General features: G+C 48.0%; 36 protein-coding genes. 16 read left to right on the forward strand and 20 right to left on the reverse strand.

The genetic code is table 11. The annotated features are described in order from the left end of the window. Positions 1-1,650, forward strand: a 1,650-nt coding sequence (locus VM802_RS02960) for a beta-N-acetylhexosaminidase (protein WP_325527806.1), incomplete at its 5' end; no start/stop codon positions are given. A gap of 59 nt (positions 1,651-1,709) precedes the next feature. On the opposite strand, the gene VM802_RS02965 is transcribed toward VM802_RS02960, so the two are convergent. The 3 genes from VM802_RS02965 to serA form a co-directional block, all read right to left on the reverse strand. After that, positions 1,710-3,245 carry a S41 family peptidase gene (locus VM802_RS02965; RefSeq protein WP_325527808.1) on the reverse strand — a complete coding sequence of 512 codons (1,536 nt, stop codon included), beginning with the start codon at positions 3,243-3,245 and terminating at the stop codon, positions 1,710-1,712. Positions 3,246-3,276: 31 nt separating this feature from the next. Then, positions 3,277-4,050, reverse strand: coding sequence for a hypothetical protein (locus tag VM802_RS02970; RefSeq protein WP_325527810.1), 774 nt, complete (start codon positions 4,048-4,050; stop codon positions 3,277-3,279). A gap of 249 nt (positions 4,051-4,299) precedes the next feature. Continuing rightward, a complete protein-coding gene (gene serA, locus VM802_RS02975; RefSeq protein WP_325527812.1) occupies positions 4,300-5,532 on the reverse strand; it encodes a phosphoglycerate dehydrogenase in 1,233 nt (410 codons plus the stop codon). A gap of 323 nt (positions 5,533-5,855) precedes the next feature. Between serA and VM802_RS02980 the strand changes: the two genes are divergently transcribed. Continuing rightward, positions 5,856-7,070: a serine hydrolase domain-containing protein gene (locus tag VM802_RS02980; protein WP_325527815.1), complete on the forward strand. Its 1,215-nt coding sequence runs from the start codon at positions 5,856-5,858 to the stop codon at positions 7,068-7,070. On the opposite strand, the gene VM802_RS02985 is transcribed toward VM802_RS02980, so the two are convergent. Further along, complete coding sequence (locus tag VM802_RS02985; RefSeq protein WP_325527817.1) at positions 7,071-8,048, reverse strand: cation diffusion facilitator family transporter; 978 nt, start codon at positions 8,046-8,048, stop codon at positions 7,071-7,073. Between the two features lie 285 nt (positions 8,049-8,333). On the opposite strand from VM802_RS02985, the gene VM802_RS02990 reads away from it, so the two are divergent. Together VM802_RS02990 and VM802_RS02995 are read left to right on the forward strand one after the other, a co-directional pair. Continuing rightward, entirely contained in the window at positions 8,334-8,933 is a 600-nt protein-coding gene (locus tag VM802_RS02990; protein ID WP_325527819.1) for an HD domain-containing protein, read from the forward strand. A gap of 45 nt (positions 8,934-8,978) precedes the next feature. Next, entirely contained in the window at positions 8,979-9,491 is a 513-nt protein-coding gene (locus VM802_RS02995; RefSeq protein ID WP_325527821.1) for a HEAT-like fold family protein, read from the forward strand. Positions 9,492-9,580: 89 nt separating this feature from the next. Here the strand turns inward: VM802_RS02995 and infC are convergent, their stop codons facing one another. Both infC and thrS read right to left on the reverse strand, forming a co-directional pair. After that, on the reverse strand, positions 9,581-10,237 hold the full coding sequence (gene infC, locus VM802_RS03000) for a translation initiation factor IF-3 (RefSeq protein ID WP_325527823.1): 657 nt from the start codon (positions 10,235-10,237) through the stop codon (positions 9,581-9,583). A 169-nt stretch (positions 10,238-10,406) separates the two neighbouring features. Continuing rightward, a complete protein-coding gene (gene thrS, locus VM802_RS03005; RefSeq protein WP_325527825.1) occupies positions 10,407-12,347 on the reverse strand; it encodes a threonine--tRNA ligase in 1,941 nt (646 codons plus the stop codon). Positions 12,348-12,846: 499 nt separating this feature from the next. Between thrS and VM802_RS03010 the strand changes: the two genes are divergently transcribed. Beyond that, positions 12,847-13,194, forward strand: a complete 348-nt coding sequence (locus VM802_RS03010) for a hypothetical protein (protein WP_325527827.1) — start codon at positions 12,847-12,849, stop codon at positions 13,192-13,194. Positions 13,195-13,281: 87 nt separating this feature from the next. On the opposite strand, the gene VM802_RS03015 is transcribed toward VM802_RS03010, so the two are convergent. Together VM802_RS03015 and VM802_RS03020 are read right to left on the reverse strand one after the other, a co-directional pair. Further along, positions 13,282-15,645, reverse strand: a complete 2,364-nt coding sequence (locus VM802_RS03015) for a TonB-dependent receptor (protein ID WP_325527828.1) — start codon at positions 15,643-15,645, stop codon at positions 13,282-13,284. Between the two features lie 75 nt (positions 15,646-15,720). After that, on the reverse strand, positions 15,721-16,305 hold the full coding sequence (locus VM802_RS03020) for a DUF3347 domain-containing protein (RefSeq protein WP_325527830.1): 585 nt from the start codon (positions 16,303-16,305) through the stop codon (positions 15,721-15,723). A gap of 243 nt (positions 16,306-16,548) precedes the next feature. Between VM802_RS03020 and VM802_RS03025 the strand changes: the two genes are divergently transcribed. From VM802_RS03025 to VM802_RS03055, 7 genes are all read left to right on the forward strand, one after another. Continuing rightward, positions 16,549-18,516, forward strand: a complete 1,968-nt coding sequence (locus VM802_RS03025) for an ABC-F family ATP-binding cassette domain-containing protein (protein ID WP_325527832.1) — start codon at positions 16,549-16,551, stop codon at positions 18,514-18,516. 54 nt (positions 18,517-18,570) lie between these two features. Next, positions 18,571-19,260: a response regulator transcription factor gene (locus tag VM802_RS03030; RefSeq protein ID WP_325527834.1), complete on the forward strand. Its 690-nt coding sequence runs from the start codon at positions 18,571-18,573 to the stop codon at positions 19,258-19,260. An 8-nt stretch (positions 19,261-19,268) separates the two neighbouring features. Continuing rightward, positions 19,269-20,639, forward strand: coding sequence for a sensor histidine kinase (locus tag VM802_RS03035; RefSeq protein WP_325527836.1), 1,371 nt, complete (start codon positions 19,269-19,271; stop codon positions 20,637-20,639). Between the two features lie 93 nt (positions 20,640-20,732). Continuing rightward, positions 20,733-22,013 carry a TolC family protein gene (locus VM802_RS03040; RefSeq protein ID WP_325527839.1) on the forward strand — a complete coding sequence of 427 codons (1,281 nt, stop codon included), beginning with the start codon at positions 20,733-20,735 and terminating at the stop codon, positions 22,011-22,013. A 4-nt stretch (positions 22,014-22,017) separates the two neighbouring features. After that, complete coding sequence (locus VM802_RS03045) at positions 22,018-23,109, forward strand: efflux RND transporter periplasmic adaptor subunit (protein WP_325527841.1); 1,092 nt, start codon at positions 22,018-22,020, stop codon at positions 23,107-23,109. 9 nt (positions 23,110-23,118) lie between these two features. Then, the gene (locus tag VM802_RS03050) at positions 23,119-24,432 is read left to right on the forward strand and encodes a carbohydrate porin (protein ID WP_325527843.1); all 1,314 of its coding nucleotides are present in this window, start codon (positions 23,119-23,121) and stop codon (positions 24,430-24,432) included. Positions 24,433-24,444: 12 nt separating this feature from the next. Continuing rightward, positions 24,445-27,546, forward strand: a complete 3,102-nt coding sequence (locus VM802_RS03055; RefSeq protein WP_325527845.1) for an efflux RND transporter permease subunit — start codon at positions 24,445-24,447, stop codon at positions 27,544-27,546. 181 nt (positions 27,547-27,727) lie between these two features. Here VM802_RS03055 and trhO read toward each other — a convergent pair whose 3' ends face one another. From trhO to VM802_RS03085, 6 genes are all read right to left on the reverse strand, one after another. Next, positions 27,728-28,744: an oxygen-dependent tRNA uridine(34) hydroxylase TrhO gene (gene trhO / locus VM802_RS03060; RefSeq protein WP_325527847.1), complete on the reverse strand. Its 1,017-nt coding sequence runs from the start codon at positions 28,742-28,744 to the stop codon at positions 27,728-27,730. Between the two features lie 770 nt (positions 28,745-29,514). After that, the gene (locus VM802_RS03065) at positions 29,515-29,667 is read right to left on the reverse strand and encodes a class I lanthipeptide (RefSeq protein ID WP_325527849.1); all 153 of its coding nucleotides are present in this window, start codon (positions 29,665-29,667) and stop codon (positions 29,515-29,517) included. A gap of 495 nt (positions 29,668-30,162) precedes the next feature. Continuing rightward, on the reverse strand, positions 30,163-32,685 hold the full coding sequence (locus VM802_RS03070; RefSeq protein WP_325527851.1) for a DUF5686 family protein: 2,523 nt from the start codon (positions 32,683-32,685) through the stop codon (positions 30,163-30,165). 80 nt (positions 32,686-32,765) lie between these two features. Beyond that, on the reverse strand, positions 32,766-33,119 hold the full coding sequence (locus tag VM802_RS03075; RefSeq protein ID WP_325527853.1) for a hypothetical protein: 354 nt from the start codon (positions 33,117-33,119) through the stop codon (positions 32,766-32,768). 165 nt (positions 33,120-33,284) lie between these two features. Continuing rightward, the gene (locus tag VM802_RS03080) at positions 33,285-34,466 is read right to left on the reverse strand and encodes an O-succinylhomoserine sulfhydrylase (protein WP_325527856.1); all 1,182 of its coding nucleotides are present in this window, start codon (positions 34,464-34,466) and stop codon (positions 33,285-33,287) included. A 27-nt stretch (positions 34,467-34,493) separates the two neighbouring features. Beyond that, complete coding sequence (locus tag VM802_RS03085) at positions 34,494-34,913, reverse strand: OsmC family protein (protein WP_325527858.1); 420 nt, start codon at positions 34,911-34,913, stop codon at positions 34,494-34,496. A gap of 94 nt (positions 34,914-35,007) precedes the next feature. Here VM802_RS03085 and metX point away from each other — a divergent pair, with 94 nt between their 5' ends. Then, positions 35,008-36,024: a homoserine O-acetyltransferase MetX gene (gene metX, locus VM802_RS03090; RefSeq protein ID WP_325527860.1), complete on the forward strand. Its 1,017-nt coding sequence runs from the start codon at positions 35,008-35,010 to the stop codon at positions 36,022-36,024. Between the two features lie 152 nt (positions 36,025-36,176). After that, positions 36,177-39,062 (forward strand): TonB-dependent receptor, encoded by a 2,886-nt coding sequence (locus tag VM802_RS03095; protein ID WP_325527862.1) that lies wholly within the window; start codon positions 36,177-36,179, stop codon positions 39,060-39,062. Between the two features lie 89 nt (positions 39,063-39,151). Here VM802_RS03095 and VM802_RS03100 read toward each other — a convergent pair whose 3' ends face one another. The 4 genes from VM802_RS03100 to ychF form a co-directional block, all read right to left on the reverse strand. Beyond that, positions 39,152-40,699 (reverse strand): reverse transcriptase family protein, encoded by a 1,548-nt coding sequence (locus tag VM802_RS03100; protein WP_325527864.1) that lies wholly within the window; start codon positions 40,697-40,699, stop codon positions 39,152-39,154. Positions 40,700-41,118: 419 nt separating this feature from the next. Beyond that, positions 41,119-42,786, reverse strand: a complete 1,668-nt coding sequence (locus VM802_RS03105; RefSeq protein WP_325527866.1) for an SWIM zinc finger family protein — start codon at positions 42,784-42,786, stop codon at positions 41,119-41,121. A gap of 70 nt (positions 42,787-42,856) precedes the next feature. Continuing rightward, on the reverse strand, positions 42,857-46,177 hold the full coding sequence (locus VM802_RS03110; protein WP_325527868.1) for a HEAT repeat domain-containing protein: 3,321 nt from the start codon (positions 46,175-46,177) through the stop codon (positions 42,857-42,859). Between the two features lie 211 nt (positions 46,178-46,388). Then, positions 46,389-47,492: a redox-regulated ATPase YchF gene (ychF, locus tag VM802_RS03115; protein WP_325527870.1), complete on the reverse strand. Its 1,104-nt coding sequence runs from the start codon at positions 47,490-47,492 to the stop codon at positions 46,389-46,391. A gap of 68 nt (positions 47,493-47,560) precedes the next feature. Between ychF and VM802_RS03120 the strand changes: the two genes are divergently transcribed. After that, positions 47,561-48,793, forward strand: a complete 1,233-nt coding sequence (locus VM802_RS03120) for a spore maturation protein (RefSeq protein WP_325527872.1) — start codon at positions 47,561-47,563, stop codon at positions 48,791-48,793. A 34-nt stretch (positions 48,794-48,827) separates the two neighbouring features. After that, a complete protein-coding gene (locus VM802_RS03125) occupies positions 48,828-50,069 on the forward strand; it encodes a YeiH family protein (RefSeq protein ID WP_325527874.1) in 1,242 nt (413 codons plus the stop codon). A 122-nt stretch (positions 50,070-50,191) separates the two neighbouring features. Here VM802_RS03125 and VM802_RS03130 read toward each other — a convergent pair whose 3' ends face one another. After that, entirely contained in the window at positions 50,192-51,601 is a 1,410-nt protein-coding gene (locus tag VM802_RS03130; RefSeq protein ID WP_325527877.1) for a SusD/RagB family nutrient-binding outer membrane lipoprotein, read from the reverse strand. 11 nt (positions 51,602-51,612) lie between these two features. Continuing rightward, positions 51,613-51,845: hypothetical protein (locus VM802_RS03135; RefSeq protein WP_325527879.1), on the reverse strand; the 233-nt coding region annotated here is incomplete at its 5' end.

Here is a 51,845-nt window from a genome sequence, read left to right on the forward strand (position 1 = left end):
AAACACTATCCTGAACTGACAACCAGGACTGCGTGGCGCACACACAACACCTGGGAAGAATGGTGGAACAATGGCCGCCACTACAGCACCGAAGGTGATGCCAATGCATACGGCGGCTACTATACACAGGAAGAAGCGCGCGATGTAGTGAAATACGCCGCTGCACGCGGGATCACCGTAATACCGGAAATTGAAATGCCCGCCCACGCAGAGGAAGTGCTGGCCGTATATCCGCAACTCTCCTGCTACGGCATACCCTACAAAAATTCAGAGTTTTGTCTGGGCAATGACAGCACCTTCACCTTCCTTGAAAATGTTTTGACAGAAGTGATGGACATATTTCCATCTTCGTATATCCATATCGGTGGTGATGAAGCCAGCAAGAAAGCATGGCAGCAGTGCCCGAAATGTCAGCAGCGTATCCGTACCGAAAAGCTGAAGGATGAACATGAGCTGCAAAGCTATGCTGTACGCAGGATGGAAAAGTTCCTCACAGCGCACCACCGCAAGCTGCTTGGCTGGGATGAAATACTGGAAGGCGGTCTGGCGCCGCAGGCCACCGTTATGTCGTGGCGCGGCGAAAGCGGTGGTATCACCGCTGCCAAAGCCGGGCATGACGTGATCATGACACCTGGCGGGTATTGCTATTTCGACAGCTACCAGTCTGACCCCGCAACACAGCCGGAAGCCATCGGCGGTTATCTTCCGCTGGAAAAAGTTTACAGCTACAATCCTGTTCCGAAAGAACTGGATGCACTTGCCGCCAGACACATTCTGGGCGCACAGGCAAATATCTGGACAGAATATATTCCCACCTCCTATCACCTGGAATATATGGCCTTCCCACGTTTGCTGGCTTTATCGGAAGTAGTCTGGAGCGACACTTCTGCAAAGAACTATGAAGATTTTCAGCGCCGCCTGCAATCGCATTACCTGCTACTCCAACGCTTGCACGTAAATTATTACCGGCCTTCTCCCATGGTTACCATCCGTACTAATATCAAGCCTGCGCAGCATGAAACAGATATTACTTTTATAACAGAGCAGTATCACCCGGAGGTCCGCTATACGCTGGATGGCACAGCGCCTGCACGCAATGCAGCATTGTACAAAGGCGTCTTCCCGGTGAAAGGCTCCGCTACCGTGACCGCAGCAGTTTTCAAAGACGGGCAGTTACAGGGTAGGCCAACCATCCTGCAGGTAGACGATCACCTCGCCATCGGTAAAAAAGTAACCTACAACCTGCCTTACAGCAAAAGCTATATGGCACAACAGGAAGCTACGCTGGTTAATGGCTACAGAGGTTCATTAACTTATGGCGACGGCCAGTGGCAGGGCTTCACCAACGATCTCGATGTAACGCTGGACATGAACGGGGTAACTGCATTGCATCATTTGTCCATCGGATTCATGCAACTCACCGGCCCTGGCGTGTATATGCCAGCCTGGGTGGAAGTGGCGCTATCCGATGACGGCAAGTCTTTCGAGACATTACCGCTGGTAAAGAACGATGTGCCGCTTACTACCTCCACCCTGACATTTAAAGACTTCAAAATGGATTTGCAGAGCCGGAAAGCCCGCTATATAAGGGTCCGTGCCAAGAACGACCAACACGGATTTCTCTTCACAGATGAAATTATCGTATACTAAAAAAGCGAAGGGAGATTGACAAATCAATCTCCCTTCGCTTTTAATATTATGCTTAAGAATTATAAATTCTTTATCCGCTCTTTCCTGAATTCTACCATACCGTTGAATTCCTTCATAGGCTTGGCTCCGGGTATAAGTTCGCGGAGATTGCTTTCTGTAGAAACGGCTGTTCTCCCTTCAGGGGCAGCACGACTGTAACTGCCTGTGGTCAGGTAACTGAATATTTTCTTCAGGTTATCATCTGACGGATCTCCCCAGGGAACATTCACATAATCCGTAGCTGTAACATTTACATCAATACCAGTATAATATCCCCCTCCGCCATTAGCATTCTGCGTTTCGAAATTGATAGCATAAAGATCTGCGAGATGCTTCTTCACGCTATTCACATACATCGCAATCTCGAAATCAATGAAGCCAACCGGCTTACCGTAGGTTTTCTGCCCAACAAGTTGCAGGTTATTTAAGAAGTAGGGCTTCAGGTTGTTCAGCGTCAGTTCACTTGCAGATGCAGTGCTACCGCTTGTGATAAAGAATATCTTGTCAAGCGCCATGGACCCTGTACTGGAAGAAAAGTTCACCGTTGATTGCAATTTTGTGGCTTCGAGGTTTTGCATCAGTTTATCATTATAGATATACTTATACATTACTTTGCCGGAGGCAGAAGCAGGTGCAATAGCATTATCCAGATACTCTGCGGTGGAAACGGCACCGCCGCCGTTATATCTGAAGTCCACAATCAGGCTGCTGATGCCCTTTGAAGCGAATTTATTGAACACCTGATCCAGTGCGGTCTTGGTTGCAGTAGTCTGACCAGATGAATTCACAACGCTGGAGAAGGTATACATCACGAAGTATCCGACATTTTTCCCATTCACATTGTAAACGGTATCGTATAACACCGGGTTAATGGCGTAAGTACCGCTACTGCTAAAGGTTTGTGGCGGTGTAGTGGAGTTATCAGGCTTGCGAAATACCAGGTTTACGCTCTTGCTATTGAAGATGTCGTTGAAGATCTGGAGCTTCGAGGCTCTTGTATCATCAAAGCTGGTATTGCCGTTAACGGATGTGATCTCCCAACCTCTTTGTACGCCCGCTTGTCCGGAAGGGCTGTTCTTGTCTGCATACAGTACAAACAAACGCACCTTACCGGGAGCACCGGCCACAATACCATAGTCAAATCCGTAATCAGCACTGGCCGCTTCGAAGGCCTGTTCAGATACGCCGTTCATCAGTTTATTGGTGAGTGCTCCATCGCGGTCAATAAAGCTGTAGCGGTCGAGCGGCGCATCGGCTTTCATGCGCGAAAGCAGTGTATCTGCGTTGGGATATTGCGCATCCAGCGGATTCCTTTGTTTGACGAGAGAATACCAGTAGTAGGTAGGCAAACCGGCAGCATTGTTCCTGCCGCCATCTGCGTAAGTGACCTGCATAATCTGGTACATCAGGTACTTGAGCGAATCTTCCGCAACAGGTTCCGGGGTAACGGGGTTCTGGCCTTTATTGTCCTTGCGGCAGCTACCCAGCAGCATACCGGCACCTAAGATACCGCCAATAAAGATTTTGGCGCCCAGGGATAATATTTTTTTATGCATAACAACGGTTAAGGCTATATGAAAAAATCCTCTACTGATGTATTGCCAGTGTTTGTCTGGTCCAGAAATCACTGGGGTAGTAAAGGGTGATCATGTCCTGCATTTGCCCTGGCATGGGCGGCTGTCCTTGCCCCTGTCCCTGCTGCGCTTTGGCAGCCGCTTTCTGGCGTTCTTTCAGCTCTTCTTTGTTTAATGCGTTCACCCTGAAATGGTAAGCTACTGGTTTGTCGGTTCCTGGAGTAATGCCGGCGGCGCTAAGCGGCAGGGCAAATTCACATACCAGGTTGCCGGCGGCATCCAGTGATGCTGCGGCACGAATGCCGAATTTATTGTCGGTAGGGATATTGCCGTCTGTAACGCCGGTAAACCCGTCTACCTTGATTTCTTTTACGTTGGCCAGTGATTGTTTTTTCCATTCTGCCGCTACCCGCTGCCTGGATTCTTCCGGTACATCGGGTGTCACAGCCGCTTCTGTGATAAGCGGGAAAGTCAGCGAGGCCCCTCCTTTCTTCTTCCCGGAAGCATTCACGGAAAACGTCAGTCCTGACCGCATGATTTTCACCTGGCTTTGTGCATCAGGCACACTCACAATTACGTAAAGGTTTTCCTTATCGTTGGCTATGGTGTAAAATAATTTCGTGTCGTTGTTGTAGAACTGCAAAGGCTTTGGCCATTCTGTAGGCTGACCGTCAATCCTGACGTTGGCAGGCGCCCACTGGTTGCTGTCCTGCGCATTGACGTTACCTTGCGTTAAAAGACCCGCTATCAGCCCTGCTCCCGCTAATAAAACATTTTGAAAGTTCATGCTCTTTTATGTTGCTGTTTATCTGCAAGGATAACAAAGAAATCTGAAACAATTTACGTAAAAAGCACGTAATTGATTTAAGAATTTAGGGATTACCTGATTTAGGAATTTTATAAATGCAGCGGATGTCAATAATAGTTGTTTAAAAAGAACTATTGACCTTCGCTGCATTTATAAAATTCCTAAATCAGGTAATCCTTAAATCCCTAAATTCCTAAATCAGGTAATCCCTAAATTCTTAAATCATCATCAATAAAGCAACCTTGTCTTAATAGTATGCTTAACACCTTTAAGCAGAGCCAGGGCTTCCTGCGACAACTGCCTGTCTACGTCAAGTACCACATAACCGATCTGGTCGTTCGTTTTGAGATACTGTCCAAGGATATTGATTTTATTTTCGGATAAAGCAGTATTGATGGCAGACAACACACCAGGTACGTTTTCGTGAATGTGTAAGAGGCGGTGTGTATTTTCAATCGGTGGTACACTGATGGCAGGCACGGTGTGAGAACCAAAGCTGGCGCCCTTCTCCAGGTAGTTGAGCATTTTGCTGCTCACATCCAGTCCGATGTTATGCTGCGCTTCTTCGGTACTTCCGCCGATGTGCGGGGTGAGTATCACATTGGAAAGCTTCTGCAATGGCGTGCTGAATGCTGCGCCATTCTTCTCCGGCTCTACAGGGAATACATCGATGGCGGCTCCGGAGAGTGCACCGCTTTCCAGGAATTCTTTCAATGCTTCCAGGTCCACCACTTCACCACGGGCATAGTTGATGAAAATGGCGCCCTTCTTCACATCAGCCAGCGTTTCCCGGTTGATCATATTCACGGTAGTCTTCACAGACGGCACATGCAGCGAGATGATATCTGCCTGAGACATCAACTCCTTCAGCGTTCTCTGTTGTACCGCATTACCCAGTGGTAGTTTGGTTTCCGCATCATAATAGATCACGTTCATACCCATACCTTCCGCCAGTACACTCACCTGGCTTCCGATATTACCGTACCCCACAATACCCAGTGTTTTACCACGCAACTCATAGCTGCCTTTGGCTTCTTTCATCCATGTGCCGTTATGCGCTGCATTATTCTTGTCTACAATACGACGGATCAGGATAATGGATAATCCGATCACCAGCTCCGCTACGGAGCGGGTATTGGAATAGGGTGCGTTAAATACCGCCACACCATGACTGGTGGCCGCTTTCAGGTCAACCTGGTTCGTCCCTATACAGAAACACCCGATAGCCTGCAACTTCTTAGCTGCTTCCAACACATTGCGGGTAACCTGTGTTTTAGATCGGATACCCAACAGATGTACATCCTTTATTTCCTTTATCAGGTCTTCTTCATTCAGCGCCCCCGACAACTTACGGACGCTATAGCCTGCGGTAGTGAATTCGGCTACTGCTGCATCGCTGATGTTCTCCAACAATAAAATGCTGATCTTTTCCTTCGGATAACTTGTTGACTTCTGGTCCATAATATTATAAAGAATTATATGTATATCTCATGTAATGCAATTGGCTTAATAATTGCGGTTACGCGGGGAAAAACAAGGCACAAACCTACTCGATGTTTGGGAATAATCAAATACGTTGTGATCAAATTCGATTTTCATCAATAAAATAGGGTCATTCAGTTTGTTTTTGAATAATTTTTAATCTTCCATGCTTAAAAATACATTAAAAGCAGCTGGCCTCCCACACTTTATTTGGTTGCCATTGATGGAGAATATAATTTTAGCGCTTTGAATTTTTGGACCGAAACTGAATTTAAGAAAGATTAAGAAGTGAACTACCTCTAATGAAGAGATTAAACGCATTATTTATTATTGTAACCATATCAGGAGCAACAATCGTTTCCAGCTGTCAGAGCAATGCAGCACGCAGAGAAGCAAACAGGAAGAAAGCATTGGCGGAAGACAGTTCCGAATATACCATTGGTCTTTCAGAAACAGCCAGGGAAGCAATTCTCAAATCGCCACGCAATGTACAGCTTCAACGTGAACTCAGTGCATTCTATGATGGTAAGCTGTTGCGTACCGGCTTCAATGGCGCTATACTGGTAGCCAAAAAAGGTGTCGTACTGTTTGAAGAATATCATGGATACGAAAACTCCAGAACGAAAGTTCCGGTAACAGATAGCTCCGCCTTCCAGCTGGCTTCCGTTACCAAAACCTTCACAGGCGCGGCTGTGCTGTTACTTGTGCAGAAACAGAAGCTGAGCCTGGAAGACTCCCTGCAGAAATTTTTCCCCGACTTTCCATATAAAGGCATCAATGTGCGCATGCTGCTGAGTCACCGCAGCGGCCTGCCCAACTATCTGTACTTCTGCGACAGCCTCTGGAAAGACGATAAGAACTTTATCACCAATGATGAAGTCATCAGGCTGATGACAGCACATAAGCCGCCTGTACAACATTTGCCGGGTACCCACTTCCAATACTGCAATACTAACTATCTCCTCCTGGCTTCCATTGTGGAAAAAGTAAGCGGCCAGAAATTCTCCGCATTCATGCAGGAGAATATTTTCCAACCGCTGCATATGACCAATACATTTGTATATGATCCTGCATCCGCCCCACGTCCACATCAGACACAGAGCCATAAATATAACGGACAGTTTGAACCGGATACTTTCCTGGACGGCGTAATGGGTGATAAGGGCATTTACAGTACGGCCCGTGATATGCTCAAATGGGATCAGGCGCTCTATTCAGGTAAACTGCTGAATGCTGAGATGCTCAAAGCAGCCTACACCCCCTATAGCAATGAGAAGCCTGGTGTCCGCAACTATGGCCTCGGCTGGCGCATGATGGTGTATCCGGACAGCACAAAAAACATTATCTATCACAACGGCTGGTGGCATGGTAACAACACTGTATTCTACCGCTTTGTGCAGGATTCCACTACACTGATCATTCTCGGAAATAAATACAACCGCGGCATTTACCAGGCAGTAAAGCCGATACGCGAAATGCTCGGCCATGGCGATGGCGAGGAAGCCGGCGAAGAGTAATCAGCCGTGCTTCCTGTTAGGCAACACATTGTCCCGTGTCCAGGTTATCTCTCCCGTAAAAGGATGACTGCGCACGGGACACGCTGCTTTCAGACAGTAATGGCAGCAGGATGGAATACAGGGATCCATATGTATGAAAAACTCTACCTCTCCCCCTTCAAACTCTTTATTGACAAGCACTTCCACCTTCTTCATCACATCATGTGCCTCGCTTAACTCCAGGTAATAAGGCACGGTAAGATGGCAGTCTATATGATAGTTATTACCGTATTGCTGTACCCGCATATTATGTACATCAATCCAGTCCGGTATACGATGGCCTGATAATATGGCAATCACCTTATCTACTACCTGCATGTCAGTTTCATCCATCAACCCGGAAATAGAGCGGCGCATCAGCTGGTAACCCTTGGTGAGGATCAGCCCTCCCATCAGCACGGATACAGCCGGATCCAGCCAGTTCCAGCCGGTAATACGGATAATGCCTAACGCAATCATCAACCCTACACTGCTGTAAACATCTGTCATGATATGCTGTCCGTTGCCACTGATGGTGATGGAATTGAGCTGTCTGCCAGAACGCAGCAGGAAAACGCCCAGCAGCAGATTGGCTACAGTAGTCGCCCCCAGCAGCCAGAAGCCATTGTCCATCTCATGCAACTCACGCGGCTCAATGAAATATTGCGCCGCCTTTACCAGGATAAGTATGCCGGCAAAGAAGATCATCGCGCCTTCAAACCCGATAGAGAAAAACTCCACTTTACCATGGCCATATGGATGATTAGCATCCTTCGGTTTGCCGGAAAGATATATACTGTAACTGGCGAAGCCCCCCGCCACCACATTGATGATCGACTCCATAGCATCCGACAGAATAGCCACAGAGTGTGTCAGATAGTAAGCCGCAAATTTTAATACCGTAAGAACAAAACTGACTGCCAGCGACAGCAGGATAACACGTAATTCTCTCTTAAGCAAAGTGGATCAGATTAACCGGTAAGTAAAGCGTAAAGGTACTATGATTTATGTGATTTAAATGAGTATGATGATGTTGTTGTTATACAGATATTGAATGAGTGCTGCAGCCATTATACTATTGGAAATGTTGAGAATCGACCCCATAGTAATCATGTAGGAGGAGACGGATTTTCTGTGGCTTCACAAAAAATTAATGTTCCCGTAATATAACTATGCCGCGTATATGCGATATTAATAGTGTCGCCGGAATATTTCCGGCTGACTCACCTCAACACATATACGAAAATGTCTGATAATACTTCTTCCGCCGTAGCGGTTATTGACAGGATCTTTGCATTGTATGACCAGCACGGCCATCATGAATACGGAGAAAGTGTAACGATGATGATGCACATGATGCAGGCCGCACTGATTGCGGAAAGAAGCGGTTTTGATGATGAAATGATACTCGCCGCCTTTCTCCACGACATCGGCCATTTCTTCGAAAATGAAGCACAGATGGGCGATTTCGGCGCACTCGCCCACGATAAGCTCGGAAGTGCTTTTCTGCTGGAATGTGGATTCCCTGAGCGGATGGCGCATCTCGTAGCCAGCCATGTGGCCACCAAACGTTATCTCACATGGTCAGACAGCGCCTACTATGATACGCTCTCTGATGCCAGCAAGGAAACCCTCGTATACCAGGGCGGCCCAATGAATGATGAAGAGGCAGAGGCATTCCGCAAAGATCCGTTGTTTGAAAAATACATCTACCTCCGTGTATGGGACGATATGGGTAAGGAAACCGGCGTTCCTGTCGATCCCGCAGATATTGCACGTATGAAGGAAAAGGCGCTCAGCTATCTCACAGCGCATGGAACCATGTCTGACCAACAGCCGGCATAATCTCCCGCTTGCCGTTTACAGGGCATTACGTTAACTTGCTGCAGTATGGATATCCGAAAAGAATTACTCGCAGAACATAGCCGTGCACAGGCCTTGCGGATAAGCGCGTGGATAGGCGCCGACGCCACCCGTTTTGCGAAGCTGATGAAACTATTCCTGGAAGATGAATACCGCGTAGTGCAACGCAGTGCGCTGGTAGTAAGCTATGTGGCCGACAGCCATCCGGAACTGATGACACCTCACCTCACGGCAATGGTAGACCGGATGAATACGCCGGGACTACCGGTAGCGGTTAAACGAAATGTATTGCGCGTGCTGGAACAGCTTTCTATTCCCGAAGAGCTGCATGGTCCTGTTATGAATGCCAGCTTTGCATTCCTGGAAGATCCGCAGCAGACCATTGCAGTAAAAGCCTTTGCAATGACGGTACTGGCCAACCTGTCGAAAACCTACCCGGAAATAAAAAATGAGATAAAGCTGATCCTGGACGATCTCCTGGAACACGAACCGGCGCCTGCTATACGTTCAAGGGCAAAGAAAGTGCTGGCAGCGCTGTAAATGTAAGCGTTGAATATGCTCAAATAGCAAAATGCAGCGCAGCAGGTGATGGCCTGCCGGGCTGCATTTTGGTGTAATGAGATATAGCCTTATGCTTTGTCTTCCGGTTTGCTTTCAGCAACACGCGGTTCTTTAGCCTCCTTTGGTTCTTTCTCCTTCTTCTTCGCAGTCTTCGGTGCAAAGATGGCAATCATACGCTTACCTTCCATCGTAGGCATACTTTCGAGACCACCTACTTCCGCCAGTCTTTCAGCGAACTTCAGGAGGATCAGCTCACCACGTTCCTTGAACATGATGGCCCGACCCTTGAACTGCACATAGGTTTTCACCTTGTTGCCTTCTTTCAGAAAGTTCTCAGCGTGCTTTGCTTTGAAGTCAAAGTCATGATCATCGGTGTTAGGCGTAAAGCGGATTTCTTTCACTTCGCTTTTGTGCGCCTTCGCCTTCATCTCTTTCTCCTTCTTCTTCTTTTCGTAGAGGAATTTATTGTAGTCGATGATGCGACAAACAGGCGGAACTGCATTTGGGGAGATTTCTACCAGGTCTAATCCCTGCTCTTCAGCCATACGTAAAGCTTCTTCCGTTCTGTAGACGCCTACTTCAACGTTCTCGCCTACAAGCCTTACTTCAGGCACCCTTATCATCCTGTTGGTGCGATGTTCTTGTTGTTGTTCCCTGCGGAAATTAGGATTTCTGTTACCCCTGTTATTATTTCCGCCCGGATTTGGTCTGGGTCTTTGTTGCATTAAAAAAAATAAAGATTATTAAATTAATTGTCCATAGTCCGTGGTCCATTACCACTCATGAACCTAAAACAACTCATTACAAATGTAAGTGGAAAATACTCAGCAATTAACATACCCGATTTAAGTAATGTTCATTCTTTTATATACTTTTTTTCCACATTTATACTGGCTACTCAATCGGCCCGCGATTCATGACTTCATCGTTTACCATCGCAATGAACTGCTCCAGCGGCATAGCGCCCAGGTCACCCTTGGCCTGGCGGCGTACAGCAACCAGATTGTCAGTCGCTTCTTTTTCGCCCAGTACCAGCATGTAAGGTACTTTAGCCAGTTCTGTATCGCGTATTTTCTTACCAATCTTCTCACTCCTGTCATCAATCTCAGCGCGAATTTCTGCTTTTTTTAGCAATTCTGCCACTTTTTCCGCATAAGCCTGGCTCTTGTCACTGATTGGCAGGATCTTCACCTGTGTAGGTGTAAGCCACAGCGGGAATTTACCGGCGCAATGCTCGATCAATACTGCAATGAAACGCTCCAGCGAACCAAAAGGTGCACGGTGGATCATCACCGGGCGATGACGCATATTGTCTGCCCCGATGTATTCCAGCTCAAAACGTTCCGGCAGGTTGTAGTCCACCTGGATAGTGCCCAGCTGCCATTTACGGCCCAACGCATCCCTCACCATGAAGTCAAGCTTCGGTCCGTAGAATGCCGCTTCGCCATATTCTGTCACAGTATTCAATCCCTTCTCAGCAGCAGATTCAATGATCGCGCGTTCAGCAAGCTCCCAGTTTTCTTCCGTACCAATGTATTTGCTGCGGTCTTCCCGGTCACGCAGGGAGATCTGAGCTACATACTCTGTGAAACCAAGACTGTCAAACACATACTTCACGAGGTCAATCACTTTCTGGAACTCTTCCTTCACCTGGTCAGGGCGGCAGAAAAGATGCGCATCATCCTGCGTAAATCCTCTTACGCGGGTAAGACCATGCAGCTCCCCGTGCTGCTCATAACGGTACACCGTACCGAATTCCGCGAAGCGTACCGGCAGGTCTTTGTATGATTTGGGAGATGCTTTATACAGTTCGCAATGGTGCGGACAGTTCATCGGCTTGAGCATGAACTCCTCGCCTTCTTCCGGCGTATGAATCGGCTGGAAGCTGTCTTTACCATATTTCTCATAGTGACCGGAAGTTACATACAGTTCCTTACCTCCGATATGCGGTGTTACAACCGGCAGGTAACCGCTGGCAATCTGTGCTTCCTGAAGGAAGCGCTGCAGGCGCTCGCGCAGCATAGCTCCCTTAGGCAACCACATCGGAAGCCCCAACCCTACTTTCTCAGAGAAGGCAAACAACTCCAGTTCTTTGCCCAGCTTGCGGTGGTCGCGTTTCTTGGCCTCTTCGATAGTAGCCAGGTACTCGTCCAGTTCTTTCTGGGTAGGGAATGTAATACCGTAGATGCGGGTCAGCATCTTGTTCTTTTCATTACCACGCCAGTAAGCACCGGCGATGTTGGTCAGCTTGATAGCCTTGATGAAGCTGGTGCTCGGTATGTGCGGGCCACGGCACAGATCTGTGAAGCCGCCCTGCGTGTAAAAAGTGATACTGCCATCCTGGAGATCGTTAATCAGTTCCAGTTTGTACTCGTCCCCCTTTTCAGTGAAATATTGGAGCGCATCGGCCTTGCTCACATCTTTGCGCACGTATACGCTGTTATTTTTGGAAAGCTCCACCATTTTGGCTTCTACCTTTCTCAGGTCATCGTCTGTAATGGTGCGGCCGCCGAGGTCTATATCGTAATAAAATCCGTTTTCAATGGAAGGACCAATGCCCAGCTTTACTCCCGGATAAAGGGCCTCCAGGGCTTCGGCCATCAGGTGGGCTGATGAATGCCACATCGTTGCCTTACCGTCCGTATCCACCCACGTAAGCAGTTGCAGCGTGCCATCCGTTGTTATAGGACGTGTGGCATCTATTACCTGCCCGTTCACTTTTGCTGCCAATACTTTACGTGCCAATCCTTCACTGATGGACTTGGCGATGTCTAATGCAGTTACTCCTGGTTCATACTGTCGTACTGCGCCATCCGGAAATGTGATATTAATCATACGCTTTACCTGTTAGCTCTTTGCTTTTTTAAGAGCTATAATTCCTAATTAAAATGTTTGCGAAGTTAAGAAATAGTTTGTTAGCATTTTGACTTGTACATCAACGAACTAAAGGATTTTAAAAATAAATATTTATCCGGCGGTATTGTTTCAGTTGAAAAAATATCTAACTTCATTTTTATAATAAAAAACGATTATTAATGAGAAAAAAGTAATATCAGCTTTTATTATCCAGGATCAATTAGTAAGAACACATCACTATGGGCTATTTCAGATCATACGGAAATAAGATTAGCATTCAGACTATTTACTCATTTATAAGTTTAAATATTGATTACCTGATTATCACAAAAACAATTTTCTTATGACAGAACAATCATCTATCGAAATTATTTACAAAGACATTTCCAAACTCAGGAGGGCTTGTTACCCTCTTTTTACTCACCGAATGTCTCATGTTAAAATCAAACAATAATTTATCACTTAAACAATTTCACTTATGGTAACATTAAATTTAAAAATTTATGACGTCTGTAAAAAAGTTCTTCATCTAACTGACGAAGAAGTCAGAGAGGTTGCTATCGTTCTCAATGAAACTATCGAAGCTAGTCAGGATAAGGCTTTCGAGACGCTCGCAACCAAAGCAGAATTGCTTTCTGTAAAGAAGGAGTTAACAGACGAAATTGGTAAGATAAAAACCGAGCTTAGTAAAGAAATAATGGCTGTGCAGCTACTCATTAAAAGTGAAATTAATTCAATCAAAAGTAACCAGAACAACTTCACTCTTCTGCAATATATTGCCATTACTGGCAGTCTGGTCGCCATTGTGCATTATTTCCTGAAATGATCCCCTCTCTCGCTTTACCCCATAAATGCCAATACCCGTTGATTGCTCCCCTTTTTTCTTCCCCAATATCTGCTCGTGATTTTTTTCCTAAAATTTGAAGTTATAGGTGACCGATGGTATAATCGGAAACAACGATACCTGTTTGGCTGTAACGGTAAGTGAGCCATCAGCCGCATTTCCCTCCTGGTCAAGATAAATGAAATAAGGGTTCCTTCTGCTGTAAACATTGTAAATAGAAAACGCCCAGCTGCCATGAAAACGCCTGTTAGGTCTACGCGGCGTTGGCGTATAAATAGCAGAGAGATCCAAACGATGATATGCCGCCATACGGTATGAATTGATCTCTCCGTACCCCTGCACCAGCGTACCTTCTACGAAATAGAACTTCTCCGGCACGGTAGTCGTATTACCCGTTCCATAAATGAACACGGCAGAAAGGCTCCACTTTTTATTGAGCTCATAGGTCCCCACCAATGAAAGATCATGCCGCCGGTCATACTTGGCAGGAAAACGTTTCCCGCCGTTCAGATCCGGGAACTGGCGCCAGGTCCAGGCCAACGTATATCCCAGCCAGCCGGTAAACCGCCCCCGCTTCTTATTCACAAACAACTCCAGGCCGTATGCCTCTCCGTTGCCGAATACAAAATCACGCTCAGGATCTTTTAAGGATGGTGTGTAACCTTCCCGGTATTCAATCTGGTGGCGCATATCCTTATAATAGGCCTCCACGGAGGCCTCGTACATATTATCCTCGAAATTGCGGAAATAACCGGCCGCATATTGCCAGGAGATTTGTGGCTTCACATTATAGGTACTAGGTACCCACACGTCTGTAGGCAACGTAGTGCCGGCATTTGTCACCAGGTGGACGAACTGGTAATTGCGCGTCACAGACGCCTTCAGTGAGTTTTTGTCATTCCAGGCATAACGCAGCGTCACACGCGGTTCAAAGCCTCCGTACGTTCTCACAGGCCGCCCGCGCCCGTATACGACGCTGTCCGTTTTGCTGTCATTAGCGTCGCGAAGGTAACGGGTATATGGCCCTATCTGCATAAAGCCACTGTAGCGGATCCCTACATTCAGCCGCCATGCAGGTGAGATCTCCCAGTCATCCATCAGGTATACCGCCGCCTCATGTGCATACTTCTTAAATGCATTCTCCGGTCGGAAAACCGTGGAATCCTGCTCACCGCTTACTGTTGACGGCGTGAAGACATGATAGATATAGTTACCTCCGAATTTGATGTGGTGCTTGGGGCCAGGATAGTAATCAAAATCCATCTTCAGGTTCCCATCACTGATGCCTGAATTCAACTTGATATTAAAACTGTTCTGCAACGCGCTGAACTGGAAACGGTAATCATTATATATCAGTGAAGTATTCAGAAAGAGCTGTTTGCTGAATACATGGTTCCAACGCAAAGTGGCGGTGGTATTGCCCCAGGGAATCTTTACGCTGAACTTGCGGTTATTGCTGTTGAAAGAGAAAACGTCTTTCCCGAAATATCCGCTCAGGAAGAGTTTATCTTTATCCGAAAACGTATAGTTCACTTTCATGTTGAGGTCATAGAAATAATAACCTGTACCACTATACGAAGTGTTATTGACGAATGGTTTTGTAAGCAGATCAATATAGGTACGCCTCGCCGATACAATGAACGAGGCTTTGTCTTTCTTCAGCGGCCCCTGAAATGACAGCCTGGATGCAATGAGGCCCAATCCCCCTTCCCCCTGGAAAGTTTTGTTATTACCATCTTTCATCGCTACGTCCACCACAGACGATAAGCGGCCGCCGTAGTTGGCCGGCATCCCTCCTTTGATAAGCGTCGTGCTTTTAATAGCGTCTGCATTAAATACAGAAAAGAAACCGAAAAGATGACCGGTGTTATAAACCGGCGCCTCATCCAGCAGAATCAGGTTCTGGTCAGGCCCCCCGCCTCGCACGTAAAAGCCCGCATTCCCTTCGCCGGCAGCCTGAACGCCAGGCATCAGCTGCAACGCTTTGAGTACATCTACTTCCCCCATCAGTGCCGGCAGTTTCTTCACCTGCGCAGATGTCATTTCCACGCGCCCCATTTCCGTACTCTTTACATTGGCATCTTTTCGCTTTCCGGACACGACCACCTCCCTCGCCTGGTAGAGACGCGGCGTCAGATCTGTGTTATAGGTCATGCTGCTTTTAAGCGAAAACTGCCACTGCTTTGTTTCGTAGCCCAGGAAGGAATAGGTAATAGTATAATCTCCGGCGGGTAATGTGAGGGAATAAAAACCATAGCTGTTGGTCTGAACGCCTGCGGAACCACCCAGCACCTGTATCGTGGCGCCCGGCAGCGATTCGCCGTTGGTGCTGTCTCTTACATAGCCACTAAGCGTGTATCGCTGGGCGTTTGCCAGTGAACACACCAAAATCAGCAGCCATAAAATGGGCAAGGAGTAACGACAAATATGCATACATCTGAACCGTAATCGTATACATTAACGTAATCGTATACATTAAATTATAATCTACCTCTCACGAATAATTGCTTACTTATAAAGTAATGTATCTTTTGTTTCTCCGCAATGCAACATTTTGTCTCCAAAGTAAGGGTTCACGATCTCCGGTTTATCACTTAGCCAGTATGCACCTTTGTCATCAAAAGCCATTGGGCAGTACTGACGATACACCGTTTGCCCTTTCAGCCCGGTACTCTTCACCAGGTCGAATAGCATATCAGATACCATCTGGAAAGAAGCGCGTTTTCCCTCCATCTCTTTTTCTCCGGTAAAACCGGCCAGCTCAGCGCTGATGCTACCGGTAATACCAGTAATACCACTGAGATGCGTACTGTCCATCTGCAGCCGGTTCACCGGCAGGCTGTCCACATGTAACTTCAGTGAGGTAGCCGCGGCATCAGCAGTAACGCTGTCTGCCTTTACCAGTGCAGCTGACAACTGATAATAAGTTTGCATAGTTGTCTGCAGGGAATCGTAAAATACCTGGCTGTAGGGAGCCTGCAAAGCGGCGGTAGCTGCACCAGCGCCCTCTCCTTCTTTCTGTGCAGGCTGGTTGCAACTTATTACTGTAACCAATAGAGCTGCACTAACGGCAACGCATAAACTATGATTCATACTATTTTGATTATCCTGATGATATTATATTTCTGATAACGAATATAGTCATGAATTTCTGTTTGTTATTATTTGTCGTTTTTTTTTGATATAAAGACGTGCTTTTACCGGTTGAAACCCAGGCTGCCAGCCTGGTTCAAGCAAAGTGGCCACCACTCTTCTTCTACTATCATCTCAGGAGAATCAAAAAAATCCAATAAATCATAGTACTTTTGCACGTTTTTTATTCAATTTCAGATTTTTATGTTGATCGCATTACAGGATATTACGTTTGAGTTCGGGTCCAGGGTGATACTGGAAGATTCTTCCTGGCATATTGAGCCGGGTGACCGTGTTGGCCTTATTGGTCTGAACGGAACCGGAAAGTCAACCCTGCTGCGCATTATCAATGGCGAATATTCCGTTTCCAAAGGAAGTGTTAATAAAAGTAAATCGCTGACCATAGGTTTCTTCAACCAGGACCTGCTCAGCTTTGAAACCGACGAATCTATCCTCACCGTAGGCATGATGGCTTTCGGCAAAGCGCTGGAGCTGGAAAAAGAAATAGAGCGGCTCACCAAAGAGCTGGAAGAGCACCAGAGTGAAGAGCTGCTTCATCAGTTCAGTGATGCCTTGCACGAGTTTGACGCGCTGGATGGTTATAACATGAAACATAAAACCGCTCAGGTACTGGAAGGCCTTGGTTTCAGCACACCCGACCTCGACCGCCCCTACAACCAGTTCTCCGGGGGATGGCGTATGCGCGTGCTCCTGGCCCGTCTTATCCTGCAGCAGCCCGATGTGCTCATGCTCGATGAGCCGACCAACCACCTTGACCTTCCGTCTATCGAATGGCTGGAAAGATACCTGGTAGGTTACAACGGCGCCGTAATCATCGTATCGCACGACCGCTTCTTCCTGGACCGTATGGTCAATAAAATCGTGGAGGTATACCAGCAACAGCTGCATCATTACGCCGGCACCTACGCCGACTACGAGGTGGAGAAAGAGCTCCGCCGCGAAATGCAGCAGCGCGCTTACGAAAACCAGCAGGATTACATCCGCCAGCAGGAACGCTTTATTGAGCGTTTTAAGGCCAAAGCCTCCAAAGCTGCACAGGCGCAGAGTATCATGAAAAGACTGGATAAGCTGGAACGCGTGGAACAGGTAGATAACGGCCCTTCCAGGATCAAAATCAATTTTACCATAGATAAAACACCCGGGAAGATCTTATGTACGCTGAATAATGTCAGCAAGAGCTTCGGGGATATTTCGATATTAAAAAATACCAGCGCGGAAATCAATCGCGGCGACAAGATCGCCCTGATAGGCGCCAACGGTAAAGGTAAATCCACGCTGCTGCGTATAATATTCGGCATGGAACAGTTCGAAGGCGAACGCGTTCCCGGCCATAACGTGGTTACCAGCTTCTATGCACAGCACCAGCTGGAATCGCTTGACCTCAGCAGTGAGATCCTCGATGAACTGAAAAACTTCGGCAGCGGCCGTACCGAATTGGAACTGCGCCAGCTCCTGGGTTGCTTCCTGTTTACCGGCGACGATGTGTTTAAAAAGATCCGCATCCTTTCCGGAGGCGAAAAAGCCCGCGTGGCACTAGCCAAAACAATCATCAGCCAGGCGAACTTCCTCATGCTCGATGAACCGACCAACCACCTGGACATGAACTCCGTACAGATGTTGATCGATGCGCTCAATAAATATGAAGGGAGTCTCGTACTCGTATCACACGACCGTTACTTCGTAAGCCAGACGGCCAATAAGATATGGGAGATCGTTGATGGCGAGATCAAAGAGTTTAAAGGAACTTACGCCGAATACGAAGAGTGGAAAAAGAGAATGGCGGCCAACAACGCGCAGCAGACTGTAAAAGCCGCACCTGTTAAGGACGACAGCAAAAAAGAAAGCCGTAAGCAGGAACCTGTCAAAGTAGAGGAAGCCCCTAAAGGCGCCATCAATAAAGAAATACAGCGCGAATTACAGAAACAACAGAAACAGTTCTCACAGGTGGAAGGCCAGGTGGCCAGCCTGAAAGAGCGCAAAGCCAACCTGGAAGCCAGCCTTGGCAGCCCGGACACTTACGGCGATAAAACCAGGTTCGCACAGGTAGAAAGCGAATACCAGGACGTGCTTAAATTCCTTGAAAAAGCGAACCAGCAGTACGAACAATTGTTTGAGAAAATAATGGAACTGGAAGCAAACCTGATGAGCTAACAGTTAGCTACTAGCTGCTGACAGCTGGTAGCTGGTAGCTTAATACATTCTTTTATGCAAAAAATACTGGTAGTTGAAGACGAAGTGAAAGTTGCCAATGCCGTTAAGAAGGGCCTGGAAGAAAATGGCTTCGACGTGGAAGTTGCTTACGACGGCCGCATGGGTAAAAGCCTGGCAACGGCCAACAACTACGACCTCGTTATACTCGATCTCAACCTCCCCCACAATAACGGTTATGAACTGTGTGAGGTAATACGCCGTAAAAATAACCGCGTACCCGTGATCATGCTGACTGCCCTCGGTGGCGTAGAAGATAAAATGCAGGCTTTTGAACTGGGGGCAGACGATTATCTGGTAAAGCCTTTCGACTTCCGCGAACTGCTGGCCCGCATCCGCGTATTCCTGAAACGTGCCGGCTCCGAAGCCCCCCACAGCACCCAGTACAAGATCAGCATCGCCGACCTGGAAATAGACCGTGAGAAAAAAGAAGTGACGAGGGGCGGAAAAAAAATTGCCCTCACCGCCAAGGAATACCAGCTGCTCGAATTCCTGGCCCTCCACAAAGGCAAAGTAATCTCCAAACTCACCATCGCTGAAAAAGTGTGGGATATCGATTTCGATACCGGCACCAATGTGATAGAGGTATACATGAATTTCCTCAGAAAGAAGATAGACAAAGACTTTGAACAGAAACTGCTGCATACCAAAACCGGTATGGGCTACTATCTCTCCGAAGACCAATAGCTTTCTCTTTGAAGATAAAATATAAAATAGCACTATACTATACGCTGTCAGCCGCGCTTATGCTGATAGCGTTTGCTGTGCTGGCCTATTATTTCTCCGCCAAATCGAGGAAGGCAGAATACCTGGAACGCCTGGAATACCGCGCCCGTTCCATTGCGAATGTGATCATCGAAGACGGCAACGTGAAAGTAGATCTGCTCAGGAAGCTCGACAGAACTACCTTCCAGGACCTCTACAAAGAAACCATCCTCGTTTACAACCCCTCCTATGACCTGCTCTACAGCAACCTGAAAGACACCACCATCCGCACCCATCGCAGCCTGCTGGACTATATCCGTCAAAACAAAATCTACAGCGACAACAAAGGCAACAATGAAATGGTTGGCGTGTACTACACAGAAGGCAGCATGTCTGTGATCGTTATTGTTTCTTCGTTCGATAAATATGGTTTCCAGAATCTACAGAACCTGCGCCAGATCCTGCTTTTGGAGCTGATCACAGCTGTAGCGATACTGGTAGGTGTTGGTTATTTCTTTGCCCGGAAGATGGTCCAGCCTATAGACCGGCTGGTGCAACAGGTAGACAGCATCAACGCCAATAATATGCAGGACGCACAAGTGGCGGTTAAAGGGAAGGACGAAATAGCCAAGCTGGGCGCCAACTTCAACACAATGCTGCAAAGGCTCAGCGACTCCTTCAACCTGCAAAAAAGCTTTGTGAGCAATGCTTCGCATGAACTACGCACTCCCCTTGCGGCCATGATCAGCCAGCTACAGGTGGCATTGTCCAAAGAACGCAGCCGGGAAGAATATCTGGCTCTCCTCACATCTGTACTGGAAGACGCCGAAAGCCTGTCAGACCTCTCCAATGGCCTGCTGCAACTCGCCCAATCTGAATTACGCCAGCAACAGTTTGTATTCAGCAACGTGCGCATCGACGAACTGCTGATGGAAATGGCCAACCTCATTCACCTCAAGCGTAAAGCGCATAACAAAGTAGACATCCAGTTCAATAAGTTCCCGGACAATGACCTCTACGTTACCTGTTTCGGGAATGAAAGCCTGCTGAAAGTGCTTTTCCTTAACCTGATCGAGAATGCCTGTAAGTTTTCGGAAGACAACGTTGCCTATGTGGCCATAGACTTCTTTACACAATACATCACCGTTCAGATTAAAAACTACGGCATCAGCATCCCTGCTGAAGAAATCAATAAAGTATTCGAACCTTTTTACCGGGGCGAAAATGCACAACAGGTGCGGGGTCACGGCCTTGGCCTGTCTATATGTAAGAAGATTGTACAGATCCATAACGGCCATATTACGGTGACCTCTGATCACGCAGAGGGCACTACCTTTACAGTCATACTCCCTCACATATAATCCCGTTCCAATCCTTTTTTAATCTGTTTTTAATATTCCTTAAAGGCGCCTTTAATCTGTCTTAGAGAGCTTTGTGTCATGAAAAATGGCATAATGCGAACTATCAGGACATGGCTGACATTGTCGGTATGCGCTGTAAGCCTGGGCTATACTCAACCTATACAGGCACAAACCTTCGGCAAAGTAGTCACTTTGCAGGCAGTGGAAGATTCCTTTCTCGTTAAAAACTACCAGTTACTCGCACAACGCTACCAGGTCGATGCTTCCAAAGCACTGATCAGGCAGGCGAAAATGTGGAACAACCCCTCCTTCAGTACTGTCCTCGGCTTCAGAAGTACAGACAAACCCAAACCTTTTGACGTGGGCAAAGGCGGTGAAACACAATACACCATTGATCAGCTGATACAGCTGGCAGGTAAAAGGAACCGGAACGTCCAGCTGGCTGCTGCCGCTGCTTCCCTGAACGAGGCAACCTTCGATGAGCTCCTCCGCACCCTGCGCCTCCAGCTGAGAGAGAGCTGCTATAATATCTACTACATACAGCAGACAGAAAAAGTACTGAAGCAACAGCTGGGCAACCTGCAACAGATTGTGGACGCTTACGTCACTGCCGATAAAAAAGGTAGCGTTGCCCACGCCGACCTTGTGAGGCTCCAGGCCCTGCAGGTAGGCATCGAGAATGATTATGCCGACCTGAAACAACAGGAACTCGAAGCCCAGAAGAACCTGCAGCAGCTCATGCATAGCCGCGACTTCTACGAAGTAAACATACAGCCTTCCAACCTTGCTGCTTATAAGGTGGATCAGATCAACCTGCAGCAATTGCTAGACTCCGTAGCCATCTCCCGCCCGGATGTAAGGGTACAGGACCTGCAATACAAGACGGCACAACTCAACTACAAATTACAGAAAGCGATGGCCGTGCCCGACCTGCACGTAGGCGCCACCTATGATAAACAGGGCAGCTATACACCCAATTTCATTGGTCTGACACTGGGCATCGACCTGCCGGTATGGAACCGCAACCAGGGCAATATAAAAGCTGCGCAATACCAGATCAAAGCTGAACAGCAGGACCTGTTGCAACAGCAGTCGATCGCACAGACAGAAGTGCTGAATGCCTACCAGCGCATCGTGCAGCTGGAAAAGCGCTACAAGACTTTCGATCTTCATCAGTTCAGAAATGAATTTGATGCCCTGATCGCGGAAGTAGCCAAAAACTTCAGCAAGGGCAATATCTCCCTCCTGCAGTTTATTGACTACTTCAACAGCTACAGCGACAACGCAAAAAATATCAACAAGTTTTTATCCAACAGGGTAAACGCTTACGAAGAACTTAATTACGCCACAGGACAAGAACTCTTTAAACTTTAAGGACATGAAACAGCCTATCATACTCATTGGCTTTTCGCTGCTCGCAGCAGTTATATGGACAGGATGCAAACACACTCAGGCAGAAGATACCGAGAAAAGCACCTTTGTGCTCAGCGATACCATGCTTAAAAATATCCGCATCGATACTGCACAAATGGTACCGGTGATGAATGAAGTGCGCCTCTCCGGTAAGGTAACGCCCAATGGTGGCAAGGTATTGAAAGTATATCCGCTGGTGAGTGGTTATGTGGAAGATATTAAGGTACAGCTGGGGGATTATGTACAGAAAGGCCAGGTGCTGGCCGTGATACATAGTGCCGAGATTGCCGACTACGAGAAACAGCTGGCCCAGGCCCGCTCCAGTCGCGGTGTGGCAGAGAAGAACCTGAAAGTGGCACAGGACCTGTACGACAGCCGCCTCAGTACGGAGAAGGATGTAGTGAATGCCGACGGCGAACTGCAGAAAGCCAACGCAGAAATCAACCGGCTCAACGACCTCTTTAAAATATACCGCAAAGGTAAAGGCGCTACCTATCTCGTTACAGCGCCGATCTCCGGTTATGTTATCGAGAAGAACATCAACAATAACATGGAGATCCGTTCAGATAACAGCACCAATATCTTTACCATTTCCGAACTGGATGATGTATGGGTAATGGCCAACGTTTTTGAAACAGATATTGCCAAAATCAAAGAAGGATATGAAGCAGATGTGGTAACCGTAAGCTATCCCGATCAGCCTTTCAATGGTAAGATCGATAAGATCTACAACTTCCTCGATCCTGCTACCAAAACGATGCAGGTACGTATCCGGATCGATAATAAAAATATGTTACTGAAACCGGAGATGTTCGCCACCGTATATGTGAAGTACTCCGACCAGAATGAAAAAATCGCCGTGCCCTCCGCTTCTGTGATCTTCGACAACAGCAAAAATTTCGTACTGGTATTCAAAGATAAATTCAACATCACAGTAAGACAGGTGGAAGTAGCCAAAACAGCAGGCGACATCACTTACCTCACTTCTGGTCTCCAGACCGGTGAAAAGGTAATTTCCAGAAACCAGTTGCTGATCTACGACGCACTTAAAGACTAATCAGCGAACATGAAGCAACTGTTATCAATAGGACTTATCACACTTATTTCAGGCGACTTGCTGGCACAACGAAAGACGCAGGACAGTATCGTTCCCTACACCTTTCACTTCCAGCAAACCCTGGTAACGCAGTGGCACCCTGACTTTTCAGCGAAATACTCAGGCGCCAACAGCTTCCGTACTCATGACGATGCCAGAACATCTATTACCAGCACCATCTACGCCGGCATCCGTCCGCTGAAAAATCTGGAACTGTATGTAAACCCAGAACTCGCTGGGGGCGAAGGTTTGAGCCATGCTACCGGTATCGCAGGCTTTCCGAATGGAGAAACTTTCCGCGTGGGTGATCCCAAACCAAAGATCTACCTGGCAAGGGCCTACGCCGTATATACACTGCCGTTAACCACCAGGTCGGAGCAGGACGAGGATGATTTCAATAATGTAGGGGGCGCCACTCCCATGCACTATCTCCGTTTCATCGGTGGTAAGTATTGCCTGGCGGACTTCTTCGACCAGAACAACTATAGCCACGATCCCCGTACACAGTTCCTGAACTGGAGCCTCATGAGCAACGCCGCCTGGGACTATCCCGCAGATGTGCGCGGCTATACCATGGCGTTCACCATACAATACCGTAAAGATAACTGGCAGATACAGGCTGCCACTTCCCTTGAGCCGCTGGAAGCTAACGGCCCTAAACTGAACTATCACTATGGTCAGTCCAACGGGGAAGTGCTGGAGGTAACGCATACGCATACACTGAATCACCGCGAAGGTAACATCCGCGTAATGGCTTTCATCAACCAGGCGCCGATGGGCAGTTACCAGCAGGCGCTGAAAGCAGCTGTGGATACGCCGGACATTACCGCTGTACGCAGTAACGGCCGTACCAAATACGGGTTCGGTATCAATCTCGATCAGCAGTTCACCAGGGATGGCGGCGCTTTCTTCAAAGCCTCCTGGAATGATGGCCATAACGAAACATGGGCATACACTGAAATAGACCGCTCCATCAGTGCAGGCTGGCTGCAAAACGGTCTGAGCTGGCATCGCCCGCAGGATAATGCAGGTATCGCATTCGTGGTGAATGGCCTGTCGGCAGACCATCGCCAATACCTGGAGGCCGGCGGTACCGGCTTCATGATCGGCGACGGCCGCCTCAACTACGCACCTGAAATGGCCGCCGAAGTATTCTATCAATGTAACATCACCAGGCTGCATATTGCTTTGAGTCCTGATTACCAGTTTGTGCTGCATCCCGGTTACAATAAGGACCGCGGCCCGGTAAATATCATAGGATTAAGAACCAGAGTGGCTTTCTAAAGAAACGGAGTTATGAATAAATTCATCAGAAATATTGTAGCATTCTCGCTCAAAAACAAACTCTTTGTTTTTATCAGTGTAGTCACACTGATCATAGCAGGTGTATTCTCTTTTGTACATACGCCCATTGAGGCATTCCCGGACGTTACCAATACGCAGATCGTAATTGTAACCAAATGGAATGGCCGCAGTGCGCAGGAAGTAGAGCGCTTTGTAACCCTGCCCATCGAAGTGTCGATGAACGCCGTTCAACGTAAAACCAGCGTGCGTTCTGTGACGATGTTTGGGCTATCTGTCGTGAAGATTATGTTTGAAGATGATGTGGAAGATTTCTTCGCCCGGCAACAGGTCAATAATATGCTGTCAAGCATTAACCTGCCCGAAGGCGCCGAACCGGAGGTACAGCCTCCCTACGGCCCTACCGGAGAGATCTTCCGCTATTATCTCAAAAGCGACAAGCGCGACTCCCGCGATCTGCTCACCTGGCAGAACTGGGTGATAGACCGCCAGATCCGTAGCGTGCCCGGCATAGCCGACGTAGTAGCGTTCGGTGGCCAGGAAAAGATCTACGAAATATCCGCAGATCCCGTACGCCTCGCCAAATACGACATTACGCCACTGGAACTCTATCAGGCCGTAACCAAGAGTAACGTGAACGTTGGTGGTGATGTTATCGAGAAAAACGGACAGGCTTATGTGGTGCGTGGTATCGGTCTGCTCAACAGCATCTCCGATATTCAGAATATCATCATCCAGAATATCAACGGCGTACCGCTGCTGGTGAAAGATCTGGCCAATGTACACGAGTCTTCCGCTCCCCGCGTAGGACAAGTGGGCCTCGACAAAAATGATGATCTCGTAGAAGGAATTGTCGTAATGCGTAAGGGTGAAAATCCTTCCGAAGTACTGACACGCCTCAAAGATAAACTCAAGGAACTGAACGAAACGGTGCTCCCCGATGATATAAAAATGGAGACCTTCTACGATCGCGATAACCTGATGAACTTCTGTACGCACACCGTAATGCACAACCTCGCAGAAGGTATCATCTTCGTAACTGTAATCGTGTTCATCTTCATGGCCGACTGGCGCACCACCGTAATCGTGTCTATCATCATCCCGCTGGCGCTGCTTTTCGCGTTCATGTGCCTGCGGATTAAAGGCATGAGCGCCAACCTGCTCTCCATGGGCGCCATCGACTTCGGTATCATCATAGATGGAGCCGTGGTAATGGTGGAAGGCGTATTTGTGATGCTTGATCATAAGGCGCATAAGTATGGAATGGAGCGCTTCAATAAAATGGCTAAGCTGGGCTGGATCAAACAAACCGGCGGAGAGCTGGCCAAAGCGATCTTCTTCTCCAAACTCATTATCATCATCTCCCTCGTTCCTATCTTCTCCTTCCAGAAAGTAGAAGGTAAAATGTTCTCTCCCCTTGCATGGACACTGGGCTTCGCACTGCTGGGCGCATTACTGTTCACACTCACACTGGTGCCGGTATTGTGTTCTATCCTGCTGAACAAAAATGTAAAGGAGAAAGACAATTTCGTTGTAAAATTCTTCGACAGGATTGTTACGAGTGGATTCAGCTGGACATACCGTAACAAACGCCTGAGCCTTACTTTATCAATCGCCTTTATGGTGGTGACTTTCCTCTCTGCCAAATTCCTCGGAACAGAATTCCTTCCGCAGCTGAATGAAGGCTCCCTGTGGGTTACTACAGAACTGCCGATGAGTATGTCGCTCACAGAAAGTACCCGCATGGCGCACAGCATCCGCGGTGACCTCGGTGGCTTCCCCGAAGTGAAAAGAGTATTATCGCAGGTAGGCCGTTCCAACGACGGTACTGACCCCAACGGTTTTTACTTCATCCAGTACCAGGTGGATCTTGCTCCGAAAGAAGAATGGAAACGCCATATCACACAAGATGAGCTGATCGCGCAAATGGAACAACGCCTGAGAAAATATCCCGGTATTATCCTCAACTTCTCCCAGCCTATCAGTGATAACGTATCTGAAGCAGTGGCCGGCTTTAAAGCAGCCAACGGTGTGAAGATATATGGTAGTGATCTCACACAACTCGAATCTTTATCGCAACAGGTAATCGCACAGCTGAAAACGGTGAAGGGTATCAAAGACCTTGGTGTAATCCGGAATATCGGTCAGCCTGAAATGAGCATCAACCTGGACGATAACAAGATGGCGCAGTATGGCGTATCCACCGGTGATGCACAGGCAGTGATTGAAATGGCAATTGGTGGTAAAACGGCTACTCAGCTGTATGAAGGTGAGAAAAAGTTTGATATACGTATTCGTTACGATGAGAACTACCGTAAAACGGAAGAAGACCTCGCCAACCTGATGGTGCCTACCATCAACAATAACAAGGTGCCGCTGAAAGAGATCGCTGAAATCAAAACCATTACCGGTCCCGCATTCATTTATCGTGATCTGAACAAACGTTTTATTGGTGTGAAGTTCTCCGTGCGTGACCGTGACCTTGGCTCCACCATCGCAGAGGCACAGCAGAAAGTAAACAGGGTTATTAAATTACCCAAAGCCTATGCTATAGGCTGGACGGGCGAATTCGAAAACCAGGTGCGCGCTACGCAACGACTCGGGCAAGTGGTACCTATCAGTATCATCGCCATATTTATTGTGCTGTTCATCATGCTGGGCAACGTAAAAGATGCCGGACTCGTATTGATGAACGTGCCCTTCGCGCTGATCGGTGGTATCCTCGCGCTGCATGTCACCAGTATGAACTTTGGTATCTCTGCAGGTGTAGGTTTCATCGCACTCTTCGGGATATGTATACAGAATGGTGTGATCCTGATCTCGGTGTTCCATAAGAACCTGCAGACCAAGATGCCACTCAATGAAGCCATCAAACTGGGTGTACAAAGTCGTATCCGCCCGGTAGTAATGACCGCGCTGATGGCTGCCATCGGCCTGGTACCGGCAGCACTCTCCCATGGCATCGGATCTGAAACACAAAAGCCGCTGGCAATTGTAGTAATCGGTGGATTGATCACCGCTACGGTACTTACGCTGCTCGTGTTCCCGATCATATTCTACGGAGCTTATAAAAATAAAACAGATAGTATGGCGTAAAAAAGATGATGTCAGCTTTCAACGGTTGAAGCTGAAGGCTGACATCAGATTTTTAGTTCGCATATAGGTTGATAGAATGGTTATGAAAAAAGAAAAGGCCGGACAACGGTCCGGCCCCACTAATTTTATAATCAACACTACTCCGCCCTGCCTGAAAAGATACAACGCGGGGCGGATTTTTTTATACCTTTTTTCTGCCTCTTGATTTATTAAACATCAAACCCTTCTCAACCCCTTTACGCAAAGTCGCTTTCTCCTCTTCCGGCAGCGCATTCACAGTCTGACATGCTTCACTGCAGCAGCCGTCATATTGCTGCTTACATGCTTCACACTGAATAAATAACAGGTGACAGCCCTCATTCAGGCAGTTGGTATGCGTATCACAAGGCGCACCGCATTGGTGGCACTGACTGATGATGTCTTCACTGATACGCTCACCCAGGCGTTCGTCAAATACAAAGTTCTTTCCTTTGAACTTAACCGGGAGCCCCTGTTGCTTCGCTTTGTTGGTGTATTCAATGATCCCCCCTTCCAGGTGGAATACATTTTTGAACCCGTTGTGCAGCATGTATGCAGAGGCTTTCTCGCAGCGGATACCGCCGGTGCAGTACATGATGATGTTCTTGTCTTTCTTATCCTTCAGCATATCTACCGCCATCGGCAGCTGATCACGGAAAGTATCGGAGGGAACTTCAATCGCCCCTTCAAAATGACCTACTTCATATTCGTAGTGGTTGCGCATATCTACAACCACCGTTTCCGGATCTTCTGTCAGTTCATTAAATGCCTGCGCATCTACATACTTGCCGCGGTTGGCCATGTCAAAAGCAGGATCGGTGATCCCATCAGCCACGATCTTCTCGCGCACCTTGATCTTCAGTACAAAGAAAGATTTGCCGTCATCGTCTACTGCAATGTTCAGCCTGATACCATTGAGAAACGGCACCGCATACAATCTTTCCCGGAATGTCTCATAGTGATGCTCCGGCACGCTTATCTGGGCATTAATCCCTTCATGTGCCACATAAATTCTTCCGAATACTTCCAGTTTGAAAAACGCTTCATACAGTTGATCGCGAAAAGCCTGGGGGTCTTCAATCTTCGCGTACTGGTAAAATGAAATGGTGACGCGTTTAAATGCTTCCAATGCAAGCCGCTTCCTGAGCTCTACGGCAGATACTCTGTTGTGTAATACCATCTTTGTTTGAAATTTTAAGGACACTTGCCTTGTGAACAAAACTTCAATCAATCATCTATAAAAGAAAAATCGATCAGGGCGCAAAATTAATGAATTCATTGAAAATCAAGAAACAAAGGGGGAACATAAATTTTCGATAGCTGCGGGGCAATCGTACGGGGGCGTCACCGCGTTCTCCGTCAAATACAATATGGGCGGTCATTTCAGCAGGCACAACAAGGTTTTAAGGGGTATTGTGGAAAAAAATACTTAACCCTTAATTACTATTTAATAATTATTGTATATAACTTCGCGCTAAAGTTACCATTACCCCAATTGGCATTCTTTTTGAAAAAGACCCCAGAAAAAAGAAACTAATTGTTTAACCCGAAAAATGTTTTGTTATGAGTATTTACATTACCTACTTTATTTATGCAGTCGTTGGTATCTGGATTTACAGGTTACTGGCTTATTTCTTTGACGAGAGAAAGGAAGTAAGAAGAAAGAGAATGTAACGAAGAGTCATGTGATTGGCAGGTTTTCCCGGCAGGTATTGGCGTATGATTAATCTGTTGAGATCGTATGCTTTAGTAATTCCGTAGTTGCATAGCGGTGTGTTACTGAAAATTATTAGAAGGCGCTCAAAATATTTGAGACGCCTTCTTTTTTTAATGCCTTTACAGTAGCAGAGATTGACCTCGTTGGCTACAGGTTGAAAAGCCCGGTGCCTGAAAAATTGTGCCTGTTACCAGACACTACCTATAGCAGCCACCAGTTTCCACCTGATTTCCTTAGTTCGGGCAACCGCCTGTACATGGGCAAATAGAGTGATAAAGTGTGTTTGTTGTCCAGGTATTGTTTCTTTCTTTCGCGGCTTCAGTCTGGTTCAAAGCAGCGATGGTGATTTTTCCAAGCTGGATCTTTTTGGTGGTTTGTTTTTTCATAAAAGCATGATTTAGATAAATGGATAAATGTGATGAAGATGTTGGCAATGCATTTACCGATGTAGAAATTACCACAAATATTCAGAAAAAATAATCCCGGTTTTATGTGATTTTTAAAGCAGGCTGAACGAGGTACTGCAATTATGTTACGGTGCAATTCCAAATGGGTACCACGATTTCGAAACTGTTCCGTTTGAGTTGCTATCACTAAAACGGATAAATAACAGTGGAAAAACGAATTAAGCAGCAAGCTATGTTTAGATAGCTACATTGATTGAGAGAGTTCCTTTATACAAGTGATTACATTATTACAGATATTGGAACTTACTCAGTAAGTTCATCGCAGCCGTATAGCCTAATTTTAATTAGGCCGGCTTTCAAAATAAATCCACACCTGTAGTTCGTTAGCCTGTCTTTTCCATTAAAAATAGCACCTCCTTGTAGAATAACGGAGCGTAAATCCGTAAGAATGTACCAGCATCATAATCACCACCCTCACTTGCTGGTTTGCACCAACCCTCCGAAAATCCCTCCAAAGCCAACGCGAACGCCTACACGTGTATTGTCCTGGCTCTGGTAACCCGCCACTACATCCACTCTGATCAGTTTGAAGATATTCTCCAGGCCGGCAAATACTTCTACGTAATTGTTGTCACGGTTCACATAGAAGGCATTGGAGCCAGCCACCAGGTTCCATTTCAGCCGGTTGAACAACGGAATCTTATTGGTGAGCAGTCCATTGAAATGATGCTCCACATTCACCGTTGTATAGAAAGATGCAGTGGTGCTGTACCTGTAATACGGCGCTAACTGAAAACTATTGAGGTATTTCAGGTTATAGAAGGTCTGGTTTCCATTGAAATGCTGGAAGTCCGGGATCTGTACATTCTTGCTGCTGAGGAATCCTCCTGCAGTAAGCCTGTAGCGGAACTCTCCCAGCAATTTGAAGTTCATTTTGTCGAATGCGGCCACCTGCCATTTATCAAAGTCCACCACGCTGTTGGCTACATTGGGAATACCCTTGCTATAAGCTATTTCAAAGGTCGGGTACTTGGAACCCAGTGGCATCATGCGGTCAGGTAGCTCAATAAAACGTTGCCCTGGCTGAAAGCGGAAGCTCAGGTCAAACACCAGTGCCTGGTGCTTTTCGAAGGGCACATCTTTCAAATCTTCGGGATGGTTGGGCGTGAACTGTTTCTTATCGTTCTTGAAAAATACAAAGTCAGTCGTGTTCTCCACCGGCATCCTGCTTTCATAGGTAAGGCCGGCAGTAAGTTTGTCATTCGTCTGGAATACCCGGCTGTACTGTAGTTTGCCAAACCAGTTCTCATACAGCTTCATGTAATTCTCCTTCAGGAAAAGCGTATAAAACTCATTGGCAATATTATCAATGGGGTTGTCCTGATTGAACTGGGAGATGCGCTTCCCTCCTGCCAGTAACCAATCGTTACGCCCAAACTTCTTGCGGATACGGCTTCCATAGGAATAGTTAATTTCCGTATATGCGTTCAGGTGAGTATTACTCAACCCATACCGGATAAACGGAGATATGCGCAGGGTGCTGTTGTCACCCGCATTGAAGCTGACAGTTGGCTCTACTGCCAGCGCCAGGCCCTCTACGGTATTATATTTCAGGGATTGTATCAATGGCTTCACCGCCAGCTGGTGATACAGGATAGCACTGTCTCTTCTGAAATAGTATTTATGTTGAATACCGCCACTCCAAAGCACATCTATCACTTTTATCTTCTTTTGTTTATAGCGCAATGAATCGAGTGTATACCGGGAAAAAGCAGAATCACGCGCTGCTTTGGCGATGCTGTCTTTCTCATGGTAGTCCTTTACTTCTGCTTCCTCAAGGGGCACCGGGCGGATGCTGTCCCAATAAGCAGGGCGCTGCTTGTTGTAGGCGGAATCATATTTCATGATCACCTTATCAAAATACTTCGGCGGGAAGTTGGGCTTCACATTATAGTCTGTATAGACATTTACAAAGTTGCCCACCATATCGAATTTGAACTTTTTGAAGGTGGTATAGATCACCTGGTCTTTCACACGCCATATATCGCCGGTTACGGGTACATGCGTCTGCCTGATGCGCAGGGAATCCATTATTTCCAGCTGGTACTCGCCGGTAAGCAGCAGGTCGGTACTGTGAATGCGCCAGTCGTTATCCGTAATGAAGATGTAACCGGAAAAGAGCGGTTCCCGCTTACGTTTAGGTATCACCCTGATCCTGTTGACGGTTTTGCCATCTTCCAGGAACTCTCCTTCCAGTCTGTATTTGTAATACAACAAAGCATTATTCGCGATGGGCGAAATAAATCCACGCGGTCCCAGCTGGGTACTCACAGCATTTACGTTGTTATCGTAGAAGCTGATGAAAGCCGGGAAGCTAAAACCCAGCCCCCCGCCACTTTGCCGGGAGGAGACCACCTCAAGCTTTATTTTATCGGGTCGTTGTGCAGAGATCTTGGTAACAGATTCGGAAAGGAATACCATGCCTTTCCCGGTACTGTCCACACCCACGTCCTTTTTGTCTATCTTCTTGCCAAATAAACGGTCTGGCACAGCTCTCAGGCTGATCGTGCCTTTGATGTAGGACATGCAGGTATATTCATTTACCTGATGCTGATAGAAACCTCTCTTCTTTATCGCCTGCCGGATGATGGCGTAAGCGGGATCTTCGCCACCGGCTTTCACCACCACTTCTTTGATCTGCATCTTGAGCGGCTGCAGATGAAAGTCCAGCGTCTGCGTAGAGGCATTGACGTTAATATGTGATTCGGTTTTGCGGTAGCCGATATACTGACATACGATCGTATATTCGCCGGGCGCCAGTTCCAGCTGGTACTGGCCGGCAGCATTGGTGGTGGTACCGTTGGTAGTACCCTTAATCAGCACAGTGGCAAATGCAAGCGGCCGGTCTTTGTCATCAGTGACACGGCCTTTGATCACATTGGCCTTACAGTATACGGCTAAGAATAAGAAGAACAGGGCAGGTAAGTATTTCATCATATCAAAGATAATGGCCTGGTCCGTATGAGATAAATACTTAAACTGTTTTACAGGAACTTTAACAACTCATGACAAGTAATTCATGCTGTTGCTTTCGGCGCACGCAGGAAAGCGGCGCTGGATGCCGCAAAACCGGCTACCAGTGCACCGATAAAAGCACTTACAATTCCCATCAGCGGAGCGCTCTTCAAGTGCAATATCGTTTCGCTCATACGGTTGGCCAGTATATGATCATTCCGCACATCCCTGAAAAACGCCAGGGCCAGCCACAATACAAATACGGAAAGGAAGGCGCTGAAAAAAGATTTACCGGGAGACAATGGCAGGGCCAGCGTAACAACAAAGGCAGCCACTGCTACACTCCACCAGGGCAATACTGTGCCGGCGATATAGGCAAGGATAAGGATAAGTACAAAATGACCAATAGCTTTCATGATAGTGAATTATATACGGGAATGATCCTGTTACTAATATAACAGATTAAATCTGATTAACAATAAAAAGACCTGATAGCGATTGCCATCAGGTCTTGTATAAAGATTCAGATATATCTTTCCACAATTCAATCTTCGCTCATCACCATCATCACAAAAATCAGATTAATCACAGTCCAGGGCCTGCTCTATATCCGCTAATATATCTTTAATATTCTCCAGCCCCACAGAAATACGTATAAGCCCCGGTGTTATACCTACCGATGCTCTTTCTGCATCAGTGAGCTTTGCATGTGTGGTGCTGGCCGGATGAGATGCAATACTACGGCTGTCGCCCAGGTTGGCCGTAAGCGATAACAACTTCAGGGAGTTGAGGAAACGTGCACCTTTTTCCAGGCCGCCTTTCAGTTCGAAGCATACAATACCGCCGCCGCCGCTCATCTGCTTTTTAGCGATGTCGTACTGCGGGTGGCTGGGCAGGAACGGATATTTCACAGCAGTAAGATGCGGGTTATTTTCCAGGGCCTGCGCCAGTTTGAAGGCGCTATCGGAATGCCTTTCCATGCGCACAAACAGCGTTTCCAGGCTCTTGCTCAACACCCATGCATTGAATGGTGACATCGCAGGACCAGTACTTCTGCAGAATGCATAGATCTCTTTAATCAGTTCTTTCTTCCCTACCACTGCGCCGCCCAGCACCCGGCCCTGACCATCCAGCCATTTGGTGGCGGAGTGAGTCACGATATGCGCGCCTGCAGCAATGGGCTTTTGCAGCACAGGAGTGGCAAAGCAGTTATCAACATTCAGAATGATATTATGCTTATTGGCAATCTCCGCAAGCAAGGCAATATCGATGATCTCCAGCCCCGGATTGGAGGGCGTTTCCACGAAGATCATACGCGTATTGGGCTTGATCATCGCTTCAATGCCTGCAGGCTCATTGATGTCAAAATAAGAAGTTTCGATCCCCCACTTAGGCAGGAACTTGGTGATCACCGTATGTGTGGAACCGAAGATAGATCTCGCACTGAGCAAATGATCCCCCGATTTCAGCAGTGCCATAAAACTGGCGAATATAGCGCTCATACCGGATGCAGTGGCATAGCCGGCTTCCGCCCCTTCCAGTGCACACATCTTCTGCACAAACTCATCTACGTTCGGATTACTGAAACGGCTGTAAATATTGAAGTCTGTTTCATCGGCAAAGGTTGCCCTCATCTCTTCTGCATTGTCAAAGCAGAAGCTGGAGGTCAGGAACATCGGTGTAGAGTGCTCCATCTGGTCTGTTCTGTCAGTCTGTATCCTTACAGCATTGGTATCCGGTTGGTAATGATTCTCCTTGTTCATTGATACTGATATGGTGGTTTCTGTAGATTATTCATGTATTTTGATCTCCCAGGTCAGCTTTGTGTTAGCCTGACGGAGGGTTTCAGCCACTGAACAATATTTGTTCATCGACAGCTCTACAGCACGGGCAGCTTTATCGACGTCAATATTACCCGTAAAGTGGAAGATGATATGAGCCGTTTCCCAGAGGGCCGGTTCTTTGCCTTTCTCTCTCTCTGCATCTATTTCAATACGGAAGTCCTTCACCTCCTGGCGCTGCTTCTTCAGGATCATCAGCACATCGATGGCCGAACAGCCGCCGAGGCCCATAATAACCATCTGCATCGGGCGCACACCATTATTCTTTCCGCCATTCTCCAGAGATGAATCCATCAGCACCTTGTGGCCGCCTTCATCCACTGCTTCCATATTAAATCCGTCGTCTATTCTTTGTAATGCTATTTTCATGATTGGTGAGTTTCTGTAACAAAGATAAAAAATATCAGCCATGAATTTTGGAGTTGACAATTCTTGAGTAGTTTTGCGCAAATTCATACTAGCATTGTCGATAAAGGTATTTCACAGTAAATCAGCATTCCGGTTAGAGTCCGGCCAGGTATTACCAGCGTTGCATATCGCGTATCACACTTACGGAACCATGAAGGAAGATGGCAGTAACGTCGTGTGGATATGTCATGCATTGACTGCCAACAGTGATGTGGCAGACTGGTGGAAAGGTTTGGTCGGCGAAGGAAAGGTGATTGATCCGGCGAAACACTTCATTGTATGCGCTAACATTATCGGCTCCTGTTATGGCAGTACCGGCCCGCATTCCACCAACCCTGCAACCGGCGAACCGTGGTTTCATTCCTTTCCGGCAGTCACAATCCGGGATATGGTACAGGCACACCAACTGCTGAGAGAGCATTTGGGCATACCCCGTATAGCCCTGCTCGTAGGAGGTTCCATGGGAGGTTACCAGGTGCTGGAATGGGCGCTGACAGACCCCGGAATAATCGACCGGCTTTTCCTCCTCTGTACCGGTGCCGCCGAAAGTGCCTGGGGCATCGCCATTCATACCTCGCAGCGGCTGGCCATTGAAGCCGACTGCTCCTGGAAAGACAGCAGCTACGACGCCGGCCACAGAGGCCTCAAAGCCGCCAGGGCCATAGGCATGCTCACTTACCGCAATTACCAAACCTTCGTAAAAGCCCAGTCTGACCCCGACAAAGAGAAAACCGACGACTTCAGGGCCGCTTCCTATATCAACTACCAGGGCGATAAACTCGTAAAACGCTTCAACGCCCAGTCATACTGGCTGCTCACCAAAGCAATGGACAGCCATAACATTGCACGCGGCCGCCACGAAGATATCGCCACCTCACTTTCACATATACAACAACCCGTACTACTGATCGGCATCACCAGCGATATTCTTTGTCCGCCGGAAGAACAACAATTATTGGCCGCACATCTCCCCCATGCCGCCTATCATGAGATCGATTCTTCCTATGGACATGACGGGTTCCTGATTGAATTTGAAAAAATCGGGCAAATCCTTTCTGACTGGATGAACTAAACACTGTTTAGCAGTGTGGTATTAGCTTTTAGCGCCCCCGCTAAACGCTGATTATTTATTCTACATACCCACTTGTCCCTTCTTACTCTTTTGTATTACTATTTTTCCTATATTGAGACTAACCAATCTAAATCCATAAACATCCACTGCGTATGAAATGTAATTTTATTCGAGCCTGGTTGGGCTGTGTGTTGTTGTTATTATCCCTTCCCCTGATAATTACAGCGCAAAAACCTGCACCTTTAAGTGGTACTGTCACAGACAAAGCTACAGGGCGTGGTATGCCCGGTGTTACTGTTAGCGTAAAAGGTGCAACAGCCGGTACCATCACCGGTAGCAGCGGAGGTTTCCAGATCAGGACCTCGCACGCGTTTCCCCTGACATTAGTATTCTCCTATGTAGGCTACAAAACAGAAGAGAAAGAAATCAGCAGCAGCGCTGCCAACATTACGGTAGACCTGTCTTCCACTGAAATCCTGGGCCAGGAAGTCGTGGTGGCAGCCAGCCGCGTGCAGGAGAGCATCCTGCAATCGCCGGTATCCATTGAAAAACTGGACGCCCGCGCAATCAAGGCTTCACCAGCGCCCACCTTCTATGACGCCCTCGCCAATCTCAAAGGTGTGGAAATGAGCACCCAGAGCCTCACCTTCAAATCCGTGAACACACGCGGATTCAACAGCAACGGCAACACCCGCATGCTGCAACTGAATGATGGTATGGATAACCAGGCCCCCGGTCTTAACTTCGCCGTGGGCAACATGGTGGGTATCCCTGAACTCGACCTCGACAACGTAGAGCTCATACCTGGCGCAGCTTCTGCCCTGTACGGCCCAAACGCCCTCAATGGCATCATGCTCATGACCAGCAAAAACCCTTTCCAGTACCAGGGCCTGAGTGCACAAGTGAAAACCGGCTTCCTCAACGACAAAGGACGCACCAGCACCACTACCGGCTTCTACGATGTTTCCGTACGCTTTGCGCATGCCTTCAACAACAAATGGGCTTTCAAAGTAAACCTCGGCTATATCAAAGCTGACGACTGGCAGGCTTATGATAAGCGCGACCAGAGCCTCGCCAATGGCCACACCCTGCAGGACGGTACCAGAGCCAACAACGAAGGTTATAACGGTGTGAATACATACGGAGATGAAAATACCGTGAACATGTACTCCACCCTCGCCGGACAAGCAGCTGATCCTGCCTCCCCGCTGGCACAACAGCTCGCAGCATTGTCCGCACGGTTTGGAGGTACCATCACCCCCACCCAACTCCTGAACGGCGCGCTTCCTGCACAAAACATGTCTAACATTACCCGCACCGGCTACAATGAATCCGATGTGGTAGACTATAATACCAAGAACCTGAAACTCAATGCAGCATTGCATTATAAAATCACCGAAAACCTGGAAGCATTGATCCAGGGAAGCTATGGTTCCGGAACAACCGTATATACAGGCGCTGACCGCTACTCCCTCAAAGACTTCAACATGGGTCAATACAAAGTGGAGCTGAAAAGTCCTGACTTCTACGTAAGATTATACACCACACAGGAAAGATCCGGCGACAGCTACGCCGGCGGTACACTGGCCTCCGGTATCAATGAAGCCTGGAAGACCAGCCAGAACTGGTACAAAGACTACTTCACCACGTATATCGGCTCCGCATTGCCCACATTTGCCCAGGCCTATGGTGCGGGTCTCGGCCAGGGACAAACGCCTGCTGCTGCCCTCCTGGCTGCACAAAATGCCGCCAATGTACAACGCGGTACCTTCAACTCTGCCGCCCGCAATAAAGCCGATGAAGGTCGCTTCCTGCCCGGTACACCCGAGTTCAATGCAGCCGCAGATAATATAAAGAGTAAACCCATTCCCGGCGACGCTAAAGGCGTTGGCGCCAAATTCACCGATAAAACAAACCTCTACCAGGCTGAATTCATGTACAACTTCCACAACCTCGTGAAGTTTGCTGAAATACTGGTTGGTGGCAACTATCGCCTCTATACCCTCAACTCCGAGAAAACACTCTTCGCAGTGGATGATAATGGCAAAGAGTTCCGCATCAACGAATACGGCGGCTATGTACAGGTCATGAAAAAACTGGCGCAAGACCACCTCAAGCTGACTGGCTCTATCCGTTACGACAAAAACGTAAACTTCAAAGGCCAGTTCAGCCCCAGACTCTCTGCTGTATACACCTTCCTCGAAACACAAAACATCCGCGCCTCCTTCCAGACAGGCTTCAGGATACCGCATAACCAGGATCAGTATATCGACCTCCTCACCCCGCAGGCACGCCTTATCGGTGGATTACCTTTCCTCCGTGAACGCTATGGCCTCGATAAAGGCCCCGTATACTCACTGCAATCTGTACAGGCCGGAAGCCCCAAACAATACACCTTCCGCGAGTTCCAACCGGAAAGAATACAGGCTTATGAATTAGGTTATAAAGGCCTGGTAGCAAAACGACTGCTGATAGATGCATATATCTATAAGAACGACTTCAAGAACATGAACGGCGTACAGGTGCTGATACAGCCTACTGCCGGCGGCGGCCGTAATGTGTTCTCTATTCCCGTGAGTGCAGAAGAAACCGTGAAGTCATGGGGATGGGCACTGGGACTCGATTATAGCCTGCCGCTCAACTTCATTGCAGGAGGTAGTATTTCCTATAACGAATTACTGAATGAAAAAGACCTCGGTAGCTTCCTCGTAATGTATAATACGCCGAAGGTACGTTACAACCTGAATGCAGGCAATCGCAACATCGCAAATTCTAATATAGCCGTTAACGTTACCTGGAGATGGCAGGACTCCTTCATATGGCAGTCTTCCTTTGTTGGCCCGGCTGTAAATGTGTCTAAACAGGCTGAAATACCTTCCTACGGCACACTCGACGCCATGGTGAGCAAGTTCTTCCCCAAAGCTAAGACCACCGTTAAGCTGGGAGGCACCAACATCCTGAACAAAGCATATACACAGTCATGGGGTAACCCAACTGTAGGCGCTTTGTGGTATGTGTCTCTTGGATATAACCTGTAATTTCCCGCAAAGGCACAAAGAAAGCAAAGAGCGCGAAGGATATCCTTCGCGCTCTTTGCTTTCTTTGTGCCCTTGCGGGAAAAACCACCTTACAACACTTCCCACCATTGCTTTCCCGGTGTGCCCGGCTGTTCAGGTGATCGCTGAGTAATAGTAGTATCGTTTTGTGGAATAGTAGCTGCCGGGTTGGGCGCAGGCGTTTTGGCCGCTTCGCCTGTCCAGAGACTGCGGGCCTCCGCTTTTATATCTTCTCTTTGCAACAGCGCTGCCAGCGTAGCTTTCAGCTTGGCCCCAAGTTCCGGTTTTACCATATATACAAAGTTGGCATAACCTTCCATACTGCTGATGATATTCCCTTTGCCCCATTTCTTGCCGGCAAGACCGGTTTTAGAAACCTGGTGCAGCAAGGCACGGAACTTTCTCAGTGTATCCCGGTCTATGCTGAGCTTCTCATTCACCACGATGCCTGTTACTTCGTGCTTGTCGCCCTTGCGCATCACTTTCAGCTTATCGGGATGAATTGTAAAGCCTTCCTCCTTCACCACCTGCTTTACCGCCCATAACACCTGTCCTGCTTTATCAGTGCCGGGGCCCTTTACAGAGAAGGTCATGTCGTCTGCATACCTCGTATAGACATAGCCGTACTTTTGGGCAAGTCCTTCAAAACGCTTATCCAGCTTGTAACAGATCAGGTTGGTGATAGCCGGGCTGGTAGGCGCACCCTGCGGAAGGAAGCGGGTAGTTTTGGCCACGTAGTACTTTTTATTATCCAGTGTGATCTCATCCACTTCAGGTTCTGTACAGATCAGTGCCAGGATAGTAGCCACCTGCTCGCTGTAACCGAGCCTGCAGAATAATCCTTTCACTCTTTTATAAGCCACAGTAGGGAAGAAATCACGCAGATCGATATTGATAACCAGGTCCTGGCCTACATGCGGTGCAGCATTGGTAACAATGGATTTTCCGGGCACAAAGCCGTGGGCTGCACCGTTGTTACCGATCTTATAGAGTATGTTTTCCAGTATCCAGTGCTGTGCGGCTTTCAGCTGAGGCATCGGTGCGGAGATCACGCGAACGCCGCCGGATTTCTTCGGAATACTGAAACGCTGATAGTGCGACTGGCCACTCACTTTGCGATTGAAAGCGAGGTAACGTAGTTTGCCCAACGTAATACCCATTGCATTCGCTAATGCAACACCATCGTGCCATACGGGCAGATTATGTTTGGCAAGGGCTGCTTCGTCGGAAATAGTTTTATTCAGCCCGGCAGAAACCCCTTCACCGAGATATACAATGCTGGCTTGTTGCTGCTGCGCCCATGCTTCCGCCCTTTCCTTTCTTTTTTCTTCATTACGCTTCTTGGTCTCCGCCCTCTTCTCTTTGGCACGGGCCATACGCTCTTTACGCATGTCCGCCAGCATCTTCTCTTTATTGCGGTATTTCTGTCTTTCGGCAATGAGGTCATTCAGCTCACGACGTAGCTCTCCTTCCTTGCGGATAAGCGTTTCCGGGGGAGACGGCTGAACAGTATTCCTTGCCCAGAAACCCAGGCGCACCATTTCCTCAAGGATATATTCCTCTTTGGAAGATGCACGTATTCTATCGTAAAGTTGTTGACGGGTTAAGCCTTCTGCCATAATATTGGCTTTTATTTTTTTAGATGAATAGGTAAAAATAAAAGTGGCTGAAGCAGCTGAAGCGGAGGTCAAATTGGTCCGGCTTTGAATCGGCTGCGGTAGCCTTTGCCTGACCCGGTAATAACAGGATTTTATAAAGAGGAAAGAGACTTCGTGCAAACCATTGACTAAATCAATCAACTCCAGGGAGGGGCGTACCTAGTATGAATTTCAGCCCCAGGGGCTCGTACCGTAAATTCGTACTAGGTACGCCCCTCCCAAAGTAAAGATTGCATTTAGTGAAGCATGTATAGTCAGAATACCTGAATGACGAAACATCATTCGTCCCTTTTACGGGCGCAAGTGCAATCAATTCCTCTTTATAAAGATCTTGTTATGAATGAGCCGGCAAATTAGAAAATATTTCCAGATAATAAAATTTATTTAGCGGAATTATTTTCTTCTTGAATACTTTCTGCATGCGCCATACGCAACGCCAGCATATGTTCGCACGGTCCTTTGTATAATTTGTTGGTACCGTAAAAGCTACAGTCACAATGCGCTTCACGCAGTCTTTCATCACCGTCAGTCACAATAACGGGATGGTATACACGATGCGCGCCTTTCACATCTCCTTTCAGTTGTAACCCAACGCCGGGGATCTGCTGTTCTGTGAAAGTAATGCCCTTCTTCTGCACCAACGCATTTGCCTCTTCTTCGCGCGGATTGGCAAAGCGTAAGGTGTCCAGCGGCAGGGGTTCACGGCTTAGTTCCCGCAAACGGTACATACCGGTATGCAGATCAAAGATCACTCTCCCGGCCTGCGTATAGATGCCCAAAGCGCCCAGCACAGTTGCTTTGTCAAGCCCTGTAGCAGCCGCAATAGCCTCAGGCTTCGCCAGCCACTTTGATTTCAGCTCAGCAAATACTTGCTGCCTGGCATTATCATCTACAATGGCACGCGGCGCCATCAGATCAAACTGGCCTGCACGTGACCAGTCGTTGGCTGTCCAACCCGAAAGACCAAGCGTAAACTGCATATCGCCGAGATCCGCCACATAAAAAGATGGCAGACCATTACCTGTAAGATGCACAGTGAATTTTCTGGCAATGGGAATCAGTCTTTCCAGTATCAGCATCCTTCTCCTACCCCATATCCTGATCTCTCTGCGCTGCGCTCCCTTATATAACGATCTCGCACAGACGATTTCGTGATTCCACGGCTCAAATACTGCACGAACAGGCATTCCCGGCTCCAGTATAAACCGGATCGATCTTGGCCCCTCCTTCTCTTTGAACCGCCGCAACCACAAACAGAAATTATATACATCCATCGGATGCAGATCGAATGTAGCCGCAGGTAATGTCATCGCAGAACTAACCTGCAGAAACCCGCGCACCCAGCTATCCGGCAGATCTATCTTCACCTCATGATACAACTCTTCCTGTGACGTCTGCACCTGAAACCCTCCCGGGTCTACTTTGAAATCCGTCTCCTTATAATCCCTTATCTTCTGGAACTCGTTATACAATGCAGCCGAATAATCAATGTTGGTAGTGCCGCACTGGAACTCATTCACTTCTTTGAACACATTGTAGCTGGCGCTCAGCTTACCGTAGGTAGACTCATCCTGGCTGAAACATTCAAAGAACATTTCATCCGGATGCACCGTAATCACAGGGTCCAGCACGAACCAGGCATCACGGTCCTTCTGATAGAGAAAATCAAAATAGTTCTTACGCGCCTTGTAAAACGGCCCCATCACCCTGTCCTTCTCCTGTGATATGGTTGACAGCTCATCCTGGATTGTTTTAATCCGGTGGTCAGCCGCGCCTTTATCATAATGGCTCATATGTTCCGCCAGCCATACTGCTTCCTGCTGGGCAGCCCATTCCTTGTACGCGGTTTTGTCTTTGGGTTTAAAACGCAGGTCAGACACCACCACATCGTGCAGGGCCGAGATGGCTTCACGGAAAGCGATCTTCTTATGGAGCCGGCCTACAAAAAATGTGGGATCACGATGGGTATCCGGTGCAAACGATATTCCGGCAGAGGTAGCATTACTGTACACCTGTGAATTACCGCTATATCTGTAGTTAAATAACATAAAATGAATTTTCAGATTTTGGGATTACATGATTTTGGAATTTAAATCTCAATATCACAAAATCAATAAATCACAAAATATTTGATCTTACAGCTGTTTCATGAATGATAATAGGCAGTTCCACATCATACTGCTGCCTGATATTACGCATGATCTCAATACAACGGGCCTTATCCGCAATGGATACCGTTGCTGAAATATGTGCAATGATCTCGCCGATATAATGCGCGGCAGCAGGGGATTTCAGCGCCTCCTTCTCCAGGAAGCTGAAGATCCTCTCCTTCGCAACACGCGCTTTGTTCACCCTGCTGAGCACAGAGCGGAAGTAATGTTCAAGCTGTTGCAGGAACTCAAGGTTACCGGCGGCATAGTTCTCTAGGTAGCTGGTCGCAAACACCTGCATATTCACACTGGGATGTTGACTGAGCTTCAACAGATAGGTAGCTCCGTCAGCCTCTCTGAAAAAGCGCATCAGCATCTCCCGGCCAAAAGCCTGTATATCAGGCCGCACACTGTCGGCAATCGCTACCAATGTTTCAGGGCTCCAGTCATTGTCGGTAAATTGTGTGCGGAAAAATTCCTTCGCAAAGAGGCGTGTATCATCCCATTTTGCATCCAGCAGGCCGATGGCAGCATCGCGCTCATAACGGATGCGGGCTACGTTCTTATTATAGAAGCCCTGGCACCACGCTCTCACTACCTGCAATTCATGACTGCCAGCAGCGATCACTTGCTTAAGGGTAAGCGCTTCCGCAGGGATATAGCGCTCCAGCACCACCACGCCAAACTCCTGTGCACTCCGGTAGTTGGAGTACAGCAAACGCAGGGCTGTAGCAGTATCCACATCATGCAGATAGCCCACCAGTTCATGACTGAGCATAGCGGCAATATCCTGATGAATACCTTCAGCTGTTTCCTTGCGCATCAGCCTTGGTACCAGTTCATTCACGAAATACACCGCCAGCCTGTTATCTCGCTGTACCAGTTCTTGTACAAGCGCGCGCATTTCTTTTCGTACATCCGTATACGTTGCCACAACAAATTCCAGCAGCAACTCCGCACGTTTCAGCAATTCTTCCGGTGCAATGGCATGCAGCACTTTTATACCAGCGGCCCTGACCGGTGCATATTCATCGTTGAGCAGGTTGCGCAACACACCATCAGACAACTCATTGAAATCAAAGCGTCCCTGCTTCATCAGCAGCAGGCGTGCGGCAAATGCATGATTGGCCGCCACCGGGCTTTGCAGCAGTTTTTCAATGACCGCTACCGTTGTTTCGGCCAACACATCACCGATATGTCGCTCCAGGATCAGGCAGGCATCATTGAGATTATCATTACCTTCTGCTGTGGCGCTATCCAGTTCCAGCAGCTCACCGATAGCTTTATCAGCCAGCGCACGGGCACTGTCGGCCGTGATGTAAGATGGATTTAACTGCGCCCGTATAAAATCACGGACATCTTTATAAGGCGAGAAGATCAGGTGCATCAGGAAGTCTACATCGCTGTTACAGCGTGCAGCATGATGCCCTACCCACTCAATACCCTGTTGTCTCGCCTCATCGAGCGGACTCTTAATAAGCGCAAAGAACAGCGGCAAAGACGGATTGGAAGGATCATATTGCTCTCTCGCCAACTCAAGACCAAACAGTGATGGAATCTGAAAAGCATTCTTCAGTAATCCGCCAATGGCATGCTCGTCCAGCTTGGCTTTGATAGCCACATAATCAGGATGCGCCTTCAGCTGTTCCATCGCAAACATATGCACCGCTTCCATCTGACCCTGTATCAGCAACTGAATGAATGCCTGTGGAAGCTTTTGCCAGAGATGCAGGAAAGGTACCTCACTGACAGGTTTCGGCATGGGCCTGTCAGGCTGGTATTCTTTAGGAATACCTGTGGCAGCAGCGTTGGAGGCCTTCTCTCCTCCCAGCCAGCCAAACAGTTTCTTAATGATGTTTCCTTTCTCGGCGGACTTGGTAGCATCCGGATTTGCCTGCAACGTTGTATTGGATGCAGATGCCGGCTCCACAAAATGCCACTCGCGGCTATCTGCTGAAAGTTTCAGGTTGGCCGCGTTGCCCCGCAGAATATAATTCAGGTACACAGCACGCGAGTTGGCAGGGAATTGTTTATACACCGTGGTATAGCGGCCATTGACATAAGCATAGTGGCGCACCTGGTATTCCGTGGTGGCGTCATTCTCCCTGTAATGCAGCAACAATGCGGTTGCCAGCCTTACAAACTGCATATCTTCCAGCTCCCCGGAATTGCGCAGATGACGCAACACACGGGTATGCAGGTAACGTTTTGTTTTATTGGAATACGCCAGGGAACTACCCGGCTTTTTCAGCTCTTTGTTAGGCTTCACATAGGTCTCCAGGTGAGGCACAAATACAGAAGGATGGTATTCTTCTCCATCATAGTTGATCCTCACACCAGGATTCGTGAACATCGCCGCTTCACGCTCAAAACGCAATGCCAGCATGGCCACCGTCCCCTGGTCATCCAGCAGCTCCGCCTGTTTGAAAATATGACGTATATGCCTGAAATAACTGGGACGCAACGGTACCTGCGCGAGAAAATAACTGAGCGCCTGCTTCACCATTACATTACCTGCTGAAAGGATATACAGATCTTCCAGTACCGGGTACTCAGGTTGTACCTGCAACTGCACACGTTCCTGCAACAACTGGTACAATCCCTGCAGATTATTGTGCCGCAGCACCTCCTGGAATACTTCCGGCAGCCGGTTAAAATAAGATTCCGCATAGGCCTTCCCTTCTGCTTCCGGCAATACCATCAGCAAACCATTTGCTGCCAGCATACGCACATGCTGTCCATACGAACTGTTATCTGCATATGAACGCAATACCGGAGCTGCCGCAGGATCTCCGCATTTAGCCAATGCCCATAATGCGGCATAGCGTTGCATGGCATCCCCTCTCTCCACCAGCTTGATCACATAAGGCACTGCTTCCTTTACTTTCAGCTCGCCGGCCTTCCATATAACGCGGGAAGTCTTCCAGCTGGTCTTGTAGGAGTTCTTACCTTCCAGCGCATCCTGCAATCTCCTGAGAATAGCACGGTGCTTTACATCCGCTACCTGCGTAGTATCAACAGGCGTGAAGGAAAGATCCTGCACAGCTTCCTGTTCGCCCAGGTAACCCTTACTGCGTTTCTCTTTCTCGAGTGCATCAAAGATAGTGGTGGCGGCGGCCAGTGCAACGGGGGCCGTTGTCTTGGTTCCTTCCTTGAGGTTACCGGACCGCTTTCCGTATCTGAAGTTAACAAGGTATTGTTCCGGGCCAACTTCACAAAGGTCTATCTCATAAGTCTTATCTGAATTCCCCTCGCGGAAAAACAGCTTTACGTTCCTGACAATTCGCATGAGCTAACGTTAATGAAGGGCTAAACTAATAAAAATAATTGTAGAATTTTAATACAGCATGACCGATTGATGCAGAAAGATATGGGTATTTTTTTCGGGGGAGATATAACAGCGACGGGCCGGAAAGTCCCGGCCCGCCTGTTTGTTGTAACCTTCAACGGTCAGTTACATATATGTCTTCTTAAATTATCTTGTGATATAACGCTAATGGTTATACGTTGAATCTGAAGTGCATCACATCGCCGTCAGCTACGATATACTCTTTACCTTCAATTCTCAAACGGCCGTTGTCCCGGCATGCAGATTCAGAACCATATTTCACGTAGTCATCATAAGAGATCACCTCAGCTTTGATGAATCCTTTCTCAAAATCAGTATGGATCACACTGGCTGCCTGCGGCGCTTTCCAACCTTTGTGGATCGTCCAGGCACGTACTTCCTGTACGCCTGCAGTAAAGTAAGTAATGAGTTCCAGCAGATCGTAAGCAGAGCGGATCAGGCGGTTCAGGCCAGGCTCAGTAAGACCATATTCACCAAGGAACATTTCCTTATCTCCGGGATCCTCCATCTCAGAGATCTGTGCTTCGATGGTGTTGTTCATCACAATCACCTGTGCACGTTCCGCTTTTACGCCTTCCTGTAAAGCCTGGGAGTATTTGTTGCCGGTATGCAGAGAAGCTTCATCCACATTGGCAACATATAACACCGGTTTCTCAGTGAGCAGGAACAGATCTGCAATAGCTACACGCTCCTCCTTGCTGAGTCCCAGCTCGCGGATGTTACGGCCCTGTTCCAGGTGTTGCTGACATCTTTTCAGTACTTCAAACTCTGCTTTTGCTTTGGGGTCACCGCCGGTTTTAGCCATTTTCTCTGTGCGGGCAACCTTACGCTCCACGCTTTCCAGGTCTTTCAACTGCAATTCGGTATCGATGATTTCTTTGTCGCCCACCGGATTGATAGCACCTTCTTCACGAAGGATATTCTCATCTTCGAAGCAACGGATCACATGCACAATAGCATCCACCTCGCGGATATTAGCCAGGAACTTGTTTCCCAGCCCCTCGCCCTTGCTGGCGCCTTTCACAAGACCGGCAATGTCCACGAACTCAATGGTGGTAGGCACTACCCTCTCAGGTTTTACCAGCTCCTCCAGCTTGTACATACGGTGATCTGGTACATCCACCTGTCCTACGTTGGGTTCTATGGTACAGAAACGGTAGTTGCTTGCCTGCGCCTTGGCGCTGTTGCTTACCGCATTAAACAAAGTCGATTTTCCTACATTCGGCAATCCTACAATTCCTACTTGCAAAGCCATTTTTTAAAATTTGCGCAAAGATAGGTTTATTTTAGTTTATTTGTTGCTTGTATCAAACCAAGATTCTAATGGCATTAAACTATGTTTGGCTGGGCTTTTTCCTGATTTCGTTTGTGGTAGCAGTGATCAAATCGGTGTTTTTCCAGGATACTGCCATCTTTGGAGCTGTAATGAACGGCATGCTCACCAGCGCCAAAACCGGAGCAGAGATCTCCCTCGGCCTGGCCGGAGTAATGACGTTGTGGCTGGGACTTATGAAAGTCGGCGAAGCTGCAGGCATGATCACCCGGTTCTCCAGGGCTGTCAATCCGTTCTTCTCCAAACTATTCCCCGAAGTACCCAAAGGACACCCCGCCCTGGGCTCCATGATGATGAACTTCTCCGCCACCCTGCTGGGACTGGACAACGCAGCCACCCCCATGGGGCTCAAAGCCATGAAGGAACTCCAGGAACTGAACGCCACACCCGAAGTTGCCAGCAACTCACAGATCATGTTCCTCGTGCTGAATACGGCAGGACTGATCCTCATCCCTACGTCCATCATCGCGCTCAGGATGTCTGCCGGCGCTGCCAATCCCGCAGATATCTTCATCCCTACCCTTATCTCCGCATTCGTCACCTTTATTATAGGTATGTTTACAGTGGCCGCATTCCAGCGGATCAACCTGTTTAAACTGCCCATCCTCATTTTCCTGGCAAGCTTTGCCGCACTGGTTACGGCGCTGTATTTCTGGGTTACCAATATGCCGCCGGATCAGATCGGTCCCCGCATGTCCACACTCGGCGGCGGTATCATCTTCACCATCGTCATCATCTTTCTCACAGCCGGACTGATTAAAAAGATCAATGTCTACGATGCCTTTATTGAAGGCGCAAAAGAAGGCTTCCAGGTATCTGTCAGGATCATACCCTACCTCGTGGGTATCCTCGTTGCCATTGGCGTATTCCGGACCACCGGCTGCATGGACTACATCATCAACGCCTTCGGAGCCGTCTTCGCCTGGATGGGACTGAATACAGATTTCGTACCCACGTTACCAATAGTACTGATGAAACCCCTCAGTGGCGGCGGCGCCAGAGGACTGATGGTAGAAGTGATGACCCGCTACGGGGCCGACTCCTTCCAGGGCAAACTGGCCTCCGTAATCCAGGGAACCTCCGAAACCACCTTTTACGTACTGGCTGTATATTTCGGGTCCGTTAATATTAAACATACACGTTATGCCCTCGCAGCAGGACTTATAGCAGATTTCCTGGGTATGACCTGCGCTATTTTATTGGGGTATCTTTTCTTTCATTAAGCCTAACCATGCTATTCTATAAGTTATACAACCTATGTTAACAAAAAAACTACATGAAGACTGGATCGCGGTAATCATCGCATTTCTCACCATCGCCCTTGTTGTTACCGGCCTGAAACCGATGTTGCCCAAATACAACTGGGCCAACGGCAGCAGCCTTTGGCAACAGGTGTCCGACGGCGCTAACCTCCTGCACATCGGCGCCCTGTTTCTATGGGTGCTCGGCAGCCTCCTGCTGGCCCGCTTCCTGGCAGGTGACCATAATATAAAAGGCCTCTTCACCGGGCTGCTGGCAATTGTCCTCATCTCCCTGCTGGCCCAGGTGATCACTTCCAACAAAATCATCAAAGGATTCGGTATTGAAGTGGTATTATTCAGCCTCCTGCTGGGACTGTTCGTAAGTAATGTAATCGGCCTCCCGGACTGGATAAAGCCTGCCTTGCAAACAGAGCTTTATATCAAGATCGGCCTCGTGCTGCTGGGTACCAATATCATCTTCGGCGATATACTGGAAGCCGGACTGCTGGGCATTATACAGTCAGTGGTAGTTGTATTCACCGTATGGTATTTCTCATTCTGGCTGTGTAAGATGATAGGGCTGGATGATGAATTCAGAATGATGATCTCCAGCGCAGTATCCATATGCGGCGTATCTGCTGCTATCGCCACCTCCGGCGCCATTGAGGGCGACAATAAAAAACTGTCGCATGTTATTTCACTGGTAATGATCGTAGCCATTCCCATGATGCTGATCATGCCGCATATCGCGCTGTGGGCTGGCATGTCTCCCGCTGTAGCGGGCGCCTGGCTGGGTGGTACCATCGATACTTCCGGCGCAGTAGTAGCCGCAGGTACCAAACTCGGCGACGAAGCACTGAAATATGCTACCATCGTGAAGTTCTCCCAGAACGTACTGCTGGGTATCGCCGCCTTCATCATCTCGCTTTATTGGTCGTACAACAAAAAGAAAGCAAACTACGAGAAGCCGACACTCCGCACAATCTGGGAACGCTTCCCGAAATTTGTGCTGGGCTTCATCGCCGCATCACTGCTCTTCTCTTTCGTACTGCCATCACCGGTAGTTACCGCCACCAAAGGCTCCCTGAAAGAGTTACAGACCTACTGGTTCGCCCTCGCATTCACCTGCATAGGTCTTGAAACCAGATTCACCGACATCTTCAAAGTAGAAAATGGTAAACCCGCACTGGCCTTTATCATTGCACAATTATTCAATATCTTCTTTACATTGATCGTGTCATACCTGGTTTTCAGGTAACAGCGGTCTAAACTGTGATTTTTTTGATTCTGTCTTCACACATCCTCACTCATCTAAATTTTATCTTCACTCATCAGAAAAATCAAAAGAATCAAAAAAATCACAGTCCAGACAATATCCCCTCACAAGCCGTCCCACCAGATCTTATCTGTCATCTTTATATTCGGAACATTAGCGCCATTACGGCTCTTCTCCGAATCAGGATAAGCCACTCTCCTCACAAATGTATCCAGCTGGGCATTTACCGGCATATTGAAATCCTTGTACCGGTAATCAAAGCGGCGGGCATCATTCCAGGTATCAGGATGCAGGAATTGTGCAACATATTTCTCCTTCATGATCAGATCGAGCGTAATCGCACCGGCGCCTACGCCTACAGCGGGGTTCAATAAATAAGCATCTCTCAGGTTAACGGGAACACCGATCTTATCCATACTGGCCGTGATGCCGCGTACATACGCCTGGTAGGCCTGCGCTTTATTGCCGCTGCGGAAGGCTGCTTCAGCCTCTATGAACCGGCATTCAGCATGGGTAGCTACCAGCACCGGTGCGCCGGGCTTAGAATAAAAACCCTTAGTGGAGAGATAGCATTCTTCTTTATTGGTTCCCGTTCCTATCCTGCCGGCGCCGTTAATGGTCCCTCTGTAATCTCCAAACTTGGTGGTATCTGTAATCAGTGGCAAACGCGGATCAAAAACACCAAATGTCTTACCGTTCAATGCATTAACAAAATGGGCACTGAGCCATCCGTCCAATGAAAGGTTTTCATTGTTGACCGCCGCCTGGTTCCACGGACTTAACGCCTGGAAACGTACCAGCTGTGCATCATCTTTATTATCCGTATAGCCGTTGGCGATAGCTGCCAGTACCGCTGCCGGATCATAAGCGGCTTTCCTCGTTAGATGGTTCAGGATACGCCCCTTCACGGTATAAGCTGTTTTAATCCAGGCAGCTGGCTTTCCGCCATGCAACAGATCTTTGCTGGCATCCAGGTTATACTTAGCGTTGGCCTTTCCCAGTTGCGCAATACCGTCATCAAGTAAGCGTACGCAATACGTGAGCAGACTGTCATCAGGCGTATAGGCTGGCTGCAATATGTTCACATCAAAGGCCTGTGTATAAGGCACCTGACCCCAGAGGTCATTCAGCATTTCGAGGTTAATAGCCATCATCACCTCCGCAACGCCAAGATGCTGGGACGCACCGGAAGCGGTTGCCTGCGTCATAAGATCGTGCAGATCAGCCATGTTATGATACAACGCTTTCCAGGTGGCAGAATAATCTGTCACTTCATACGTATCTGTCGCACCATTGGCATTGGGCGAAGCGAGGTACTGCACATAGTAAGAAGTGATATTGCTTACCCGGTAAATATTGTAGGAGGTGTTATAGGTGGAAGATGCCAGCAGGCCATTCAATGGCGGCACCGTCACCTGGTTGGGATTCGTGTTAATATCCAGGTCCTTGCTGCAGCCGGTTGTCACCGTCCAGATCAGTGCAGCTATATATAATATGGTGTGAATCTTTTTCATGATCAGCAGGTTTAAAAGGTAACATTAAGAGACGCCAGAAAACTACGTGTAGTCGGATACGTGAACCCCGCAAATGCATCCACATTGCTGGAAGCATTGAACGAACTGGACTCCGGATCAAACCCGGTATACTTCGTATGCAGCCACAGATTATTTCCTGTCAGTGTGATGGAAGCCGCTGAAATCAGATGTGTGCGCGACAACAATTTTGAAGGAAACAGATAAGAAACGCTCACATTACGGA

It is taken from the genome of Chitinophaga sp. (genome assembly GCF_035538455.1).
In the GTDB taxonomy this organism is placed as follows: Bacteria; Bacteroidota; Bacteroidia; order Chitinophagales; family Chitinophagaceae; genus Chitinophaga.

What these genes read in the sequence shown, in the direction of transcription:
- VM802_RS02965 (WP_325527808.1), bottom strand. Translation starts at nt 3,245, where the DNA reads ATGCATAAAAAAATATTATCCCTGGGCGCCAAAATCTTTATTGGCGGT.
- VM802_RS02970 (WP_325527810.1), bottom strand. Translation starts at nt 4,050, where the DNA reads ATGAACTTTCAAAATGTTTTATTAGCGGGAGCAGGGCTGATAGCGGGT.
- serA (WP_325527812.1), bottom strand. Translation starts at nt 5,532, where the DNA reads ATGGACCAGAAGTCAACAAGTTATCCGAAGGAAAAGATCAGCATTTTA.
- VM802_RS02980 (WP_325527815.1), top strand. Translation starts at nt 5,856, where the DNA reads ATGAAGAGATTAAACGCATTATTTATTATTGTAACCATATCAGGAGCA.
- VM802_RS02990 (WP_325527819.1), top strand. Translation starts at nt 8,334, where the DNA reads ATGTCTGATAATACTTCTTCCGCCGTAGCGGTTATTGACAGGATCTTT.
- VM802_RS02995 (WP_325527821.1), top strand. Translation starts at nt 8,979, where the DNA reads ATGGATATCCGAAAAGAATTACTCGCAGAACATAGCCGTGCACAGGCC.
- infC (WP_325527823.1), bottom strand. Translation starts at nt 10,237, where the DNA reads ATGCAACAAAGACCCAGACCAAATCCGGGCGGAAATAATAACAGGGGT.
- thrS (WP_325527825.1), bottom strand. Translation starts at nt 12,347, where the DNA reads ATGATTAATATCACATTTCCGGATGGCGCAGTACGACAGTATGAACCA.
- VM802_RS03010 (WP_325527827.1), top strand. Translation starts at nt 12,847, where the DNA reads ATGGTAACATTAAATTTAAAAATTTATGACGTCTGTAAAAAAGTTCTT.
- VM802_RS03015 (WP_325527828.1), bottom strand. Translation starts at nt 15,645, where the DNA reads ATGCATATTTGTCGTTACTCCTTGCCCATTTTATGGCTGCTGATTTTG.
- VM802_RS03020 (WP_325527830.1), bottom strand. Translation starts at nt 16,305, where the DNA reads ATGAATCATAGTTTATGCGTTGCCGTTAGTGCAGCTCTATTGGTTACA.
- VM802_RS03025 (WP_325527832.1), top strand. Translation starts at nt 16,549, where the DNA reads ATGTTGATCGCATTACAGGATATTACGTTTGAGTTCGGGTCCAGGGTG.
- VM802_RS03030 (WP_325527834.1), top strand. Translation starts at nt 18,571, where the DNA reads ATGCAAAAAATACTGGTAGTTGAAGACGAAGTGAAAGTTGCCAATGCC.
- VM802_RS03040 (WP_325527839.1), top strand. Translation starts at nt 20,733, where the DNA reads ATGCGAACTATCAGGACATGGCTGACATTGTCGGTATGCGCTGTAAGC.
- VM802_RS03045 (WP_325527841.1), top strand. Translation starts at nt 22,018, where the DNA reads ATGAAACAGCCTATCATACTCATTGGCTTTTCGCTGCTCGCAGCAGTT.
- VM802_RS03050 (WP_325527843.1), top strand. Translation starts at nt 23,119, where the DNA reads ATGAAGCAACTGTTATCAATAGGACTTATCACACTTATTTCAGGCGAC.
- VM802_RS03055 (WP_325527845.1), top strand. Translation starts at nt 24,445, where the DNA reads ATGAATAAATTCATCAGAAATATTGTAGCATTCTCGCTCAAAAACAAA.
- trhO (WP_325527847.1), bottom strand. Translation starts at nt 28,744, where the DNA reads ATGGTATTACACAACAGAGTATCTGCCGTAGAGCTCAGGAAGCGGCTT.
- VM802_RS03065 (WP_325527849.1), bottom strand. Translation starts at nt 29,667, where the DNA reads ATGAAAAAACAAACCACCAAAAAGATCCAGCTTGGAAAAATCACCATC.
- VM802_RS03070 (WP_325527851.1), bottom strand. Translation starts at nt 32,685, where the DNA reads ATGATGAAATACTTACCTGCCCTGTTCTTCTTATTCTTAGCCGTATAC.
- VM802_RS03075 (WP_325527853.1), bottom strand. Translation starts at nt 33,119, where the DNA reads ATGAAAGCTATTGGTCATTTTGTACTTATCCTTATCCTTGCCTATATC.
- VM802_RS03080 (WP_325527856.1), bottom strand. Translation starts at nt 34,466, where the DNA reads ATGAACAAGGAGAATCATTACCAACCGGATACCAATGCTGTAAGGATA.
- VM802_RS03085 (WP_325527858.1), bottom strand. Translation starts at nt 34,913, where the DNA reads ATGAAAATAGCATTACAAAGAATAGACGACGGATTTAATATGGAAGCA.
- VM802_RS03095 (WP_325527862.1), top strand. Translation starts at nt 36,177, where the DNA reads ATGAAATGTAATTTTATTCGAGCCTGGTTGGGCTGTGTGTTGTTGTTA.
- VM802_RS03100 (WP_325527864.1), bottom strand. Translation starts at nt 40,699, where the DNA reads ATGGCAGAAGGCTTAACCCGTCAACAACTTTACGATAGAATACGTGCA.
- VM802_RS03105 (WP_325527866.1), bottom strand. Translation starts at nt 42,786, where the DNA reads ATGTTATTTAACTACAGATATAGCGGTAATTCACAGGTGTACAGTAAT.
- VM802_RS03110 (WP_325527868.1), bottom strand. Translation starts at nt 46,177, where the DNA reads ATGCGAATTGTCAGGAACGTAAAGCTGTTTTTCCGCGAGGGGAATTCA.
- ychF (WP_325527870.1), bottom strand. Translation starts at nt 47,492, where the DNA reads ATGGCTTTGCAAGTAGGAATTGTAGGATTGCCGAATGTAGGAAAATCG.
- VM802_RS03120 (WP_325527872.1), top strand. Translation starts at nt 47,561, where the DNA reads ATGGCATTAAACTATGTTTGGCTGGGCTTTTTCCTGATTTCGTTTGTG.
- VM802_RS03125 (WP_325527874.1), top strand. Translation starts at nt 48,828, where the DNA reads ATGTTAACAAAAAAACTACATGAAGACTGGATCGCGGTAATCATCGCA.
- VM802_RS03130 (WP_325527877.1), bottom strand. Translation starts at nt 51,601, where the DNA reads ATGAAAAAGATTCACACCATATTATATATAGCTGCACTGATCTGGACG.